Source organism: Streptomyces sp. NPDC048111 (assembly GCF_043202815.1).
GTDB lineage: Bacteria > Actinomycetota > Actinomycetes > Streptomycetales > Streptomycetaceae > Streptomyces.
In genome coordinates this window covers 455,922-511,496 of sequence record NZ_JBIDBD010000002.1, presented here as the reverse complement: position 1 = coordinate 511,496, position 55,575 = coordinate 455,922, and the positions used below count along the sequence as shown (strand labels likewise).

Below are 55,575 nucleotides of genomic sequence, written 5' to 3'. Positions count from 1 at the left end.
TGGTACCAGGAGCAGCCGCTGGAGACGCGGATCCGGATCGGGATCTGGCGCTGGGCGGTGATCGCCAAGGTGGGCATGCAGTTCGAGAACCTGCTCATGCGCGGGGCGCTCGACTACGTCTACCAACTCGACAACCGGGACCAGGAGTTCAGGTACCTCACACACGAGGTCACCGAGGAGACCCACCACACCCAGATGTTCCAGGAACTGGTCAACCGCACCGGCGTGGACACCGCCGGGGGCAAGCGCTGGTTCCGCCAACTCAGCCGCGTACTGCCGCTGTTCGGGTCCCTGTACCCCGAGGCGTTCTTCACCGGCATCCTGGCCGGCGAGGAGCCCATCGACCATCTGCAGAAGTCGGCCCTGCGCAGCGGGGAGCCGGTGCACCCCCTGCCGCAGCGGATCATGCAGATCCACATCGCGGAGGAGGCCCGCCACATCTCCTTCGCGCACGAGTTCCTGCGTCTGCGCGTCCCGCGCTTCGGCCGGGCCCGCCGCGGCGCCCTGTCGCTGCTCTTCCCGCTGATCATGCGCAGCCTGTGCGACGTCATCATGATCCCGGACCGGAAGTCCGCCGAAGCGGTCGGCATCCCGGCGTGGGTGGTCAAGGACGTCTTCTGGAAGTCCGAGGCCGGCCGCGCGATGCTGCACGACCTGTTCTCCGACGTGCGGATGCTCGCCGAGGACATCGGCCTGATGAACAAGGCCTCCCGCCCGCTGTGGCGGGCCCTGCGCATCGACGGCCGCCCCGCGCGCTTCCGCGGCGAACCGGTTCCGCTCACCGACTGACCATCCGTACCGCCCCGACGCCCCGCCCACCCCCACCGCCCGAACGGAGACCAGCCGCCGTGCCGTACGTCGTCACCCGGTCCTGCTGCGCCGACGCCTCCTGCGTGCTGGCCTGTCCGGTCAACTGCATCCACCCCGCGCCGGGCGAGCCCGGCTTCGCCACCACGGCGATGCTGTACGTCGATCCGCGTACCTGCGTGGACTGCGGTGCCTGCACGACGGCCTGTCCGGTGGACGCGCTCAAGCCCCATACGGCGCTGGCCGCCGCGGAGTTGCCGTTCCTGGAGCTCAACGCCGCCTATTACCAGGCCAATCCGCACGCCGACCGTGCTCCGATGCACGTGGTCCCGAAGCAACGGCGGCTCCCGCAGGGCGAGTTGTCCGTCGCGGTCGTCGGCTCCGGGCCGGCCGGACTCTTCGCCGCCGACGAGCTGCTGCGGCATCCGGGCGTGCGGGTCACCGTCTACGACCGGCTGCCGACCCCGTACGGCCTCGTACGGGCCGGTGTGGCGCCGGACCACCAGGACACCAAGCGGGTCACCGACCTGTTCCGGGCCATCGAGTCGCAGCCCGCCTTCAGCTACCGCCTCGGAGTCGAGGTCGGCACCGATGTCACCCACGCCGACCTGCTGCGCGAACACCACGCGGTGGTCTACGCGGTGGGCGCGGCGACCGACCGGCGCCTCGGCATCGAGGGTGAGGACCTGCCCGGCAGCGTCTGCGCGACCGAGTTCGTCGCCTGGTACAACGGCCACCCCGACCGCGCGCACGACGACCACGACCTCGGCCACGAGCGCGCGGTCGTCATCGGCAACGGCAACGTGGCCCTCGACATCGCCCGTGTCCTCACCGCCGACCCCACGGCCCTGGCCCGCACCGACATCTCCGACCGCGCGCTCACCGCGCTGCGCGCCGGCCGGCTCCGTGAGGTCGTCCTCCTCGGCCGGCGCGGCCCGGCACAGGCCGCGTTCACCGTGCCCGAACTGCTCGCGCTCGGCGCCCTCACGGACGTGGACGTACGCGTCGAGGGCTGGCCCGACGGCCTGGCGCCCGATGCCACCGAGAAGACGCGGCTGCTGTCGCGACTGGCGGCCCGCCCGCCGGTCGAGGGCCGGCGCCGCATCGTGCTGCGCTTCCTCACCGCTCCGGTGCGGATCGTGGGCGACGGCTCGGTGCGCGCCGTCGAGGTCACCGGCACCACCCTGCACACCGACGACGACGGCACCGTCCGCGCCCGGCCCACCGGCGAGGTGGAGACCCTGGAGACCGGCCTCGTGCTGCGCTCCGTGGGCTACCGGGCCCGGCCCGTCCCCGGTCTGCCCTTCGACGAGGACACCGCGACGGTCCCGCACGAGGCCGGGCGGGTCGAGCCGGGCGTCTACGTCGCGGGCTGGATCAAGCGGGGGCCGACCGGCTTCATCGGAACGAACAAGACCTGCGCCCAGGAGACGGTCGCATCCCTCCTGGACGACTTCGCCGCCGGCCGCCTCGACCGGCCGGTGTCCGGCGCGGCCACGGCGGGCGCCGCCCTGGACCTGGCGGCGTGGCGGGCGATCGACGGCGTGGAGCGAGCCGCGGGCGAGGCCCAGGGACGACCCCGCGTCAAGCTCACGGACACCGTTGCACTGCACCGCGCCGCCACGCGCACCGTCCCGGCGGTACGCGGCTGACGGGGCCGGGGCTGACGGGGCCGGGGGCGCCGGCACGCGTCGCGGCCCCGGCGGCGGGGACTCGACGACGGCAGCCCCCGGGTCTCGCGGACAACATCGGACCTCGCGGCTGCCGGCGGGGGAGCGCGGTCAGCGCCGTTCCAGGTCCGACACGCGCTGCTGCGGCGACAGTTCGACACCCAGGTCCCGCAGCGTCGCGTCGAGGATCGCCCAGACCGAGCGGCACAGCATCGCGCGCAGCTCCTCCTCGGACTGCTCGCGGCGTTCGTCGTGCGCCCACTGGTTGACCGCCGTGTCCACGAAACCCACGATGCCGACCGCGACCGACCGGATCGGAGCCTGCGGCACCCCGAGCGCCTTGAGCACGTCCCCGAACCGCTCGCTCAGCATCAGGGCGATGGCCGTCTTGGTGTCCGCCACCAGCGAGCCGTCACCCATCGCATGCTCCGCCACGCCCATGTAGGCGTACAGGCGCGGGTGTTGGGCCACCCAGTCCAGATGCGCGCCCACCACCCGGTGCACGGCGTCCTCGACGGTCCCCTCGAAGGTGAGGGTGGGCTCCATCCGCCGCAGGAACGACTCCACCACCCGCCGGCGGATCAACTCGTCCAGCGCGGCGCGGTCCTTGAAGTGCCGGTAGAGCACCGAGCGCGGCAGGCCCACCCGCTCGGCCAGCCGCTGCACGCGAAAGCGCGTGCCCTCCTCCTCGATGAGCGCGACGGCCGCGTCCACCAAGTCGACCTGGCGCTGCGCCTTGTGCTTGTCCCACCGGGTGGAGCGTCCGTCGGTCTGCGGCTCTCCGCCGGTTGTGTCCGCCACCCCGTCAGGATATCGGACCGGCTCGGCGCGCCCCCGATTCCGGGCGCCGGCCGGACGGTCCCGGCGGCGCTCTACAGTCGGCCCCATGAGTCGTTGGCAGGAACTGACCGGAGGAACCTCCGGGGACGAGTACGCGGCGCGCTTCGAGGCGCTGGCGCGCGGTGGCAAGGACGTGCACGGCGAGGCGGCGCTCTGCGCGTCCCTCGTACCGCCGGGATCCCGGGTGCTGGACGCCGGGTGCGGCACCGGGCGGGTCATGATCCGCCTCGCCGAGCTCGGCTACGACTGTGTCGGCGTCGACCTGGACGCCTCGATGCTGGACGTGGCGCGGGAGCGGGCGCCGGGGCTGCCCTGGTACCGGGTGGATCTGGCCGCGTTCGATCCGGCCGCCCTCGGTGTCGCCGCGGACTTCGACCTCGTCGTCGCCGCCGGGAACGTCCTGCCGCTGGTCACGCCGGGCACCGAGGGCGACGTGGTCGCGCGCCTCGCGGGGGCGCTGCGCCCGGGCGGCCTGCTGGTGGCGGGCTTCGGGCTCGACACGGCCCATCTGCCCGTGCCGCCCGTCCTCACCCTGGGCGAGTACGAAGCCCACTGCGCCGCCGCCGGCCTCAGCTCCGTCGCTCGGTTCGCCACCTGGGACGCGGCTCCCTACGACGACGGCGGATACGTGGTCGGCGTGCACCGCCGCGACCGCCCCTGACGACGGCGTTCCCGGGCGTCCCCGTGCGGGCGGGCCGCCATGGATTGTGGCTGTATGGGTAGGGAGACCCTGTTCGTGCGCGGGGCGCGGCCGAGTGGGAAGGGGCACGTGATGGTGCAGGTGGCGGCCGGGGTGCTGGAGCCGAGCGGGCAGGGCTGGGTGCAGGCCGGCGAGTTCGGCCTCGCGTTCCTGCTCTCCGCGGCGATCGGCCTGGAGCGGGAGATCCGCCAGAAGGCCGCCGGGCTGCGCACCTACACCACGGTGGGCGTCGGCTCGGCCCTGTTCACCCTGGTCAGCAAGTACGGGTTCGGCGATGTGCTGCACGCCGGCACGATCGAGCTCGACCCGTCCCGGGTCGCCGCGCAGATCGTGTCGGGCGTCGGGTTCATCGGCGGCGGCGTCATCTTCGTGCACCGGGGTTCGGTACAGGGGCTCACCACGGCGGCGACGATCTGGCTGACCGCGGCCGTCGGCGCCGCTGCCGCCGCCGGGCTGCCACTGCTCTCGATACTGGCGACCGCCGCCTACTTCGTGGCCGCCTACCTGGTGCGGCCCCTGGTGCACCGGCTGCCCGCGATGCGCACGGCCGCGCCGACCTTCCGCATCACCTACGAGCAGCGGCCCGGCCTGCTGCGGGAACTCATGGAGCAGTGCGAGCGTGCCGGGTTCACGGTGGCGGGGCTCCAGATGCAACGGCCGGGCGGGGGCGGTGACCCCGCCGAGGTCGTCGTCTCGGCGGTCGGCCGCGCCGATCCGGCCGTGCTCACCGCCCGGTTCGCCGACGTCGCCGGGGTGATCGCCTGCACGCGGGACGGCAACGAGGACGAGTGAGCCGGACCGGGCGCGCCCCGGCCCCGCCACCCGTGCTCAGGCCCCCGACGCTCCGTCGCGCAGCGCCGGGTTCCTGCGGGTGGCCAGCAGGCCGAGGAGCACCGCGACCGTGATGGCGACCAGGTGCTCGCGGCCCGCCAGGTTCGGCTTGTGCAGGGATCTGAGCACGGTCGGGGTGACCGCGAACAGGAACAGGACCGGCGCCCGCTTCACGGTGGCGACGTGGGCGAACAGGCCGACCACGGCGGCGGACGCCCCGGTGTCGATGACATGCGCGGCCTCCGGGGGCAGCCCCCACCAGCGGGGCCCGAGCGCGATCATGACGCGCGCGCTGAGCGTGCCCGCGAACGACACCGCGTACGCGACGAGCACGGTGCGGGCGGGCCCCAGGACCAGCTGCGCCAGCGCGATCCCGAGGAAGAGCACGGGGATGCCCGGCAGCGCCGCCATGTCACGGGCCGGCACGAACAGCGACAGGGGCGTGCGCAGCAGTACGAGCGGGAGCGGGATGTCGCCCCGGACGTGCGAGACGAGCCGGACCAGCGTCGCCCCCGAGCGGGTCTGGTCCACGGCGTGCAGCGAGAGCACCGCCACCGCGGTGAAGATCGCGAGCGCCACTCCGGACAGGCCGCGCCGTACGAGCGCGCGCACCGGCTCGGCGACGACGACCCGGAATTCGCGGCACAGGTTCCGCCCGAGGAAACGTACGAATCGGCTGAGCCAGTGTTCGGTCCTGGCTCGCGGACCGGCGGCCTGGAGGGCGATCGGAGGCAGCGGCTCCGCAAGCGCCGGCTCCGGTCCGCCCGGCCGCTCGCAGGCCTGTGTGTCGCCGCGCACCCTCAACCCCCGCACCTGCCCCGGCCAGGGACTCCCCGCCGGCCTGCGAGCGATCTTGCCATGGGGCGCGCTCGGTGCGGGGGCCGCCCCCCGGTCGCGCGGGACGGCTGCGCGGCGCCGTGTACCGGGCGCCGAAACCGGCTCATAGCACTGCAAGCAGGACCAGTGCGACGCGCTTCGATAATCAGGCCACTCGATGGAGTGAAAGGCGTATGAGGCATAACCCATCCGGCCTCTTCGCCGTTGATGGCGGTGCGGGCGAGCGGTCCGTGACGAACTCCGGAAGGCAGGAAACCAATGAGACGGGTCGCCATGAAGGGCCTGGTCACGGCGGTGGCCACGGGCGGTGTGCTGGCCGCGACCGGCTACGCCCACGCGGACTCCACCGCCGGAGGCAGTGCCGAACACTCGCCGGGAGCGCTGGCCGGCAACGCCGTACAGCTCCCGGTCGACCTCCCCGTGAACGTGTGCGGGAACACCGTGGACGTCCTCGGACTGCTCAACCCCAGCGCCGGCAACACCTGCGCCAACGTCTCGCGCGCCTCCCACGGGCACGGCGTCAGGGCAGGCGCCCCGCACGCGGGCAACGGCGGCGGCGCGTCGGCGTCCGGGAGCGAGAAGAACTCACCCGGTGTCCTCGCGGGCAACGGACTCCAGCTCCCGGTCGACCTCCCCGTCAACATTTCCGGGAACTCGGTGGGCGTGGTCGGCGTCCTGAACCCGTCGATCGGGAACACCGCGGTGAACCAGTCCGAGCCGCCGGTCCGCCACCACCCCGCTCCGCCGCCGGCCCCCGCGCCGCCCGCCCCGCACACCGCGGTCCCGGCCGCCGCGGCGCCCCCGGCGCTCCCCGTGGCGCAGGGGCCCACGCTGGCCCACACCGGAGCGGACGGCATCGGCCTCGCGATCCCCGCATCGGCCGCGCTGCTCCTGGGCGGCGGGGTCCTCTACCGCAGGTTCCGCGGCGCCACGCGGTAACGCCCGCTCCCTGACCGTGGCCCCGGCATCCGTGCCGGGGCCACCGTCGTGCCGGGTGGCCGCGGGTCCGTATTCAGTGCGCCGCCGGGCACCGCACCGCGATGTCCGGCGACCCGTAGGTGTCGCTCGTGGAGAACAGGCCGCTGCCGTACTCGTAGTAGAGGTACGAGGAGAAGCCCAGCGTCCGCCCGCACGCCGACTCGGGAGCGATGCGGTAGGTGAGCGTCACGGTGCGGCTCTCGCCCGGGGCGAGCGGCAGGGCGTAGTCCAGGCCGAGCCGGGTGGCGTCCGCGCAGGGGGAGCCGTCCGCCGAGCAGCTCACCTGCGCGTACCGGAGGTCGGTTTGGCGTTCGGTGTCCCAGGTCGGCCGGATCGACTGGTAGATGAACCTGATCTCGGTCGCCTGGGTGTTGGTGAGCGTCATCGTCAGATCGAAGACGGCGCCGGGGTTGACCGCGGCCCCGTCGGTGCTGAACGTCAGGTCGGCGGTGTCGGCGTTCGCGGGGGTGCCCACGCCGAGGAGCACGGCCGCGGTGCATGACAGGACCGCGGCGAGGCCGAGACCCGCGAGGCGTGTCGTGTTCATGGCCCCGCAGACTACGAGCTGTCCGGCCTCCCGTCGCCCCGTCGTCATGGCGTACGGCTCGAAACGGTCGGTGCCCGTAGCCTCCCTTGCTGCCCCCCAACGACGTTGCGTCACAAGCAGGTTGGGGCCGCGCGCCGTAAGGGAGGCGGGAACTGGCGTGCCGATCGCGTGCGTTGGGCAGGCAAGCGGGGGACACGGCTTCGCACGAGCCGGCAACGCGACCGCATTGGGGGCGGATGACGTCATGGAGAAGACTGCCTGGCGATTCTCGGACGACCGCGGACAGGTCTCGACGGCGCCCGCGCCGCCGGTCCGCGTCGTGGCCTACGTCCAGGCCGGAGCCACCCTGGAGGACCTCGGCGTCCGGCCCACGGCGGTGTTCGGCTCCTTCCACGACGGCCCCGATCCGGACCCGGCCAAGACCGGCGCGCTGCCCCCGCACGAGGTCGGCTACCTCGGCGCGGGCGGCGGCCTCGACGTGGCGGCGCTGCTCGCCCCCGAGCCGGACCTGGTGGTCGCCGTCAGCTACGGCGGCGGCCAGGTCTACGGTCTCGACCCCGAGACGGCGAAGCATCTGGAGGAGCGCGTCCCGGTGGTCGTCCTCGACGTGGGCACGGACCGCACGCCCGCGCGCATACGGGCCCGATTCGCCGACCTGGCCACGGCGTTGGGCGCGCCACGCGAGGACGCGTCGGCCCTCACCGCCGCGCAGGAGCGCCTGCGCGCCGCCACCGCGCGCACCCCGGCTCCGCGGGTCCTGGCGCTCTCGCCGGCCGGTCCCGACCAGGTCCATCTGGCCCGGCCGACGGCCTGGCCCGAGCTGCGCGAGCTCGTGGAGTTCGGCGTGAACCTGGTGGCACCGGGGGAGGGGCCGGGCGCCAACTGGCTGACCGCGCCCTGGGACGCGGCGGTGGAACTGCGGCCCGACATCGTCCTCGCGGACGTCCGGTGCAACGCTGCCCCGCTCGCCGCGCTGCGCACCGATCCCTCGTGGCGCGCTCTGGAGGAACGCGCCCGCATCCTCGCCTGGAACCCCGAATCCCCGTGCAGCGCGCGGGCGCACGCCGCGTTCTTCGACACCGTCGCCCGCGCTCTGGAGGGGGCGTGAGGGCGCGGCGGGCGGGGCCCGCCCAGGTGCCGGGGGACCCGCCCGGAGCGCCGGCGCCCGCCGCGCCCCCGGCACCGGGACGCACCTCGGGCGCCGGCTCAGCGCACCGCGGCCGGTGACGAGGCGCCCTCCACGAGCAGCCGGGGAGCGCCCGTGCCGTCGGCCGGCGCGGCCCACACGTCACTGGCCCGGCCCGCCCGGCCGGGCAGCGCGTAGGCCACCGTCCGGTCGTCGAGCCAGGCGGCCTGGTCGTCGACGCTGTGCGACTCGGCCAGCGGGCGCTCCGCCATCGTCGCGAGGTCCAGGACGTACAGCCGCCAGGGCGCGGCCGGGTCGTTCGACACCTTCTTCTTGAAGACGATCCGGGTGTTGTCGGGCGACAGGGAGGGGCATTCGGCGTTCTCGCGCAGGGACTTGGCCGACCAGGCGGCCATGTCGCCCTCCACGAGATAAGTGCGGCCCCTGGTCGAGACGGTCGCGTAGAAGCGGTTGTCGTCGCGTGCGAACGTCACGCCCCAGTAGTTGACGTCGGGGGCGTGGTAGCGGGCGCCGTTCAAGGTCAGCGGGATCTCCTCCATCGACTTGATGAGGTAGCCGGAGCGCAGGTCCAGGATCGAGGTACGGGTGGAGAAGCCGCTCGCCGCGTACGAGTCGCCGACCGCGAACGCCGTCCAGGAGAGCATCCGGCCGGACGCGGACACCCGGGCCCGGTTGGGGATGCCGGGCACGGCGATCCTGCGCACCTCGCGCAGCCGCCGGTCGAGCACCACGGCGTACGCGCGCGGCGGCACCCCGGGCTCGCGGCGCAGGCACACCGCGGTGTCCCCGGCCGCGTAGAACCGCTCGCACGCGGGTCCGCCGCCGCGCCGGGCGGCGTTCGGGGTGCCGAGCGGCTGGTGGGCGATGCGTCCGGTGGCCGTGTCCCGGAAGTACAGGCCGGGGCCCTCCAGGGTGAACGAGCCGTCCGCGGCGGCCCGTTGGGCGCCGCGGTGGGTGGAGTGCAGCACATAGCCGAGCGAGCCGGCGGCGAGCAGCAGGACGGCCGTGACGAGCACGGCGAGCTTCGCGCGGGGCCTCATGCGGTGGACCTTTCCGGTGCGGGGGCGGGCGTGCGCGGCAGCAGCGCCCAGCCGCCGGCGAGGGAGACGGCCAGTGCGCCGAGCGCGGCCCACAGCGCGGGTCCTTGACCCCACACGGTCCAGGCGGCGCCGAACCCGGCGGTGCCCAGGAGCCGGGTCAGCGCCTGGGCGGTCTGGAGCAGGGCGAGGCCGCCGGCCCGCCCGCCCTCCGGCAGGGCCGGCGAGGCCAGCGCCATCAGGACCCCGTCGGTCGCCGCGTAGAAGACGCCGAGCAGCGCGAGCACGGGCAGCACGAGCAGGAGGGCCGGGCCGCCGGCCGGAATGAGCAGCAGCGCGTACACGCCGAGCAGCGCGACATGGCCGTACAGGAACGGCAGCCGCCGCCCCACGCGGTCCGCGACGCGGCCGGCCGGGACGGCGAGCAGCAGATAGGAGGCGGCCGAGCCGAGCGGAAGCAGCGGGAACCAGCCGACCGGGATGTCGAGCCCGCGCTGCAGGAGCAGATAGACGAAGGAGTCCCCGACGGTGGCGGCCCCCAGCAGGGCTGCCGCGTACAGGATCCGCCGGAAGGCCGCGCCGCGCAGGGCGGCGAGGGGGTTGCGGCGTCGGGGAGTTGGGGCTGCGGGGGAATCGGTGCGGCCGGGGACGTACAGGACGAGCAGCAGGACGCCGAGCAGTCCGGTGCAGAAGCTGACGACGAACACCGCGTCGTAGGCGTCCGCGGTCGCCCACAGCAGACCGAACGCGGCGAGCGGGCCGAGCAGTGCGCCCGTGGTGTCCATGGCGCGGTGCACGCCGAAGGCCCGGCCCAGCAGGTGCGGGGGACTGCTCAGCGTGATCAGGGCGTCCCGTGGCGCGGTGCGGATGCCCTTGCCGACGCGGTCCACGGCGAGGGCCGCCGCGATCTGGCCGGCCGCGCCGCCCGCGAGGAGCAGCCCGAGCCGGGAGGCGGCGGACAGGGCGTAGCCGAGGCCGGCGACGCGTTTGTGCCGCCCGCCGCGGTCGGCGGCGTGCCCGCCCAGCAATCGCACGACGGCGGAGGCCGCGTTGAACAGGCCGTCCAGGAAGCCGAATTGGAGGGGGGACAGGCCGAGGCCCACCACGAGGTAGAGCGGCAGGACCGCCGTCACCATCTCCGAGGAGACGTCGGTGACGAGGCTGACCGTGCCGAGCGCGAGGACGGTGGCGGGGACGCGCCGCCCGGGCCCGCCGGTGGCGGACGGGGGCGGCGCGTCCCGGCGACCGGTGGTCGCCAGGTACATCAGTGGCAGGTGTAGTTCGGTGCGGAGTCCTTGATCTGGCCGTCCGTGCCGACGTAACTCCAGGTGTAGCCGGAGTCGTTGAAGTCGAGCTTCAGGACGCCGTACTGTCCGCTGATCCGCTTCTGGCTGTTGGGCTGGACCTGCTCGATCGGGTAGGGCTCGGCGCCGCCCATGCCGCCGACGATCTCGACGATCCCCTTGGCGGTCGCCTTTCCGTCCGGGTCCTGCGGGGCGAAGCGCTCGTAGTGGTGGTCGTGGCCGTTGAGGACGACGTCGGCGCCCGCACCGTAGAGCAGCTTCCAGACGGGCTTGCTGACCGGGTCGTTGCCGTGGCCGCCCGAGGAGTACAGCGGGTGGTGCCAGTAGGCGGCGATGCAGCCCTTGCTGTTGCGGGCGAGGTCCGACTTGAGCCAGTCGATCTGCGCCGACTGGTCGAAGGTGTTGGAGTCCAGGGCGATGAAGTGCCAGTTGCCCTCGTCGTAGCTGTAGTAGCTCTTGCCCTGCGGGTAGGCGATCGCGCCGAAGTACTGCTTGTAGCCGGAGAGGCTGCCCGCCGGGTCGTACGTCTCGTGGTTGCCGGGCACCGGGTGGGTCTTCGCCTTGAAGACGCCCCACGTCTTGTCGTAGTAGGCGCGGTAGTCGGCTATGCGGGCGTCGTCGTACTGGTTGTCGCCCATCGTCACGTAGAACCGCGGGTCGATCTTCTGCGCGAGCGCGGCGGTCTTGGGGTGGGCGCAGGAACTGTCGGACGCGGTGCACTGCGCGGCGATGTCGCCGGCGGCGACGACGGTGAAGGCGCCGGTCGGGGGCGTGCCGCCACCGAGGGATCCATAGACCGACAGGTCGTACAGGGAGTAGCCGTAGGAGGTGCCGCGGGCCGTGGCGTACACGCGGACGTAACGGCCCTTGCCGGACAGGCCCGTCCAGTCGTCGGTGCCGCCGTTGCCGGCGCTCTCGGCCGCGAGGCGCGTCCAGGTCGCGCCGTCGGCCGACGACTCGACCCGGTAGGCCTTGGCGTACGCGGCCTCCCAGCTGAGGGCCACGCGGGTGATGTCGGCCGTGGCACCGAGGTCGACCTGGATCCACTGGGGGTCCTTGCCCTCGGCGCTGGCCCAGCGGGTGGTGGCGGAGGCGTCGACGGCGTTCTTCGGGCCGAGCGAGGAGGTTTCGGAGGACGAGGCGGTGGCCGGCCGGTCGCGGGAGATGAGCGGGTCGGCGGCGGCTCCGGCCCGGTCGGGCCAGATGAGCAGCAGCCCCGCGACGAGGACGAGGACGGCGGCCATCGCGGCGCCCACGGCGGGACGGCGCGGTGCGGAGAAGGGTGGAGCGGAGGCGTTCAGGCGCATACCTGGACTCCCTGCCTTGGGGGGTGGCGAGAGCTGGACACCGGAGCGCGAGGCGCCGCACCCGCCCTCGTCACGGGCAGGGAGCACCGTCGCGACGGCCGGGTCAGAGCTCTCGCTGAGCGCGTCATGCCCACGGGGAGGACCGGGCACCGCGCCGAGCCGCCGCCGGGAGCGTAGCGGATAGGAAGGTTTCCTACCAGTCCTTCAACCGGCTTGAAAATGGGGGGATATGGGGGCTCGCGCGGCCGTCCGGCGCGGACGGCGCGAGATACGGCGTGCGCCGCGCCACGAACTCTGTGACAGTTCGCAACACCAGTCTTTAGATTGGCCGTTGACGCAGCGCCCGCATCACCAGGAGACGTACCCGTGACCGAGAATCCCGCCCCCTCGTCGACGCCCGACCACGTGCGCGAGCGCATCAACACCGCGCAGCCGCACACCGCCCGGATCTGGAACTACTGGCTCGGCGGCAAGGACAACTACCCCGTCGACCGCGAAGTGGGCGACCAGATCCGCGCGCTGCACCCGGGCATCGGCGACTACGCCCTGGCCGACCGGCTGTTCCTCGGCAGAGCCGTGCGCCACCTCGTGGCCGACCGCGGGGTGCGCCAGTTCCTCGACGTCGGCACCGGCCTGCCCACCGCGGACAACACCCACGAGGTCGCCCAGCGCATCGCGCCCGAGGCCCGGATCGTCTACGTGGACAACGACCCGCTGGTCCTCGCGCACGCGCGCGCCCTGCTGACCAGCACCCCCGAGGGCCGCACCGACTACCTCGACGCCGATCTGCGCGACACCGCCGGAATCCTGGAGCACGCGTCGAAGACCCTCGACCTGAGCGAGCCGGTCGCCCTCATGCTGCTCGGCGTCGTCATCTTCATCCCCGACGAGGCCGAGGCCCGCGCCCTGGTGCGCGACCTGATGAAGGAACTCGCCCCCGGCAGCTTCCTGGTGCTGTCGCACACCATCACCAGCCCGGCCATGCCCGACGTGGACGACGCGGTGGCGTTCTGGAACGAACACGGCACGCCGAAGCTGACCCAGCGCACCCCCGAGCGGGTGGCCACCTTCTTCGACGGGCTCGATCTGCTGGAGCCCGGCGTCGTCTCGTGCTCGCGCTGGCGCCCCGAGGCGGGCGACACGCTGCCGGACGAGGTCGCCATGTACGGCGGCGTCGGCCAAAAGCGCTGACCCGGGGCGCGCGACGCCCCGCGGTCACCCGCGGGGCCGTCCCGGCGCACCTCCCGTGTGCAGGCTGCCGACGAGCGCGAACAGGACGGCCTCGTTCCCCGCGAGACCGGCCCGCGCCAGGGCGTCGTCCGCCTCGGCGATGACGCCTTCGAGCGAGACCGGGGCGCCGGACGCGCCGGCCGGAGCGTCGAGGGCGGCGCGCACCGTACTCAGCAGGCGCAGATACGCCTGGGCGGCGGAGCGTTCATGGGACGTCATCACGGCGGTGGCGGTCATCGGCAGCCTTCCCTCGGAGTACGGGCTCGCTTCCCACGATGCCGTACGCCACTGACAATCGGGGGTCACGGCCCGCCGCCGCGCGGCCGATCGGCCTCAACCCGCCAGACACAGTGCCGTGTCCGCGATGCCGACGCTCACCGACTGACCCCAGGTCAGGTCGAGCGCGTCGCCCTCCATCCCGTCCCCGAACGCCACCAGCCGGTCGCACTCCACGGTGATCCGCAGCCGCCGCGTCCCCGCCAACTCGCCCTCGGTGAACGAGGTCCCGGTCACCGGCGAGGACCACGCCTCGCGTACGCACCACACCAGGCGGGCGTCGGCCGGGGCCGGCAGCGCGGGAGCGCCCGCGCGGCCACGCCACAGCGAACTCAGCCAGCCGGTCGCCCCGGTGCCGGTGCCGACCAGGACGCCGGAGGACGCCTGCGCCTCGGTGCCCGTGCCGGGAGTGTCGGAGCCGATGCGGTAGCGGGCCGTCTGATGGCCCGGCGCGCCGAGATAGACCTCGTTGAGCGCGAGCAGGCGCTGCCGGTCGTCGGTGACGGCCTCCACCATGGTCAACCGCTCCACCGCACAGCCGCCCGCGGCCGCCGCGGGCAGCAGCCGCGCGGTGGCGGAGGCCGGGTGCCGGACCAGCACCCCGGGATTGCGCCCCGGCTCCGGATCGACGCCGATCACCGGTTGCCCCGCGAGGTACTTGGCCGCGTTGGCGACCAGGCCGTCCTGACCGACCACCAGCACGACGTCCTCCGGGGCGAACAGGAAGCGGTCCAGATCGGCGCGTTCGACCCGGGCCTGGCGCCACTGCGGGGGGATCGCGGCGGCCACCTCGGTCAGGGCACGCAGCGTCCGGTGATGGCGCTCGGCCACCTCGCGGATGCTCCGGCCGCGCGAGGAGAGGAAGAAGTCGGCCTGGCCGTGCGTGCCGTGCCGGGCCAGCAACTCCTCGTACTCCGAGGTGCGGTGGACGAGCACCGCGCGCGGCGCGAGGCTCATGCCCGGTCACCCCGGTCACCCCGGTCACCCCGGTCACCCCGGTCACCCCGGTCACCCCGGTCGCCCCGGGCATCCCGGGCATCCCGGCCGAACCGTTCGGCGAGGGTGGTGAGCACGTCGGGGGAGAGGGTCAGGCTGTCGATGCGGGGCAGGTTCTCGGCCAGCCGTGTCGCGGCCAGCGCGTGCAGGGTGGCCGCGTCGGCCTCGCCGTGCACCCGCAGCCAGGCCGCCTGGGCCCCGGCCCGCGCCTCGCCGGCCGCGCGGGCCGCCTCCGCCTCCGCCGTCGCGAGCCGCACCGTGCGGGCGGCCTCCGCCTCGGTGCGTACCGCGTCCGCCGCCGCCTGCTCCTCGGCCTCGCGGCGGGCGTTGGTGCCGCGCTGCTCCACCAACTGCTCCTCGCGGCGCGCGAGTTCGATGCGGCTGGCCAGTTCGTTCTCGGCGATGGTGCGCTCCCGCTCGACGGCCACGGCCCGCCGTTCGTAGGTGGCGCGGTCCGCCTCCTGCTGGATGCGCTCGCGCGCCGGGGTCCGCAGCGCGCGCTCCACTTCGGGCTCGGGACGGATCGCGACGACCCGTACGGCGACCACCTCGATGCCGGTCGCGGGCAGCCGCGGCTCGGCCGCGAGTCCGGCCGAGATCCGCTCGCGCACCGCGGCGACACCGTCGGCGAGCGCGGCGGAGAGGTCGGTGCGCGCGAGGACGTCGAGGGCGTGCTGCTGTGCCGTCTCGGTGAGCAGGGTCGACAGCTGTTCCAGGGGGTCGCCGCGCCAGCTGCCGGTGTCCGGGTCGATCGAGAAGTCGAGGCGGTCGGCGGCGGTGCCGGGCTCGCTGATCCGGTACGTCACGGTCGCCTGCACCGTCACGTCCTGGAAGTCGGCGGTGCGGGCGTGGAAGGCCATGGCCAGTTCCCGGTCGTTGACCGGCACTTCGGACAGTGCGGCGCTCAGCGGCCTGAACCAGAACCCCAGCCCGACGCCGTCGTGCGCGGGCCGGCCGTTCCTGTGGTGGCGGATGTGCGAGGTGGGTGCGGAGCGCAGGTGGCGCCAGCCGAGGCGCCGTGAGATGTCGGCCATGACGGACCCCTTTTCTTTTCGTCAGTCGGACGATAGCGGTCGTTCTCGTTATCGTCAAGGTGACATGAAGGGGGAGCAAGTCCTGCGCTCTGCGGGCGAGTTGACGAACGGGCACTTCGTGCCCCGCGTGGGAGCCTCCAGGGCCCGCCACCGTGAGCCGCGCGGACGGAGAGTGGATGGGCGATCACACATCGTGACCATGACGGATTCTTGACTTGGCGAGCGGCTCAATATCGTCCGATATCGGGTTAATTCACCTCGCTCTGGTCTACACATCTGGGGTCCGTGGATGAGTGACGGGAGCAGGCATGTCAGAGATCAGCCGAAGGGGATTGCTGGGCGCGGGACTTGGGGCGGTCGCGGCGGCCGGGCTCGCCGGGTGCGGCTCGATGGGGGGCGCGGGGTCAAGTCACTCCAGCCGTCCGGGCCAAGGACCCGCGAAGCCCGGGAAATCGCAGGTCAGGCTGATCGGTGACGGTTCCACGGCGGACACCGGGCGGCAGCCCAACCAGCCGGAGAGGCCCGTTCCGCTCGAACCCGGCCAGACCCCGCCGCAGTTCGTGATCTTCTCCTGGGACGGCGCGGGCGAAGTGGGCAACGGCCTCTTCCCCCGCTTCCTCGACGTGGCCAGGGACCACGGCGCTGGCATGACGTTCTTCCTCTCGGGCCTCTACTTGCTCCCGGAGTCGAAGCGGAGCCTCTACCGGCCCCCGAACAACCCCGTCGGCGCCTCCGACATCGGCTACCTCTCCGACGCGCACCTCAAGGAGACGCTGCGCTACGTCCGACAGGCCTGGTCCGAGGGGCACGAGATCGGCACGCACTTCAACGGGCACTTCTGCGGCGGTTCGGGCTCCGTCGCCAACTGGACGCCCGCCCAGTGGCACAGCGAGATCGACCAGGCGGTCTCCTTCGTCACCGAGTGGCGCACCAACACCGGCTGGACGGACGAGGACCCGCTGCCCTTCGACTACCACAAGGAGCTGATCGGCGGCCGTGCGCCGTGTCTGCTCGGCCAGGACAACCTGCTGCCCACCGCCAAGGAGCGCGGCTGGCGCTACGACGCCTCCTCGCCCGGCGGCCGTCAGATGTGGCCGCAGAAGCGTCAGGGCGTGTGGGACCTTCCGCTCCAGGGGATCCCGTTCCCCGGCCACTCCTTCGAGGTCCTCTCGATGGACTACAACATCCTCGCCAACCAGTCCAAGAACAGCACCAAGGGGATGCCCTCGCGCTATCCCGCCTGGCGGTCCCAGGCCACCGCCTCCTACCTGGCCGGCTTCCGGCGCGCGTACGAGACGAACCGTGCGCCCTTCTACATCGGCAACCACTTCGAGGAGTGGAACGGCGGCATCTACATGGACGCCGTCGAGGAGGCGCTGAAGGCGATGGCCGACAAGCGGGACGTCCGCCTGGTCTCGTTCCGCCAGTTCGTGGACTGGCTCGACGTGCAGGACCCCAAGGTGCTCGACCGGCTCCGCTCGCTCGAAGTGGGGCAGGCGCCGCCCGGTGGATGGAACGCCTTCTTCAAGGCGGCGTGAGGGGCGGGGGCGGCGCGGCGGGACGGGTGCGGATCGTCCGGATCGGCCGCCCTCGCTCGGGTGGCGTGGTACGGGGGCTGTGGCACGACGGCGGCTGTGGCACGACGGCCGATCCGGCACGACGGCGAGATCCGGCACGACGGCGGATTCGGTGCGGGGTGCTTCAACTCATGTGTCGTTCACGGCAGTTCGCGGGTCAGGGACGTCTCCCGGAGCTCCGCCGGATCCGCGCGCAGTCGCCGGGTGAACGGCGCCGCCACCGGGGCCGCGAGGCAGAGCCAGAGCCCGGCGAACAGCCAGCCGCCCAGGACGTCGCTGGCCCAGTGCACGCCGAGGTAGACCCGGGACAGGCCGACCGCGGCGGCCCAGAGCGCCAGCAGGACGACGGCGAAGCGGGCGGACGCGAGGCTGCGGCGGGTCCCGACGGCCCAGATGAGCAGTCCCGCCGTGAGCGCGCTGGTGGTGGTGTGCCCGGAGGGGAACGAGAAGCCGGAGGCGGTGGTGGCCCAGTCGACGGCGCTCGGGCGCGGGCGGCCCACCAGCAGCATCAGGACGAAGCGCGCCAACTGGCCGAGCATCAGCACCGCGAGGGCTCCGGCCACCGCGTACCGCCGCTGGAGGGCACTGCGGCCCGCGATCAGGCCCGCGACGACGGCCAGGGCGTACGGAACGGCCCCGCTGCCCGTCGCCGTGACGGCCCGGGCGGTGGCCACGGCGACCGGCGGGCGGTGGCCGAGCGGCCAGCGGTGCAGGGCGCGGTCGCCGGGCAGCGGGGCCCCGTGCCGTACCGCGACCACCATCGCGAGCAGCACGAACAGGACCAGCAGCACGCAGGCTGTCGCACCCGTGCGCCGGGACACACTCAGCCGGGACACACTCACCGGTGTGCCACCGCTCGACCGCGCCCGAGAATGCGGGGTGCGGCGCCGGCCCGCCTGTCGCGGTGCATCAGCGGGCGTCCTCGGAGGTCGTACGGGAGCGGCGGGCGCGCAGGACCTCCAGGGCGACCGGGGTGAGCGAGACCGCCACCACCAGCGCCACGAGCGGCAGCAGATAACGGTCGATGTTCGGCACCGACGAGCCCAGCGCGTAGCCGCCGAGCACCAGGGCGCAGGTCCACACGAGTCCACCGGCGATCTGCCAGAGGGCGAACACCCGGGCAGGCACGCCGAGCGCCCCGGCGAGCGGGTTGAGCACCGTGCGCACGATGGGTACGAAGCGGGCGAGGACGATGGCCTTCGCGTGCCCGTACTTCGCGAGCAGCTCCTCGGCGCGCGCGGCCCCCTCGTGGAGCTTGCGGGACGTGCTGCGGGCCAGCAGGGCGCGCCCGCCCCGGCGGCCGATGAGGTAGCCCACCTGGGCGCCGACCAGTGCGCCGACCACCGAGCAGACCAGGACCTCGGGCAGCGAGAGCGACACGGGTCCGTTGCCGCCGGGCACACACAGCAGTCCCGCGGTGAAGAGCAGGGAATCGCCGGGCAGCAGGAAGCCGATCAGCAGGCCGGTCTCGGCGAAGAGCACCACCGCGATGCCCAGGGCGCCGAAGGCGGACAGCAGCGAGCCCGCGTCGAGGACGTTCACGGCCTGGGGGGCCGAGGCTGCGAACAGGGGTACGGCGGCCATGTCGGTGGGCCCTCCCATAATGGTGACCGGGCCGCCGCCGTCCCCCAGGGGACGCGCACGGCTCGGCCGACTACAGTGGCGCAGACGGTCTACAGCACTGTAGACGAATGCGGCGGGGGCGGGCGAAGACCGTGGACGGACGAACGTCGCGGAGCGAGCGGACCGAGCGGACCGAGCGGGCTGAGCGGGCCGCGGAAGGCCAGCGGTCGTGTACCGGGTCGCCGGGCGGCCGTGGACCGGGACGTGACCCAAGTCGTGGACCCGTGGGGGCCGCGGACGGACGAAGTGGGGAGGAGCGTGCGATGACCAGGACCGCAGGCGCCGGGCGCCGGGGCGGGCGACACGGCAGGGTCGCGCCGTGACCGCGACCGGGAGCGCCGGGCACGGGGACGCGCGACGGTCGGCGGGCGAACTGGAGGCCGGGGTCCTCGCGGCGCTCTGGGCGGCCGGCGCGCCGCTCACCGCGGGCGAGGTCCAGGCCGAGCTCGGTGGAAGCCTGGCCCGTACCACCGTCACCACGATCCTGACCCGCCTGCACGACAAGGGGGCCGTCACCCGCCGTCGCGCCGGGCGCGGCTACGCGTACACGCCGACGGAGGACGCGCCGGGCCTGACCGCCCGGCGCATGCACACCGAACTGGCCAAGGAGGAGGACCGCTCCACCGTCCTCGCCCGGTTCGTCTCCCAACTCAGCGACGAGGACGAGCAGTTGCTGCGCTCCCTCCTGGAGGAGTCGGGAGGCGAGGACCGGTGATCTTCTCCGTCTGGGTCCCGCTCCTGGTGCCGTTCCTCGCGGTGCCCGCGGCCCGTCGGCTCGCCGAGGCCCTGCCGCCCCGCCCGGCCGCCTGGCTGCTGGCCACCGCGGCCACCGGCCTCGCCCTCTGCTCGACGGCGGCGCTCGCCCTGATCGCGCTGGCCGGAGCGCTGCGGCTGCCCTTCTTCGCCTCCCTCGAACACCTCACCTCCCCGCTGGACGCGCTCGCGGACGGGCTCGCCTTTCCCGCTGCCGCCACCGCGGCCGCCCTCGTCACCGCCTCGGGCGTGGCCGCGGCCCGCGCCGCCCGCCGGCACCGCGCCGAACTGCGCGCCGCCCGCGCCCTGTTGACGCCCGGCACCGCTGAGCTCGCCGTACTGCGCGACCCGCGTCCCGACGCCTACGCGCTGCCCGGCCGGCCCGGCCGGATCGTCGTCACCACCGGCATGCTCCACGCCCTCGGGCCCGCCGAGCGCGAGGCCCTGTTCGCCCACGAGCGGGCCCACCTCGCGAGCCGCCACCACCTGTTCCTCGCGGTCGCCGAACTCGCCGCGCACTGCCACCCGGCGCTGCGCCCGCTGCGCGCACCCCTCGCCTTCGCCCTGGAGCGGGCCGCGGACGAACACGCCGCCGGGGCGGTGGGCGACCGCAGGCTCGCCGCGCGGGCGATCGGCCGCGCCGCGCTCGCCGCCCGTGCCGCCGGGCCGACCGCGCCCCGGCCCCGCGCGGCGCTGGCCGCGGCGGCGGGTCCGGTGCCGCGCCGGGTGGCGGCCCTGCTCGACCGGCGCCCCACCGCGCGGCTGCCCCGAGCGCGGAGCGCCCGGCTGATAGCGGCCGTCCTGCTGGGGTGTCTGTGCGCGTCGGCCACCTCGGCGATCGACGCGGCCGCCGATCTGCACGGCGGCATCGAGGTGGCCCAGGGCGAGGCCGCGCGCTGAGCGTTCCCCGGCGTGTGACCCGTACGGCTCAGCAACGCTGAGGGTCGGGGCCGGGCGGCGCGGAGAGTGGAGGCGAGTCCACCGCCGCATGCCCAGGGAGACGCGATGACCTGCCTCAGCCGACGTGACCTCGGACTGCTCGTGCTGCGGGTCGGCACCGGCACCGTACTGATGGCGCACGGTGCCCAGAAGCTCTTCGGCTGCTTCGGCGGCGGCGGGCTCGAAGGCACGGCCGCCGCCATGGAGCACATGGGGTTCAAGCCCGGCAAGCAGAGCGCGATCGCGGCCGGCCTCGGCGAGATGGGCGGCGGCGCCCTGTTGGCCCTCGGCCTCGCCACTCCGGCCGCCGTAGCCGCGGCGGCCGGCGCGATGGCGGGCGCGGTGTCCGTTCACGCGCCGGCGGGCTTCTTCGCCCAGGGCGGCGGCTTCGAATACCCGGCGTTCCTCGGTTTCACGGCCGCCGCGACCGGCCTCACGGGCGCGGGCCGCTACTCGCTCGACCACGCCACCGGGCATGTCCTCGACCAGCCCTGGACGGTGGCCGCCGCCTTCCTCGGCAGCGCGGTGGCCGCCGCGGCCGTGGTCGGGCGCAGGGCCAGGCAGCAGGAACAGGACGAGGTCGAGACGTTCGGCTGAGCCCCCGGCGCGCCCGCGCCCGCGCCCCCGCCGGGCCGCCGCGGGGTCATTCGCGCCCGGCTGCCTCCCGGCCCGGTCATCCCCGCCCGGTCCCTCCGTACGGTCTCCTCAGCCCGGCAGACAGGTCACGCCCATGAAGAACGCACCGGCAGCCGAAGGTGCCACCGGACTGCTGCACCGGCTCGGCCGATGGTCCGCCACGCACGCCTGGCGGATCGTCGCGGCCTGGTTGGTCCTGCTCGTCGGGTGCGGCCTGGCCAACGCGCGCTGGGGCGGCACCTACGCCGACAGCTTCTCGCTGCCCGGCACCAGCACCCAGACCGGAGCCGACCTGCTGAAGGCCCACGGCGGCTCGTCCGGCACCTCGTCCCCGATCGTCGTCAAGTCCGGCCAGGGCCCGGTCACCGACCACCAGGCGTCCATCGACAGCGCGGTGAAGAACCTCCAGCAGCTGCCCGACGTGACGTCCGTGAGCAACCCGCTGACCACACCCGGCGCGATCTCGGCCACCGGCGCCATCGCGCAGATCACCGTCACGTTCAGCAGCAATCCGGCGGGCTTCGACCACAGTTACGTGGGCAAGGTCGACCACGCCGTCGCGCCGCTGCGCTCCGACCACATGAGCGTCGACTACGGTGATCCACTCGGGCAGTTGGCGTCGCCCAAGGCCGCCGACCTCAGCTCGGAGGCGATCGGCCTCGGCGTCGCCGTGCTCGTGCTCCTGATCGGCTTCGGCAGCGTCATCGCCGCCGGGCTGCCGCTGGTGACCGCCATCGTGGGACTCGCCGTCGGGCTCGGCGCGCTCGGCCTGCTGGCCGCCCGGTTCAGCTTCGGCGAGGCCGCCCCGACCCTGGCCGCGATGATGGGACTCGGCGTCGGCATCGACTACGCGCTCTTCCTGTCCACCCGCTACCGCGCCCTCCTGCACGGCGGCACGGAACCCGTGGAGGCGGTCGGCCGCACGGTCGCCACCAGTGGCCGCTCGGTCCTGGTGGCCGCCGCGACCGTGGCGATGGCGCTGGCCGGTCTGTACGTGTCGGGCATGAGCTTCATCGGCACGCTGGGCGCCGCCGCAGGACTGACCGTGATCATCGCGGCGGCGGCGTCGGTCACCCTCACCCCGGCGCTCCTGGGGCTGCTCGGCCGGCGCATCGACCGCCTGCACGTGCGCACCCCGGTCGCCGAGCCGACCGGCACCAACGACGTCTGGCACCGCTGGGCGGCGCGGGTCGGCCGGAGCCCGTGGCTCTTCCTCGTCGGCGGCCTGGTCCTGCTCGGCGTCCTCGCCATCCCGGTGGGCTCGATGAACCTCGGCCACATCGACGCCGGCGCCGAGCCCACCACCAACACCGACCGCCGCGCCTACGACCTGATCAGCGAGGGCTTCGGGCCGGGCGCCAACGGCCCGATCACGATCGTGGCCCAATTGGACGGTCAGCAGGCCGCCGACCCGTCCCAGAGCCAGGCCCTGGCCGGCACGCTCCAGCGCGACCTCGCGGCCACCTCCGGCGTCGCCTCGGTGACGCCCCCGAAACCCACCCCCGACCACGCCCTGCTGGTGAGCACCGTCATCCCGAAGACCGGCCCGCAGGACGACGCCACCACCGACCTGATCCACACCCTCCAGGACGACACCGTCCCGCACGCGCTCGCCGGCACCGGCGCCACCGGCTACGTCACCGGCCCCACCGTGGCGGGCCAGACCTTCACCGACCGGCTCGTCTCCAAACTGCCCCTGATCATCGGGGTGGTGGTGGCGGCCGCGTTCGTCCTGCTGCTCTGCGTCTTCCGCAGCCTTTTGGTCGCGCTCAAGGCCGCCGTACTGAACCTGTTCTCCATCGCCGCCGCGTGGGGCGTGGTGGTCGCGGTCTTCCAGTGGGGCTGGGGCGGCGGCCTCGTCGGTATGACGGAGAAGGTGCCGATCGAGTCGTACGTGCCGATGATGATGTTCGCGATCATCTTCGGCCTCTCGATGGACTACGAGGTCTTCCTGCTCGCCCGCATCCGGGAGACCTGGCTGCACCGCGCGGACAACCACCTCGCCGTCGCCACCGGCCTCGCCGCGACCGCCCGCGTCATCACGTGCGCGGCTCTCATCATGACCAGCGTGTTCCTGGCGTTCATGCTGTCGCCGAACGTGGTGGTGAAGATGCTCGCCCTCGGGCTCGGCGTCAGCGTGATCCTCGACGCGACCGTGGTACGCCTGCTGCTGGTCCCCGCCACGATGTACCTCTTCGGCCGCGCCAACTGGTGGATCCCGTCATGGCTCGACCGACGGCTGCCGCACCTCGATCCGGAGGGGCCCGGGGACGCGGGGCGGGCGGAGCCTTAGCCCCGCTGAGCCCGCCCCGCCAGCCCCGTCGCGCCAGCCCCGCCCCGCCAGCCCCGTCGCGCCTCGCCCGCGCGCCCGACTGCGGGTGACCGTGATCACGGACGTTGCCGGGGGGCGGTGCGTAAGCTTGGCGCCGCCGCCGCGGCGGGAGCCCGCGCGGGAGCAAGACCCGCAGGACCTCGCCCGGCGGGGCATGAAAACCGCCCTTGACCTGCAAAACCGCAGGCAGGGAGCATAGATCCGGGAGTGCCTCGATGCTGCGCACCATGTTCAAGTCCAAGATCCACCGCGCCACCGTGACCCAGGCCGACCTGCACTACGTCGGGTCCGTCACCGTCGATGTCGCGTTGATGGAGGCCGCCGATCTGCTCCCCGGGGAGCTGGTCCACATCGTCGACATAGACAACGGCAACCGCCTGGAAACCTATGTCATCGAGGGCGAGCGCGGGTCCGGTGTCATCGGGATCAACGGCGCCGCCGCGCACCTCGTGCACCCCGGTGACCTGGTCATCCTCATCAGTTACGCCCAGGTCGACGACTCCGAGGCCCGCGTTCTGAAGCCCAGGGTCGTGCATGTCGACGGGGCCAACCGGATCGTCGAGCTCGGCAGTGACGCCTCGGCGCCCGTGCCCGGAACCGACCAGCGGCGCAGCCCCCAGGCCAGGGTTCCCGGGCCGCAGAGCTGATCCGGCCGTATCGGCCACGAGGGACGGGAGCCGCACCATGACGGAGATCCGGGACGACCGCGCGCGGGGGCGGCTCGCCGCGTTCGAGGGGGGTGAACCGGTCGGCCGCGTCGACTACTTCACGCTCGACGGACAGCCGGGTGCGCTCGTGGCCGTGCACACCGTCGTGGAGCCAGGGCACGAGGGACGGGGCATCGCCGGGTCCCTCGTGCGGGAGTTGTACGCGCTGGCCGCGCGCGAGGGCGTTCCCGTCGTGCCGCTCTGCCCGTACGCCGCGCGGTGGGCCGAGCGGCACCCCGACGAGGCGCCCGCCGCCCCGGCCGCCCTCGTCGAGGCGGCGCGGGCCCGGCTCTCGGCCCGTCCGGAGCTGTGGTGACGATGCTCGCGCTGCTGCACACCTCGCCCGTTCACGTCCCCGTCTTCGACGCGCTGCGCGACGAGGAGGCGCCCGGTCTGCCGCTCCGTCACCTCGTGCATGAGCAACTGCTCGGCGATGCGAGGGAGTTGGGTCCCGCCGCCGTGCGCGAGGACGTCCTGCGGGTGCTCGCCGAGGCGGTGGACCGCGGCGCGGACGCCGTCCTGTGCACCTGTTCCACCATCGGGGCGGTCGCCGAGGCGGCCTCGGCGTCGCTCGGCGTTCCCGTCCTACGGGTCGACCGGCCGATGGCCGCGGCGGCCGTGGCGCGCGGCCGCCGGATCGTGGTGCTGGCCGCCGTCGCGTCCACCCTGGAGCCGACGGCCGCGCTGCTGCGCGACGAGGCGGGGGAGCGGCCCATCGCGCTGCGCGGCGTCCTGGTCGAGGGTGCCTGGGACCACTTCGCGTCCGGCGACACCGAGGCGTACGTCACCGCGATCGCCCGGGCCGCCGACGCGCTGACCGACGTCGACGCGATCGTGCTCGCGCAGGCCTCCATGGCGCCGGCGGCGGCCCGCACGACCACCGGCGTCCCGGTCCTCGCCAGTCCCCGGCTCGGGTTGCGGGCGGCGGCGGCCCTCGTCACGGCCGGCCCGCCCGGGACCGACGCGGCGCGCTGACCCGGCCCCGCTGCCGCCCCGCCCCGCCGTACGGCCTGACCCGGACGGGTTGAACCGACGGGCGCCGGGCAGGCGCGCGGGTGAAGCTGAACTCATCCCCTGAGGAGGCTCGACCATGACCGTGCCGCACCCGGAGCCCACCCCGCCGTGGCCCACGCCGCTGCCCGACCCCGAGCCGGGCCCCATCCCCAACCCGCCGGGCCCGGGCCCCGACCCGGTGCCGCCGCGGCCCGGACCCGGACCCGACCCGCAGCCGCCGAGCCCGGGCCCCGATCCGCAGCCGCCGCAGCCGGGCCCGGACCCGGATCTGCCCGATCCCGTGCCCCAGCCGCCGGGCCCCGACCCCGTACCGGGTCCGCCGCAGCCCGAACCGGCCGGCTGAGCGCACCGCACCGCGCGGCCCCGCCGCGGGGCCGACCCTCGGCGGGGCCGACGGCGGTCAGTCCGAGCCGACCTCCGAACGGTCCCCGCCCCACAGCGTGTGGAACGAGCCGTCGCGGTCGGTGCGCCGGTAGGTGTGCGCGCCGAAGAAGTCGCGCTGGGCCTGCGTCAGCGCCGCCGGCAGGCGCTCGGCGCGCAGCGCGTCGTAGTAGGCGAGCGCGGCCGAGAAACCGGGCACGGGTACGCCCTGGCGGGTGGCCGCCACGACCACCGCGCGCCAGTCGTCCTGCGCGGCGCCGATCTCGTCGGCGAACCGCTTGTCCGAGAGCAGGCTCGGCAGGTCGGGCCGCGCGTCGTAGGCGCTACGGATCCGGTCCAGGAACGCGGCCCGGATGATGCAGCCCGCCCGCCAGATCGCGGCGACCGCGCCCGGGTCGACACCCCAGTCGTACTGCTCGCTGCCCGCCTGGATCTGGTGGAAGCCCTGCGTGTACGACACGATCTTGGACGCGTACAGCGCCTGCTCCACCTGTTCGGCGAAGGCCGCCGCCTCCTTCTCGTCCAGCGGGGCGACCGCCGGCCCGGCCAGGGAGCGGGCCGCCTCGCGCAGTTCGGCGTGGCCCGAGAGCGAGCGCGCGAACACCGCCTCGGCGATGCCGGAGACCGGGACACCGAGGTCGAGCGCGATCTGGACCGTCCAGCGTCCGGTGCCCTTCTGCTCGGCCTGGTCCTGGACGATGTCGACGAAGGGCTCGCCGGTCGCCGCGTCCACGTGGGCGAGCACCTCGGCGGTGATCTCGATCAGATACGAGTCGAGCCGGCCGGTGTTCCAGCCGCGGAACGTCTCGGCGATCTTCTCGGGGGAGTAGCCCGCGACCGTGCGCAGCAGGTGGTACGCCTCCGCGATGAGCTGCATGTCGGCGTACTCGATGCCGTTGTGCACCATCTTCACGAAGTGGCCGGCGGCGTCCGGGCCGACGTGGGTGACGCACGGCGCACCGTCCGGCGCCTTCGCCGCGATGCGCTCCAGGAGCGGCCCGAGCGACTCGTAGGACTCGGCCGAGCCGCCCGGCATGATGCTCGGCCCGTGCAGCGCGCCCTCCTCGCCGCCCGAGATGCCGACGCCCACGAAGTGGATGCCGCGCTCGCGCAGTTCGCGCTCGCGCCTGCGGGTGTCCTCGAAGTGGGCGTTGCCGCCGTCGATGATGACGTCGCCCTCCTCCAGGAGCGGAGCGAACTCCTGGATCACCGCGTCCGTGGGCTCGCCGGCCTTGACCATGATGACGAGCCGGCGCGGGCGCTCCAGGGCCGCCACGAACTCCTCGGGCGACTCGGCCGCCACGAAGCTGCCCTCGGAGCCGAACTCCTCGACCAGCGCGCGGGTCTTGGCGGCGGTCCGGTTGTGGACGGCGACCGTGAACCCGTTGCGCGCGAAGTTGCGGGCGAGGTTGCGGCCCATGACCGCGAGTCCGGTGACGCCGATCTGGGCGGTTCCACTCATGCGTGTGCTCCTGGATCCTCGGGGTGCGCGGCGCCACGAGCGGCCCTCACGGCGCACGGTCGGCGCCCACCCTACGGAACGCTCCACGTCATACGGCACGGGCGAGGGGCCCGACACGGCGTGCCGTAGGTCCCGGCCGGTTCGAAGGCTTCCCTCCGCTTGTCCGACCCCTTGTCATGACCTGTTCGCAGCCCCTATTTTGGCGGCTCTTGGAGCCTTCGAGGGGGACTCATGGCCTTACGCGGCCGGCACCGCCGGTATCAGCCGAGCCGGATCAACCAGGCGTCCCTGACGGTCACCGCCGGCGGGGTCGGCATGGCCCTCCCGCTGATCGCCGCGGGCACCGCGGACGCCGCCTCCGTCGATGTGTGGAGCAAGGTCGCGGCGTGTGAATCGACCGGCAACTGGCACATCAACACGGGCAACGGCTTTTACGGCGGGCTCCAGTTCACGCAGTCCACCTGGGAGGCGTACGGCGGTCGCCAGTACGCGCCGCGAGCGGACCTCGCCACCCGCGACCAGCAGATCGCCGTGGCCGAGAAGGTGCTCAAGGGGCAGGGCCCCGGCGCCTGGCCAGTCTGTTCCGTGCGGGCCGGTCTCACCCGGGGCGGCGCGGCGCCGCAGCTGACCACGGAGACCGAGCACCGGACCGTGATCAAGCAGCAGTCTCCGCACGCCGCGTCCAAGCCGGCCGCCAAGCCCCCGGCCGCCAGACCCCCCGCCGCCCGGAAGACCGAGCAGGCGAGCCCCACCAAGGTGCCGGGGCAGCGGGAGTCGTACACCGTCGTGCACGGCGACTCGCTGTCCCTGATCGCCGAGCGCGAGCGCGTGCAGGGCGGCTGGCCGCACCTGTACGCCGAGAACCGTACGGTCGTCGGCGCCGACCCCGACCTCATCCGTCCGGGCCAGCGTCTGACGCTGCCAGGGGCCGTGGCCGCGAAGCCGACCGCTCCGCCCAGGAGCGTGCCGAAGCCGCCTGCCGCCAAGCCGTCGCCCGCCAAACCGCCCGCCGCCAAACCGCCTGCCGCCAAACCCGTCGCGAAGGCACCGGCCAGGACGGCGGCGTTCACCGCGCCGGTCGACGCCGACCCGAGCACCCCGTACCACAAGGCGGGCGCGTCCTGGGCGAGCGGCTACCACACCGGGGTCGACTTCCCCGTCTCCACCGGTACCGCGGTCAAGGCCGTCACCTCCGGCACGGTCGTCGCGGCCGGCTGGGGCGGGTCGTACGGATACCAGGTGGTGATCCACCACCCCGACGGCCGGTACAGCCAGTACGCGCACCTGTCGGCGGTCAGTGTGAAGACGGGGCAGAAGGTCAACACCGGCCAGCGGATCGGGCGTTCGGGCTCGACCGGCAACGCCACCGGCCCGCATCTGCACTTCGAGATCAGGACCGGACCTGCCTACGGCTCCGACGTGGACCCGCTGGCCTACCTGAGGGCGGGCGGCGTCGCGGTCTGATCCGGGGTGTCCTCCCGGCGCCCGGCGGGACCGGTGGCCGGGTCCGGCCCCGCGGCCACCGCCGGCCGGAGGGGCCCGTCGTCGGCGACGGTGCGCGGGCGCTGGGTGGTGAGCAGGATCAGGCCGCCCGCGGCCACCACACCGAACCCGAGCGCGACGGCCGTGCCCGCGGTCCCGTACCGGAACGACTCGCCGAACAGCGTCAGACCGATGGCCGCGGCCACCACGGGGTTGACGACGGTCACGGTCGCGAGCGGCGCCGCGAGGCCGGCCCCGCGGTAGGAGGCCTGCGACAACAGCAGGCCCGACAGCGCGAAGACGGATATCGCGAGCAGGACGGGCAGTTCGGTGAGAGGCAGCCCCGACCGCCAGTCCTCGGCGACCGACTTGGTGAACACCGAGGCGAGACCGAACGCGCCACCGGCCGCCGCGGCGAGCACCATGCCGCGCGGCACCGCCCGGTGCAGTGCTCTGGAGGCCAGGAAGAGGGCCACGACCGCCCCGAGCCCGGCCGTGGCCAGGACCAGACGGGGGCCCAGGGCGATCGGGTCCGCGTCCGAACCGTCGGTGAGCGCGAGCAGGCCGGCGAGGCCCGCCGTGGCCATGACGGCGCCGCGCCAGGCGACGGCCCCGGCCCGGCGGTGGATGAACACCGCCGCCATCGGCAGGGCGAAGACGATGGTGAGCGCGCCCATCGGCTGCACCAGCGTGAGCGGGCCGAAGGCCAGGGCCGCCACGTGCAGCACGGCGCCGAGCCCGTTGAGCACGACGGACCCCCACCACGCCGGGCGGCGCACCGGGGCGTACGCGCTGCTCGGGGCGGACGCGGCGACGCGCTCCTGCACGATCGCCGCCGCCGCGTACGCGACGGCGGAGACCAGGGACAGCAGCACGGCCAGGACAAGGGCGCTCATGGCTCCACGATGTCTCGTTGTGGACCCTGTGTCGTCGTCCCTGAGCACCGATCACCGCGTACTCCAGGAGGAGTAGGGGCGTACGACCAAAGTCCTCCCAGATTTCGGACTTTCAGTAAAAGCGCAGCTCAAAAAGGGCGTCAAGGGAATCGGAGCATCACCTTCCGAGGTGCCTCGCCGGCGGGGGCCGAGTCCGGCGATCGTCCCTGCCCGCAGGGTGTGAACCGGCCACGGCCGGGTTCGTGCCACAGTGGCACGGACTGACAGCCGGACCACTGGAGGGGCGAGACAGAGTGAACCCGGAAGAACTGGCGCGGGCCTCGGCGATCGGCGGCTTCTTCGCCCTCAGGACCGGCCCGGTCGACGGGTCGTACGTGCCGCTCGCCGCCGTGTACGCGGGAGAGGCGGCGGAACCCCTGGGCGCCCGGATCGACACCGTCGCGCAGCGGCTCCGGGCGCCCGAGCGCCGGGTCGCCGCCTCCATCGCCCACCTGGGGCTCGCCGCCCGGCTCTGGTCGATCGCCCTCGGCCCCGCCGCGCTCCACGGAGCCGTGCCGGACCTCGCCCCCGGCCGGCTGTACTGGGACGGCGCCCGCACCTCCCCCGACGACCTGGTCCTCGCGCCCGGGACGGCCCGGTGCGGCGCCACCGCCGAGCACCTCGTGGCCGCCGTCGTCGAGGGCCACCTCGCCCCGCTCGCCGACGCGGTCCGGTGCGACACGGCGGTGTCGTACGGGCTGCTGCGCGGCAACGCCGGGTCGGCGCTGGCGGGCGCGGTACGCGAACTGTGCGGCTGGGCGCGGAAGTCGGGCCGCCCCGAAGTGGGGGAGCGGGCCCTGGCCCTGGGCGCCGAACTGTTCGCCCACCCCCTTCTCGCCGGCACCGGCACGCCGCTGCCCGGCCCGGCGTTCCGTCGGCGCAGCTGCTGCCTCTACTACCGCTGTCCCGGGGGCGGGCTGTGCGGGGACTGCGTCTTCGACCGTCCGCCGCGCCGGGACGCCGACTGAGGCCGGGCGATCGTGTCAGGATTCCTTGACAGACTGCCTCTGTCAGGGCAACCTGACATGCATGGGAGCTGAGGACACACCGGCCTCGCTGGCCGGACAAGTCACCAACAAGGACCCCGCCGTCGGACTCGCGGCGGTCGTCGCGCTGCGCCGCCTCCTGGAGGAGCTGGAGCGCGTCCACGTGGACAACGCCCGGGAACAGGGCTGGTCCTGGCAGAACATCGCGACGTCGCTGCAGGTCAGTCGGCAGTCGGTGCATGAAAAGCATGCGAGCAGGCGCAAAGCCACGGGCAAGGGGGACTGAAGGTGTTCGAGTTTTTCACCGATCGCGCCAAGCGGGCGATCGTGGCCTCACAGGACGAGGCGATCGCCCTGGGGCACGACTTCATCGGCACCGAGCACCTCCTGCTCGGGCTCGCCGCAACCGACGACAGCACGGCCTGGGAGGCCCTGACCGCCCAGGGCCTGGCCCTCGTGCCGCTGCGGGCGGAGACCGTACGGGTCCTTGAGGCGGCCGGGGTGCCCAGCACCGGCGGGCAGCCGGCCAAGGACGCGCTCGCCTCCATCGGCATCGACGTCGAGGAGATCAAGCGCCAGGCCGACAGTGCGTTCGGGCCCGGGGCCTTCCAGTACCCCAGGCCCGCCTACACGCCCCGGGCGAAGAAGGTTCTGGAGGCTACGGTGCGGGAGGCTGCCGCTCTCGGGCACGAGCGGTTCGGTACGGGGCACATGTTGCTCGGGCTGCTTGCGGCGGGTGAGGGCGGGCGGGCCCTGGAGGTCCTGGCCGCCCTCGGCACGCCCCCGTCCACCCTGCGCGCCGACCTCCTGCCCCGGCTGACCCCGGCCCCCGAGTAGCCCCCTTCGCCTTCTGCGGCTTGGCTGCGGGGGGTGCGGGGTTTCTTGCGGGTTGGCTGCCGGGGGGGGCTGGTCGCGCAGTTCCCCGCGCCCCTTTGGGGGTGGCTCTGGTTGTGCGGCTGCGGTTCGCGCGCGGTTGCTCGCGCAGTTCCTCGCGCCCCTGTTGGGGCTGGTGTGGTTGTGCGGCTGTGGGTCGTGCGGGGCTGGTCGCGCAGTTCCCCGCGCCCCTGGCGGGGCTGCCGGCCGTGCGGGGTTGCTTGCGCAGTTCCCCGCGCCCCTCGGGGGTTGTTCTGGTTGTGCGGCTGCGGGCCGTGGGGGGCTGGTCGCGCAGTTCCTCGCGCCCCTGGCGGGGCTGCCGGCCGTGCGGGGTTGCTTGCGCAGTTCGCCGCGCCACTTCCGGGGCTGGTGGTTGCGGGCCGTGCTGGGGGGCAACTCCTCGTTCCCCCGCTGGGCTGAGGCCGTCTCGTGACTGCGCTGCCGCGCAAGCACCCTGCCAGGGGCGCGGGGAACTGCGCGATCAGCCACACGTGACCTGCGGACGAATTTCCGGCAGGGGTGCTGGGGGCAGCGTCGGCCGCAGGCGAGGTAGACCAGTGCCATGAACACGGCAGGGCCTACAGGGGCGCGGGGAACTGCGCGACCAGCCACCCCCGACCTGCGGGCGAACTCCTGGCGCGGGGCGCCGAGCGCTGGGCAGCCCGTCAGGGTGCGGGGCGGGTCGCCAGCCGCGCTGGAGGGGTGTGGGGCGACCACGCCGGGGCCGGGCCCAACCGGAGGCCCCTCCGGGCGCGGTTTGGTGCCCGGCCCCCTCGCTCCGTACGATGACCCTTTTGGGGACTTGATTGCTCCCCCTCACTCACGACTGACCGAGGAACGCAGCGGCGATGACGGTGACAGAGGACTTCCAGGGCCAGGGACAGGGCCCGGGTGTCGACGAGCGGCCCGAGCAGGGCGTCGACCAGGACTTCGGCCCCGGCATCGACCCCGAGCGGCTCGCGCTCTGCCTGAGCGTGCTGGCGGAACTCGACACGATCGACGTCGACCACCCCGACGCGATCGCCGTACGCCGCGCCACCGCCGGCGTCTACCGCACCGTGAAGCAGCGCCGCCGCCAGGAGCGCCGGGCCGCCAAGACCGCCCACGACCGGGCCGTCACCGAGGCGACCGCGACCGGCTCCGCCGAGCGCATCGACGACGAGACCGAAGGCCTGCTGCCCAGCTCGTCCGTGACGGGCGAGATCGCGGGCATACTCCAGCGCCCCCGGTCCTGCTACATCTGCAAGACCCGGTACGTCGAGGTCGACGCGTTCTACCACCAGCTCTGCCAGAAGTGCGCCGCCGAGAACCGCGCCCGCCGCGACGCCCGCACCGACCTGACCGGCAAGCGCGCGCTGCTCACCGGGGGCCGCGCCAAGATCGGCATGTACATCGCGCTGCGGCTGCTGCGCGACGGCGCGCACACCACCGTCACCACCCGCTTCCCCAAGGACGCCATCCGCCGCTTCAAGGCGATGGAGGACTCCGCGGACTGGATGCACCGCCTCGAAGTCGTCGGCATCGACCTGCGCGACCCGGCGCAGGTGGTCGCCCTCGCCGAGCAGACCGCCGCGCAGGGGCCGTTGGACATCCTGATCAACAACGCCACCCAGACCGTGCGCCGACTGCCCTCCGCCTACGCCGCCCTGGTGGACGGCGAGAGCGCGCCGCTGCCCGCCGGTGAACTGCCCGCCCACCACGTCATCGGCGCCTTCAACTCCGGCGCGGTCGACGGCCTGACCGCGCTGCCCGCCGGCGTCTCGGGCCTCGACGCCCAGCGCGTCGCCGACCTCGCCCTGGTCGCGGGCAACGCGAGCATCGCCAAGTACCAGGACGGCACCGCCCTGGACGCGGGCGGCCTGCTCCCGGACGTCGTGGACAGCAACACCTGGGTGCAGTCCATCGACCAGATCTCGCCGGTCGAGCTGCTGGAAACCCAGCTCTGCAACTACACCGCTCCGTTCATCCTGATCAGCAGCCTGCGCCCGGTAATGGCGGAGGCCGCCCGCAAGGCGCCCAACGGACGTGCGTACGTGGTGAACGTGTCGGCCATGGAAGGCGTCTTCAGCCGCGGCTACAAGGGTGCGGGCCACCCCAACACCAACGCCGCCAAGGCCGCCATGAACATGGTCACCCGCACCAGTGGCCAGGAGATGTTCGAGAGCGACAAGATCCTGATGACCTCGGTCGACACCGGCTGGATCACCGACGAGCGCCCCCACCACGACAAGCTGCGCCTGGCCGAAGAGGGCTTCCACGCCCCGCTCGACCTGGTCGACGGCGCCGCCCGCGTCTACGACCCCATCGTGCGCGGCGAGTTGGGCGAGGACCTGCACAGCGTCTTCCTCAAGGACTACGCGCCTGCCAACTGGTAGACCCTCCGTTCATGAGTCCGCCGAAGGGCGGCACGCACCCGCGTGCCGCCCTTCGGCGTGAGCGCCCAGTACTCGGCGCGGCCCCCGCAACGGCTCAACTCCGCCCGCGCACCGGCTGATCGCCCCGTTCCGCGACGAGCTCAAGTACCGGACGCCAGTCCTCCATCACGCCCACGGCGAGCCCCACGACCTTCCCCGCGTCATCGGCCTGCCGCAGCACCACCGCGTCCTCCGCCAGCGGATCCCGCGCGAAGGCCGCCGCCTCGTCCGGCCCCATCACCCCGCCCTGTGCCCGCAGGGTCAGCGCGCTCTGCGGCGACAGGGTGCGGTCCGGTTCCACCGCGGCCAGATAGCGCTTCGCGGGCACGTGCAGCCGTACGAGCCGGGCCACCCGGGCGCCGAGCAAGGGGCGTACCGCGGTGGCCGCCGTCTCGGCGTGTCCCGCGTCGTCACCGGGACGGAGTAGCTGACCCAGATCGTGTACGAGCCCCGCCACCTGCAGCTCCTTGTCGGCCGGGCGGGCCCGCCGCAGCAGGTGGGCGGTCTGGAGCGCGTGGTCGTGCAGGTCGACCGGGTCGCCGCTGCGGTCGGGCGTGTCCCAGGCGCCGCGGCAGGAATGCAGCAGGTCCATCAGCTCGTCGACCGAGTGGATCGCCTCCACGGCCCGGTCCTCAAGGGGTTTGCCCGACAGCTCCATGTCATTTCCTCCCCGCGCGCGGCAGCCGATGCGGGGAGCAGATCATGGCGGGTGAACGTCGGGCCGAACTCCCGGCGAAGAAAAGTTGACGCAAAGGAAATGGCGCTATCGAGCGCTACCGCGCTCATTTGGTTACTCTGGTGCGAACGGTAGCCACAGCGGGTCCACCAACCCTCGAGGCCCGTTCCGGATCCGTCCCACAACCTGTGGCCGTGATGCGGACAGAGTGCCGGCGCCACCGCGTCAGAACTGCCCAGCCCCTGCCTTCGGGCGGACACCGGGTCGTAGGACGACGCATGCCGGGACGCCCAGGGTTACGCGACACAGAGGAGTGCGCGGTGACACCAGAGACCACAGAGCGCGAACGCCGGACCCCGGAACGCGGCGGCGAACGGGCCGGCCGGCCCGAGAAGCTCCGCAACATCGAGGTGTGGGCCCGCTCGGCCCCGATCCGCCTCGCAGGCTACGAAGAGGACCTCGCCGAGCCGCACATCCTGCCCGGCATCGACTGAACCGAACCACCCAGTCCGTGCCCCGCACACCCCGGGGCACGGACTCCCCACCCCCGCCCGCCCAGGGGCGCGAGGACCGGCGCGAACAACCAGCCACGGCCCGCAGTCGACCGAGGACCCCAGCCCATGCAGGGGCGCGGGGAACTGCGCGAGCACCCAGCCACGGGCCCGCAGTCGACCGAGGACCCCAGCCCAAGCAGGGGCGCGGGGAACTGCGCGAGCAACCAAGCACGGCCCGCAGCCACCCGCCCCACCTCAACCCACCCCAGGGGCGCGGGGAACCGCGCAAGCACCCCCGCACGGCCCGAACCGAACATGCGGCCCAGCACGATCCGGCCATCACCCCCCACCCCCTGTCCCCCTCCCAACCCCCCGGGGCAGGATGGCCAAATGTCCGAGACCCCGGGTAACCCCACCACCTCCCACGACCTCCCCACCTTCCTGGCAACCCCCCGCGTCAACGCCCTGGCCCTCTCGCCGGACGGGCGCCGGCTGGTGGCCGCCGTGCAGGGCCTCAACTCCGAGCGCAACGGCCTGGTGTCAGGCCTGTGGGACATCGACGTCACGGGCGAACGCGCGCCCCGCCGGCTGACCCGCTCCCGCGCGGGCGAGTCCGCGCCCGCCTTCGCCCCGGACGGCACCCTCTGCTTCCTCTCCGCCCGCCAGGACACCGACCCCGCCGCGGCCGAGGACCCCGACGCGAGCACCGCGGTGTGGTCGCTGCCCGAGAGCGGCGAGGCGGCCCTGCTGGCGCGCCACCCGGGCGGCATCGCCGGCTTCACCCTCGCCCGGGACACCGGCACCCTGGCGTACACCGCCGGCCTGCTGCCCGGCGCGGCCGACGCCGAGGCCCATGCCAAGCTGCGCAAGGACCGCGCCGACGCCAAGGTCACCGCCGTCCTGTACGAGTCCGGGCCCACCCGGTTCTGGGACAGCGACCTGGGCCCGGACGAGCCGCACACCTTCGTACGCCGCGCTCAGGAAGCCCAGGAACCCCAGGGCGCCCAAGACCCCCAGGACCCCCAGGGCCCGCCCGTCGACGCCGGGGGACAGGGTTTCCTGAGCGAGGCCGAGACCGCGCTCTCGCCCGACGGCACCCGCGTCGCCCACACCCGCTTCGTGCCCGGCGACGTACCGGACGGCAACCGCACCGTCGTGGTGATCGCGGACGCCGCCACCGGCGAAGAGCTGCACGTGGTCGAGCACGGCCAATTCGCTTACAGCGCACCGCTGTTCACCGCCGACGGCGCCGCCGTGATCTGCACCCGCCAGCGGATCGAGACGTACGAGACCCCGTTCCACTACATGCTCGTGCGCGTCGACCCCGCGACCGGCGACGAGAGCGAGCTCGTGCCGGACTTCGAGAACTGGCCCGTCGGCGCGGTGGTCTCGCCCCGCCGTGACGACGCGACCCTCTGGTTCGCCGCGGACGAGCTGGGCCACTCGCCGGTCTTCCGGCGCGACGCCGACGGCACCGTCACCCGGCTCACCGCATCCGGCACGTACACCTCGCTGTGCGTCGCACCCGACGGACGCACCCTCTACGCGCTGCGCAGCTCGATCGACGCCCCGCCCACCCCGGTGCGGCTCGACGCCGCCGCGCCCGAGCAGGAGCCCGTCGTGCTCAAGGCGCCCGGCGACGTGGGGCGCCTGCCGGGCACCCTGACCGAGGTGCACACCGTGGCCGAGGACGGATTCCCGCTGCGGTCCTGGCTCGTACTGCCCGAGGGCGCGTCCGCCGCACGCCCCGCGCCCTTGCTGCTCTTCCCGCACGGCGGACCCGAGACCTCCTGGAACGCCTGGACCTGGCGCTGGAACCCCTGGCCCTTCGCGGCCCGCGGCTACGCGGTCCTGCTGCCCGACCCCGCGCTGTCCTCCGGTTACGGGCCCCGGATGCACGAGCGCGGCTGGGGCCAGTGGGGCGGCCGGCCCTACCGCGACCTCATGGCGGCCACCGACGCCGCCGTGGCGCGCCCCGACATCGACGCCACCCGCACCGGACTCGCGGGCGCCTCCTACGGCGGCTACATGGCCAACCGGGTCGCCACCCTCACCGACCGGTTCAAGGCGATCGTCTCGCACGCCTCGGTCTGGGACCTGCGCTCGTTCCAGGCGGACACCGACGCCTCGGACTACTTCCGGAGGATCTTCGGCGATCCGCTGACCCGCCCCGAGCGCTACGACACGCACTCGCCGGCCCTCGCCGTCGACCGCATCCGCACGCCCATGCTGGTGGTGCACGGCGCGAAGGACTACCGGGTGCCCGTCGGTCAGGGCATGGCCCTCTTCCAGGAGCTCCAGCGCCGTCAAGTCCCGGCGAAGTTCCTGTACTTCCCGGACGAGAACCACTGGATCCTCGCCCCGAACCACGCCCGCCTCTGGTACGCGACCCTGCTGGCCTTCCTCGACCACCACGTGCTGGGCGAGGAGTGGCAGCGTCCCGAACTGGTGTGAGCGGAAAGGAAGTTGGCGACCGGTCTCAGCCGGCCGGGTCATGGGGGACGAAGAGGCTGAGCCGGTAGCTGGTCGGGGACTGCAGGCGCCCGCAGAACATGTCCACGCGCAGCATCGACGGGTCCGTCAACCCGCGCTCCGCGCACAGGCGTCGGGCCTCGGACCGCAGCTCCCTCTCGTCCTCCGTGGAGAACACCGGCTCCCAGCGACCCGCCTGAGGGGAGCGCGCCCCGGCCTCGCGCTCCCGCTGTCGCTTGCGCTTCCGCTGTCCTGGCACGCCCCCAGCATGGCAGGCGGGCGCCCGGGCAGGGCAGGGGCCCGGCCGGGCGTCCTGCCGGGCGGGCGCCGGGCCCGCGCGCGGCGGGAGGGCCGCGGCCGGGGGTCGCCCGTTCTGCCCCGTCCGTTTGCGCCGGGCGCGCGGCTGCGGCACACAATGAGGGGCAACTCGGGGCGTACAGGTGGGAGATCCACGTGCCCTCGACCCTGCGCAGAATCGCCGCTGCCGCCGCCGTCCTGTCCGTCGGTGCCTTCGCCGCCGGATGCGGTGGCGGCGCCACCGGCGCCGACAGCAACCAGGACCTCAACCTCCAGCCGATCGCCGCCGCGGGCCCGGACCCGTTCACGGCGTCCACGGCCGAGTCGAAGGCGACCCCCACTCCGGCGGCGTCCCCGACCGGCCCCGGCCCCTCCGGCGACCTGCGAGCGCCGCGCACCGTGAACGGCTCGACGCCGGGCCTGTACGGCGGTACGCAGTCCGTGGCCAGCTGTGACGTGGAGAAGCAGATCCGCTTCCTCGGCGGCGACCGGGCCAAGAACCGTGCCTTCGCGGACGCGGCCGGGATCGACCCCGCCTCGGTCGCGGGCTTTCTGCGCGGTCTGACCCCGGTCGTGCTGCGCGTGGACACCCGCGTCACCAACCACGGCTTCCGCGACGGCTCGGCCACCAGCTTCCAGTCCGTCCTCCAGGCCGGCACCGCGGTCCTGGTGGACGGCCACGGGCTGCCGCGCGTGCGCTGTGCCTGCGGCAACCCGCTGAAGCCCCCCAACAACCACCAGGGCAACTGGAACGACAAGGGCAAGCCGTGGCCGGGCTACCGCGCCGACCGCGTGATCGTGGTGCGGCCCACCACGGTGGTCGTCAACAACTTCATCATCGTCAACATCACCAACAACACGTGGATCGAGCGGAAGTCGGGCGACGACGGCCGGCACGACCGCGAGCGCCCGGACATCACGATCGACCCGGTCAAGCCCCCGGTCCCCGAGCCGCCGTCGCCCCCGGCGAGCCCGAGCACGTCTGCGCCGAGCAGCTCACCGAGCACCTCGCCGAGCCAGAGCCCCGACTGTCCGACCCCGACGCCGACCGTGACGGTCACCGAGACGCCCGCGCCCTCGGACTCGACGCCCGGCACGCCGTCGTCCCCGTCCGCACCGCCGAACAGCCCGGCCGCGTCCCCGAGCGGCTGTCCGCCCGCCACCAAGACGGTCACCCCGACGCCTTCGGCGAGCCCGTCGGCCCCCTCGCCCCTGGTGCCCCCGGCCCCGGAGACCAGCCCGCCGAACGACATGCCCTCGCTGCCCACCGACATCCCGAGCGGGCCCGACTCCGACGTCTTCGGGCCGTCCCAGGAGTCGGAGAACGTCTGACGACGCACGTACCCGGCATCGGCAGGGCCCGGCGGCGCCGTCGCCGGGCCCTGCCCGTCACCCGGGCCGCGGTCACGGGAGATGGGACACGGTCATGGACCATGGGACACGGTGACGGGACACGGGGCGGGACGGAAAGACGCATCAACGGGTGCATATAGGCTGCGTACTTTGTTCCGTCGTCCGTCATCCGTCGTCCGTCCTCCAGCAGCCAGGAGCGTCCTCCGTGACCGTCGCCGCCATCGACCTGCCCGAGCCGTCCGCGCCCCCCGCCGCCGAAGTCCACGACAGCACGGAGCACGCAGGCGCCGGCCCCGACCATGCGGCCCACGACAGCGCGGCTCTCGACGACACGGCCCCCGACAACGCGTCCCACGGAAGCGCCTCCCACGGAAGCGCGGCCCACGACAGCGTGGTGCGCGACGCCCGCGAGTTCGGCGCGTACGCGCGCACCGGCGGCTGGGCGTTCGCCCTGAAGGTGGCCCGCAGCGTGCGGCCCGGGGGACAGGCGGCCGGCGAGACGCCGAAGGTCTCGGCCAAGGAGTTCAGCGAGCTCGCCGGCTGCTCGGCGGAGCGCGTCATGCGCTACTACAAGGCGTGGGACAAGGCCTCCGACGACGGCCTCGTCCCGCTCTTCGAGGCACTCGTCCCCGGTGAGGACATCGAGCTGCCCGACGCCGACGTCTGGCTCACGTACTACACCTCCCGCTCCAGCGCGACGTCCGAGCGCGGCACCGCCATCACCGCCGCGGCCGAGGCCGAGGGCATCCGGCCGACCAAGGCCCTCGAAGTGGCCGAGAACCCGACCGCGCTGCGTGCCGCGATCCTCGCCGACCCCGGGACCGCCCAGGCCGCCCGCACCGCGCTGCTCGACCGCCTCAAGGAGGACCCGGCCCTCCAGACCGAGCTGGCCCGTGACATCGCGCGCACCGACGAGCTGAAGAAGGCGGTGGCCCAGGAGACCAGGGCCGCCGACCGCATCGGCTACGTCCGCCAGATCGTCGAGAACAACCAGATGCGCACCCCCGCGGGCCAGACCGTGGAGGCGCCCGCCGAGCTCCGTGCCGAGGCCGAGCGCCACCTCTCGCTGCTCGACGAACTCGACGACTCCGAAGAGACCGGCGAGTGGGCGACCGAGGCGTACGACACCGTCAAGGGCCTCGTCGCGCAGGCCGTCGAGGCCGACCCCGACCTGCGCGTCCAGGAACGCCGCACGAAGTTCTACAGCAGCCTCCAGCGGGCCACCAAGGTCTTCGAGGAGCTCACCCTGGACGACGCGGACGACATCTACGAGGACGACATGGTCCAGCGCCTCGAAGAGCTCCAGGCGGCCATCGGCACCTGCATCACCGCACTGCGCAAGGCGTCCCCCGCCCACTGAGCGCGCCGCCCGCCGCTCCCTGATGCGCGCGGTCCGGGCTGCGCCTAGCGTGGCCCCATGGACGCGGGTACCGGGGACGGAGGGGCGGGCGAGCTGTGCCACTGCGGCGAGCCCGCCGGCGCCGAGGAGTGCCGCTTCCTTCACTCGTACGGCCGAGACCTGCGGATGGGAAGCTTCGACTGGGACCTCGGCACCGGCCTGATGCACATGGACCAGCCGGCCCTCGACGTGTTCGACCTGGGCCCCGAGGAGTACGACAACCACCCCGAGTCGCTCGCCGACCGGGTGCCGACCGCCGAGGCCCTGCGGCTCGACGCGCTCGTCTCGCAGGCGCTCAAGAGCGGCACCGCCAACTACGGCGCGTACTTCCGCATCCGGCTGCGCAACGGCGCCCTGCGCTGGACCCACACCCAGGGTTTCGTGCGCCGCGACGAGAGCGGCCGGCCCCTGCGCATCATCGGCATGGTCCGCGACGCCACGCAGGAACTCGCCGAATCGACCGCCCGGGTGGGCCTCGACGCCCAGCGGCGCCGCACCACCAGCGTCGTGGAGGCCACCACGGCCGCCCTCGCTCACGCCAGGACCGTCCAGGACGTCATCGACGTCATGAAGGACTCGCGGGGCCCCGAGTACCTGGGCGCCACCAGTCTGGTGATGGGCCTCCTGGAGGCGGGCCGCATCCATCTGATCGCCGAGGGCCCCGAGGGAAGCTTCGTGCCGGGCACCCGCTGGACCCGCGTCGACGAGCGGTACCCGATGAGCGAGGTGGTCCGCACGCTCGTGCCCCGCTTCATCGAGTCGCCCGAGGACTTCGCCCAGTCCTACCCGGGGCTCTGGCCCAACATCAGCGGCCTCGGCATCACCTCCGCCGCCTACCTCCCGCTGATCGCCCAGGCCCGCCCGATCGGCGCGATCGGACTGCTCTACAGCGACAAGTGGGGCTTCACCAGTGACGAGCGCAACCTCCTTGTGGCGCTGGGCAGTTCGATCGCCCAGTCGCTCCAGCGGGCCATGCTCTACGAGCAGGAGCACGATCTCGCCGAGGGCCTCCAGCAGGCGATGCTGCCGCGCCGCATCCCCGAGGTGCCCGGCGCCCAGCTGGCCGTGCGCTACCGCGCCGCCCGGTTCGGCCGGGACATCGGGGGCGACTGGTACGACGTGATCCCGCTGCCCGGCGGCCGTGTCGGCGTGGCCATCGGCGACGTACAGGGCCATGACACGCACGCGGCCGCGGTGATGGGCCAGCTGCGCATCGTGCTGCGCGCGTACGCGGCCGAGGGGCACACGCCGGCCACCGTGATGGCCAGGGCCTCGGTGTTCCTGGACGAACTCGACACCGACCGCTTCGCGACCTGCACCTACGCGGAGGCCGATCTGAGCACCGGCGTGGTGCAGATCGTGCGCGCCGGCCATGTCGACCCGCTGCTGCGCCTGACCGACGGCAGCTGTCGCAGACTTCCGGTGGAAGGCGGGCTCCCGCTCGGCCTGTCGGCGGAGTTCCGGCGACTGGAGTATCCGGTGTCGACGGTCGAACTCGACCCGGGCCAGACCCTGTTGCTCTACACCGACGGGCTGGTGGAGCAGCCGGGCGCCGACCTCGACGACGGCATGGAACTCCTCACCTCCCTGGTGCGCGGCGGCCCCCAGGACCTCGAAGCGCTCGCCGACCGGCTGTGCGACGTGGTCGACGAGCAGGCCGGCGACGACGACGTGGCGCTGCTGCTCCTGCGCCGCAGCACCACCGAGGTGCCGCAGGGCGGCGGCCGGCTGCGCCAGCACGTGGCGCAGAGCGACCCGGAGGCGCTCAGCTCCTCCCGGCACATGATCCGCGCGGCGGTCCGCGCCTGGGGAGCCCGCGAGCGCTCCGACGAGATCGAGCTGGCCGCCGACGAACTCATCACCAACGCCCTGATGCACACCGACGGCGGCGCCATCGTCACCATCCGCGTGCTGTCCGGCCCCGAGCGCCGCCTGCGCGTCGAGGTCGAGGACCGCTCCAGCGCCCTGCCGCGCCGCCGCGAAGCGGGCGCGTCGGGGGTGTCGGGGCGCGGCCTGATGCTGGTGGACCGGCTCGCGGACGTGTGGGGCGTGGAGTCGCGCGGCAGCGGCAAGTGCGTGTGGTGCGAGTTCGCCGTCCCGGACCGCGAACCCCTCTGACGGCCCGGCCCCCGCCGCCCGACGGCAGGGCCGTACCGGGCCTCGACCGGCTCGCGGAGAGCCTGCGGGGCGGGCGCGGCTCGCTGAGCCCCGCCGTACGAGGCACCCTGGTAGGTATGCCGGAACTGCCCGAAGTCGAGGCCCTGCGGGTCTTCCTCCGCGACCACCTGGTCGGCCGGGAGATCGAATCCGCGCTGCCCGTCGCGATCAGCGTCCTGAAGACGTACGACCCGCCGTACACCGCCCTGGCCGGGCGCACCGTCACGGAGGTGGCCCGGCACGGCAAGTTCCTCGACCTCGACGCCGACGGCCTGCACCTGTGCGTCCACCTGGCCCGCGCGGGCTGGCTGCGCTGGTACGACGCGCTGCCCACCGCCCCGCCCAGACCAGGCAAGGGCCCCCTCGCGCTGCGTGTCGTGCTGACCGGCGGCGCCGGCTTCGACCTCACCGAGGCCGGCACCCGCAAGAGCCTCGCCGCCTACCTCGTCCACGACCCGTCCGACGTCCCCGGCATCGCACGGCTCGGCCCCGACCCGCTGGCCCCCGGCTTCGACCGCGACGCGTTCGCGGCCCTGCTCAAGGGGGAGCGGCGACAGCTCAAGGGCGCCCTGCGCGACCAGTCCCTCATCGCCGGCATCGGCAACGCCTACAGCGACGAGATCCTGCACGTCGCCCGCATGTCGCCGTTCAAGCCCGTCGACCGTCTCACCGAGGAGGAGACCACCGCCCTGTACGAGGCGATGCGCACCACCCTCACCGAGGCGGTGGAGCGCTCCCGCGGCGTCGAGGCGGGCCGTCTGAAGGCCGAGAAGAAAAGCGGGCTTCGGGTGCACGGACGGACCGGCGAAGCCTGCCCGGTGTGCGGCGACACCGTCCGCGAGGTGTCCTTCGCCGACTCCTCGCTCCAGTACTGCGCCACCTGCCAGACCGGCGGCAAGGTCCTCGCCGACCGCCGTCTGTCGAAACTGCTCAAGTAGCCCGACCCGAGCCGTGGGGGCTCAGCCGGGCGTGATCGTCGCGAGCGGCGCCCCGGCCGCCGTGCGCACCTCGAACCGGGCGATGGCGTCCTCGGCCAGGGCCGCCGCCCCCCGCATCCGCACCGGGCGCCCCCCGGGGTCCGCCCAGGTCGCCACCGTCTGCCGGCTGCCGTCCCGGCCCACCGCGACGAGCGTGCACGCCACCGGCTGCGCGCCCGCGAGCCCGAGCTCCACGTCCGTGCCCCACTCCTCGGGCGCCGTCACCAGGGACGCCGTCACTCCCGGCGCGTGCGAGGACAGCTCCCAGCGCGGATCGGGCGGTGCGAGCGCGACGCCGAGCCCGCCCGCGACGAGCACCCCCGCCGCGGCCACCAGAGCGATCCGCGCCCCTCGCCCGCGCCTGCGCCGCCGGGCCACCGCCGCCAGCATCGCGTGCAGCACCTGCGGCGACACCGGTCCGCTCGGCGCCGCTCCGTCGGCGGTGTACGCGGCGAGCAGGGCGGCGACGCCCCCGAACTCGGCGAGCAGGTCCCGGCACGGGGCGCACCCGGCGAGATGCTCCTCGAAGCGGAAAACGTCGGCGGCACCGAGCACCCCGAGGGCGTAGGCCCCGGCGTCCCGGTGGATCTGCGGCGAACTCATGCCGTCAGGTACGCGGGAACCGGCCCGAACGCTCAAGACACCCCCGCACCGCACACCTAGACTTCGGCCCCATGCTGCGCGTACTGGCGGTCGACGACGAAGCCCCCGCCCTCGAAGAACTCCTCTACCTGCTGCGCGCCGACCCCCGCATCGGCTCCGCCGAGGGCGCCAGCACGGCCACCGACGCGCTGCGGCTCATCGGCACGGCCCTCGAAGCCGGCGAGAACGACGGCAACGGCGTCGACGTGGTGTTCCTCGACATCCACATGGCCGGACTCAGCGGACTCGACATCGCCCGTCTCCTGGCCGGCTTCGCCCGACCGCCGCTCATCGTCTTCGTCACCGCCCACGAGGGCTTCGCCGTCCGGGCCTTCGACCTCAAGGCCGTCGACTACGTCCTCAAACCGGTGCGCGCGGAGCGGCTCGCGGAGGCCGTGCGCCGGGTCGCCGAACTCGTCGGCGACCGCGCCGCCGCCGTCCAGGAACCCGACCAGATACCCGTCGAACTCGGCGGCGTCACCCGCTTCCTGGCCATCGCGGACATCACCTACGCCGAGGCCCAGGGCGACTACGCCCGACTGCACACCGAGCGCGGCAGCCATCTCGTGCGGATCCCGCTGTCCACCCTCGAAGAGCGCTGGCGCAGCCGCGGCTTCGTGCGCATCCACCGCAGCCACCTCGTCGCCATCGACCGGATCGACGAACTCCGCCTGGACGCGGGCACCATGAGCGTGCGGGTCGGCGACGCCGAACTCCCCGTCAGCCGGCGCCACGCCCGCACGGTCCGTGACCGCCTGCTGTGGCGCCCCACCCGCTGACCTGGCCCTTCCCCGACCCGTGATCGGATGCGTACACTCCGCGCCATGTCCGCAGAGCAGGCGGCGCGACGCGAGACGGTGACGGGGGAGCCGAGGAGGGTCCGCCCGCTGCCGCGACACCGCGCCCAGTCCGAGATCGACGAACACACCGCGCTCGGCAGCGCCTATGTGCGTTCCCTGATGCGCGGTCAACTCCGGGCCGCACTCAGCGGGTTCGCCGTCCTGGCCCTCACGGTCGGGACACTGCCGCTCGCCTTCCGCGCCCTGGACGACGACGCCGTCACCTGGTGCGTGCTCGGCTTCGGCATCCACGGACCGCTCGGCCTGATCGCCTGGTGGTACGTGCGCACCGCCGAGCGCAACGAGCGCGACTTCGCCCGCCTGGTCGCCGACCGGCCGGCGGTGCCCGCCGCCCGGACGAGGCGGGGCAGAGCCGCCCGGTGACGAGCCAGACCTACGCCGTGGCGGCGGTGACCGCCGTCGTCCTCGCCACCCTGCTCGTGGGCGGGTTCGGGCTGCGCATCTCGCGCACCACCTCCGACTTCTACGTCGCCTCGCGCACCGTCGGCCCCGGCCTCAACGCCGCCGCCATCAGCGGTGAATACCTCTCGGCCGCCTCCTTCCTCGGCATCGCCGGCCTCGTCCTCGTGCAGGGCCCCGACATGCTCTGGTACCCGGTCGGCTACACCGCCGGCTACCTCGTGCTGCTGCTGTTCGTCGCCGCCCCGCTGCGCCGCTCCGGCGCGTACACGCTGCCCGACTTCGCCGAGGGGCGGCTCGAATCGACGGCCGTGCGCCGCCTGGTCAGCGTCTTCGTGGTCGGCGCCGGCTGGCTCTATCTGGTGCCCCAACTCCAGGGCGCGGGGCTGACGTTGAAGATCCTGACCGGCGCGCCGGGCTGGCTCGGACCGGTGCTCGTCGCATCCGTCGTGGTGCTCGCGGTCGCCGCGGGGGGCATGCGCTCGATCACCTTCGTCCAGGCCTTCCAGTACGCGCTGAAGCTGACCGCGCTGCTCGTCCCGGTCTTCTTCCTGGTCCTCGCCTGGCGCGGCGACGGCGCGCCGCGGCCCGTGTACGACGAGCCCGCGACCCTGCGCCACCAGCAGACCGTCCGCGTCGCCGACACCCTCACGCTGCGTCTGGACCGGCCGCTGCCCGTGCATGTTTCCGGCACGGTGGACGGCCGCCGCCACGAGGGCGACGCGCTGACGCTGGCCGCGGGCGAGCACCGCGTCACGGCCGGCACCCGTCTCGTGCTCGCCGCCGCGACCCCCGTGCCCGACGCGCCCTCCCGGACCGGGCACCCGCTGTACGCCACCTACGGGCTGATCATGGCCACCTTCCTCGGCACCATGGGCCTGCCCCACGTCGTGGTCCGCTTCTACACCAGCCCGGGTGGCCGCGAGGCCCGCAGGGCCACCGTCGTGGTGCTCGCCCTGATCGGCGTGTTCTACCTGCTGCCCCCCGTCTACGGCGCCCTCGGCCGTCTGTACGCCCCCGAACTCGCCCTCACCGGTGACGCGGACGCGGCCGTGCTGCTGCTGCCCGGGCGGCTCGTCGGCGGTGCCGGAGGCGAACTGCTCGGCGCGCTCGTCGCGGGCGGCGCGTTCGCGGCGTTCCTTTCGACCGCCTCCGGGCTCACCATGGCGGTCGCCGGCGTCCTCACCCAGGACGTGCTGCCGGCCCGCGGCGTACGCCACTTCCGGCTCGCCACCCCCCTCGCCGTCGCGGTGCCGCTGCTCGGCGCGCTGCCGGTCAGCGGGGTGCCGGTGGCCGACGCGGTGGGCATGGCCTTCGCGGTGTCCGCCTCCTCGTTCTGCCCGCTCCTGGTGCTCGGCATCTGGTGGCGCGGGCTCACCCCGCCCGGCGCGGCCGCCGGGCTCGTACTCGGGGGAGGGTCCGCGCTGCTCGCCGTCGCCGCCACCGTGCTCGACGTGGCACCGCCCGGCGTCGTTCGCACCCTGCTCGCCTGGCCCGCCGTCTGGTCGGTGCCGGTGGGCTTCCTCGCCATGATCGGGGTCTCGCTCGCCACCCCGGGCCGGGTGCCGGCCGGCACCGACGCCGCGATGACCCGCTTCCATCTGCCCGAGGCCCTGACCCGCCGGGACGGAGGACGGACATGACCCTGGCCGCACTGCTCTTCCTCGGCCCGCTGCTCGCCGCCGCCGGATACTGGCTCGGCCGGCGCGCCGCACGCCGGGGCCGCCCCAGCGATGTCGGCACGCCCGTCGAGCACGCCACCTTCGAGACCCTGCACACCGCCTCGCTCGCCGCGCCCCCGCTGCGCGCCGGGCTCACCGCCGAGGCGGCCCGCCGCTCGGCCCGCGGCCTGCGCTCGCTGCTCGGCACCGACGCCCTCTGCCTCACCGACCGCGACACCATCCTGACCTGGGACGGCGCGGGCGAGCAGCACCACAGCGCCCACGTGATGCAGCAGGTGGGGCCGCTGCTCGGCACCGGACGCGACCGGGCGTTCGCGCTGTCCTGCGACGACCTGGACTGCCCGCTGCGCTGGGCGGTGGCCGTGCCCCTCACCGTGGACCACCGGGTGCTGGGCACCCTCGTCGCCTATGCGCCCCGCGAGTCCGCGGTCCTCGCCCGGGCCGCGGGGGAGGTGGGCCGCTGGGTCTCCGTCCAGCTCGAACTCGCCGAACTCGACCGTTCCCGCACCCGGTTGATCGAGGCCGAGATCAAGGCACTGCGGGCCCAGATCTCCCCGCACTTCATCTTCAACTCGCTGGCGGCCATCGCCTCGTTCGTCCGCACCGACCCGGAGCGGGCCCGTGAACTCCTTCTGGAATTCGCCGACTTCACGCGCTACTCGTTCCGCCGGCACGGCGACTTCACCACGCTGGCCGAAGAACTCCACTCCATCGACCAGTACCTCGCCCTCGTGCGGGCCCGTTTCGGCGACCGGCTCTCGGTCACCCTCCAGGTGGCCCCCGAGGTGCTTCCGGTCGCGCTCCCCTTCCTCTGCCTCCAGCCGCTCGTGGAGAACGCCGTCAAGCACGGCATCGAGGGCAGGGAGGGCGGCGGGCACCTCACCATCAGCGCCCTGGACGCGGGCAACGAGGCCGAGGTCGTCATCGAGGACGACGGCGCGGGCATGGACCCGCGGCGGCTGCGCCGCATCCTGCGCGGCGAGGAGAGCGAGGCCGGCGGCATCGGCCTGCTCAACGTCGACGAACGGCTGCGCCAGGTGTACGGCGACGCGCACGGGCTCGTCATCGAGACCGGGATCGGCGCGGGCATGAAGGTGACGGCGCGCATCCCCAAGTACCGTGCGGGCGTGCACAGTTGACGACACCGGCCGGGCGGGCCCAGGTGCTGTGCCCCGGTGGGCGGACCTCGCGACCCCGGTGGACCGCGCGCCCCGGTGGTGTTGACGTCCCGTCGGGCGGCGCGCCGCGATCAGAACAGATGGATCGCCAAGTGGCCCAGCGGCAGCCCGAGTTCCCACGCCGGCGTCCACACCCGCGGCTCGTCCTCCGCGGCCCGCGGGTCCGCCGCGCCGGGCGCCACCGCGTCCAGGTCCGCCGCCAGCAGCTCGGTCTCCTCCAGCCACCGCCAGGCGGCCCGCGCCATCGCCACGTCGGGCCCGCCCTCCCGGTCCGGCGACAGCTCGTCCAGGCGTGTGCGCACCCAGCGCCGCCAGGGCCGGCCGGCCGCGGTGAGCGAACTCCACTCCTCCAGGCGGGCCACCACCCGGGCGCCGTCGACCGCCCCGTCGGACAGGAAGATCGTCAGGGCGAGCGCGCCCCTCCCCGCCCTGAACTCCAGGGTCGTCGGCGGCATCAGATCGCCGGTCCGCAGCAACTCGTCGGCGATGTACTCCGCGTACATCCATGCCATCGGCACCAGCAGTTCGCCACCACTGGTCCCGCTACTTCCCTCCGGACGCATCCTGTCTCGCCTCTTTCATCGACCGTCCCGGCGCTCCCGGGGAGCTCCAGGGAGCATTGAACCGGGGGCGCGTGCCCGCCGTGGCCAGAAGGGCAGGATCCGCCACACGACACGAGGTGCTCATGCATGTGCGACAGCTGTTGGGCGCTTACGTGCTGGGCGCTCTGGAGCCCGGCGAGGAGCGGACCGTCGCCGCGCATCTGCGCCGGTGCGCGGCGTGCCGCACCGCCTACCTGGAGGTCGCCGAGACGCCCTCGCTGCTCGCCCTGCTCACCGAGGCGGACCTGGAACCCATCGCCAAGAGCCCTTCGGGACCTGACGCAGAATAGCCGGGCAGCACCCGGGCGAGTGCGCGCAAGGCGTAGTACGAACGGGACTTGACCGTCCCGGGCGGCACACCGAGCACATCCGCCGCTTCCGTCACGCTCAGGCCGCGGAAGTACAACTGCACGAGGACCGCGCGGTGTTCGGGTGTGAGCGACCTCACGGCGCCGCGGACGTCGAGGGCGGCGGCGCAGCGCTCGGTGTGGTCCCCCGGCTCGGCGGTGGCGAGCAGGACGTCGTCCCGCACCTCGGCGGGCCGGGCGAGCCGGCTGCGCCGCGCGTCGATCGCCAGGTGCCGCGCGACCGTGAACAGCCAGGGCCGCATCGAGCAGTACGGAGCCTCGAACGCCTCCGGGTGCTGCCAGGCGCGCACCAGCGTCTCCTGGAGCAGGTCCTCGGCGCGCTGGCGGTCGCCGTAGGTGAGGCCGAGCAGGAAGTGCAGCAGGGCGGGGCCGTGCGTGCGCTGGAGTTCGGCCAGATCGCGCTCGTGTGCGTAGCGCCGTGGGCCCCTGGCTGCCGTCGTCACCGTGCACTCCCTCTCCCCGAAAGCCGCGATCAGCGGTATCCGACCGCATCCGCGGGGACGGGGACACCCGCGGTACCGCACCCTGCGACGAGCGGTCGAACCGGGCGACGAGTGGTACGGCGAACGGTCGGCGGCGGGGGCGCCGACCCGGCCGCCGGGTGCGTCCGATCCAGCGATCTTGAGTCATATGAACGGCTTTTCGGCTTGACTGGCCCGTTCCGCCGGGGTGGATTTCGGACACACGACCGCCCCCGACCGACGGAGTCCGACGCCGATGCCCCAGCCGACCCAGCGCACCCGACCGGGGGCGGCGGCAGCCCTGGTCCTCCTGCTCGCGGCCACGGCGGGATGCGCCGACGCGCAGCGGCCCGCCGCACAGCCGCCGCACCCCCAGGACGCCCAGCACTCCCCGGCCTCGGGCGCCGCACCCGCGCGGCGCCCCTTCACCCTCGTCGCCACCGGCGACGTACTCCCGCACGACTCGACCATCGCCCGCGCCAAGTCCGATGCCACGGACGGCGGTTACGACTTCCGGCCGATGCTCGCCGGGGTCAGGCCGATCATCTCCCGCGCCGACCTGGCGATCTGTCACATGGAGACGGTGTACGGCCCCGACGAGGGTCCCTTCACCGGCTACCCGGCCTTCAAGGCGCCCCCGCAGGTGGCCGCCGCCCTCAAGGACACCGGCTACGACTCCTGCTCCACGGCCTCCAACCACACCCTGGACGACGGCGCCGACGGCATCGCCCACACCTTGAAGGCCTTCGACAGGGCGGGTCTCCAGCACACCGGATCCGGTCGCACCGCCGCCGAGTCCGCGCGGCCGGCACTGCTCACGGCCGGCGGCGCCAAGCTCGCCCAGCTCGCCTACACCTACGACACCAACGGCTATCCGATGCCGGACGGGCAGCCCTGGGCGGTGCACCTCATCGACCAGAAGAAGATCGTCGCGGACGCCCGGGCGGCGCGGGCCGCGGGCGCCGACATCGTCGTCGTCAGCCTGCACTGGGGCACCGAGTGGCAGGACGAGCCCGACCAGCAGCAGCTCGCGCTCGGCAAGGCACTGACCGCCTCCCGGACCGGCGGCCGCCCCGACATCGACCTGATCCTGGGCACCCACGCCCACATCCCGCAGGCGTACGAGAAGGTCAACGGCACCTGGATCGTCTACGGCGAGGGCGACCAGATCGCGGGCGAGATGTTCAACGACTCCGGTGCGCGCGACAGCCGCGGCAACATGAGCTCGATCGCCCGGTTCACCTTCGCACCGCCCGTGCGGCCCGGGGCGCGCTGGGAGGTCACCAGGGCGGAGTTCGTCCCGCAGTGGATCGACGTGGAGCGGGGCCGCGTGATGAGCCTGCCGGCGGCGCTCGCGACGTCGCCCGGCCGCGAGGACTACACCGAGGCCCTGGACCACATCCGCGCGGCCGTCCTCAGCCGGGGCGCCGCCAAGGACGGCCTGACGATGTCCCGCTAGCGCGGCCCGGCCGTTACGGCACCACGGTGACCGGCCAGCGGCCCGCCTTGACCAGACGGACCGCCACCGAGCCGACGATGCGGTGGCCGGCCGACTCCGAGGCACCCACCACGACCGCGTCCGCCGTCAGCTCGTCGGCCGCGGTCACCAGTCCGGAGTAGGGGTCGCCGCGGAAGGTGTGGAACTCCCACCGCACGTCCCAGATGCCCCGCACCCGCTCCGCCGCCGCCCTGATCTCCGCGACCAGGCCCTCGGCGATCTCGCCCGTGGCATCGCCCACGGGCGCGCCCAGCGCGGCACCCGCCCCGAGCACCGGCTGGACGTACACGAGGGCCAGCAGCGCGTTCTGGCGGCGGGCCAGGCCACTGGCGTACGCGGCGGCTCTGAGCGAGGAGTCCGAACCGTCGACACCGGCGACGATCACCTTGGGGCCGTCGGTGCCGCGTTCGAAGCGCTGGGACTCGGGATGGGGCTGGGGCCGCTGCTCTGTCACGCCCCGAGGCTAACGGGCCGCCCGCCGCCTCCGACAGGCGCCCCGGCGCCGCCCTCCCTAGAGTGCGGAACATGACTGTCAGCCAGGCGGCGCCCATTCCGTCGCGGACCGGCTTTCTGGGGCGGGTGCCCGAAGCGTTCGCGATGTTCTTCGGCGCGCTCGGCCTGTTCTGCGCGGTCATCGCGCTGATCCCGCCGCTGCGCCGGCTCCTGCACCCCGTCTCCTGGTTCCTCGACCGGGTCACCGTCCCGGTCAGCGCCAACCTCGCCTACGCCGTCTTCCTGCTGCTCCTCGCGGCGGCCATCGGGGCCCGCAAGAAGGTCGCCTGGTGGCTGGTCGTCATCTACCTCGGCCTGCTCTTCCTGCTCGACGTCCTGCTCGTCGCCGTCACCGAATGGGCCTGGATCGCCAACGGACTGCTGTGCGGCGCGGCGCTGATCGTGCTGGTCCTGGCCCGCCGGCAGTTCTACGCACAGACCCGCAGGGGCGCCTTCCGCCGCGCGGTCGGAGTGCTCTGCCTCGGGCTCGCCGCCGGCGTCCTGGTCGGCTGGGGCCTGGTCGAACTGTTCCCGAACACGCTGCCGCGCGGCCAGCGGCTGCTGTGGGCCACCAACCGCGTCTTCGGCGGCCTCGTCTCCAACGGCCGCTTCGACGGCAGCCCGCCCCGGCCCCTGTACTTCTTCCTCGGCCTGTTCGGCGCCATCGCCCTGCTGACCGCCGCCTCCACCCTCTTCCGCTCGCAGCGCATGGAGGCCGCCCTGCACGGCGACGAGGAGCCCCGCATCCGGGCCCTGCTCGGCGCCTACGGCCGGCAGGACTCGCTCGGCTACTTCGCCACCCGCCGTGACAAGGCCGTGGTGTTCTCGCCCAACGGCAAGGCCGCCGTCACCTACCGCGTCGAGGCCGGCGTGGCGCTCGCCAGCGGCGACCCGGTGGGCGACGCGGGGGCCTGGGGTCCCGCCATCGACGCCTGGCTCGACGTCGCCCGCCAGTACGCCTGGGCGCCCGCCGTGATGGGCGCCTCCGAAGAGGGCGCGACCGCCTACGCCCGGCACGGCCTCGGCGCCATCCAGCTCGGCGACGAGGCGATCCTCGACGTCGCCGCGTTCGACCTCGACGGCCGCGACATGCGCGTCACCCGCCAGGCCGTCCACCGCGTCGCGCGCACCGGCGCCACCACCCGCATCCGCCGCCACCTGGCGCTCACCGACGAGGAGATGCGGCAGATCGTCGACCGCGCCGACGCCTGGCGCGACACCGAGACCGAGCGCGGCTTCTCGATGGCGCTCGACCGGCTCGGCGACCCCGCCGACGGCGACTGCCTCCTCGTCGAGGCCTTCGACGCCGAGGGCCGCCTCATCGCGCTGCTCTCCTTCGTGCCCTGGGGGCCGGACGGCATCTCGCTCGACCTGATGCGCCGCGACCGCAGCGCCCCCAACGGGGTCATGGAGTTCATGGTCGCCGAACTGTGCGCCGGCGCACCGAAGTTGGGGGTGCGCCGCATCTCGCTCAACTTCGCGGTGTTCCGCTCGGCCTTCGAGGAGGGCGCCCGCATCGGCGCCGGGCCGGTGCTGCGCCTGTGGCGCAAGCTGCTGCTGTTCTTCTCCAAGTGGTGGCAGCTGGAGGCCCTGTACCGCTCGAACGTCAAGTACCGGCCCCAGTGGTTCCCGCGCTTCCTGTGCTACGGCGACGCCGGCTCGCTCGCCCGCGTCGGCCTCGCCTCCGGCATCGCCGAGGGCTTCGTCTCCGTCCCGAGCCTGCGCAAGCTCTGGGGCAAGGGCCGCCCCAAGGGCGTCGTCAAGCCCGTGACCACCGCGCACCTGCCCTCCATCGAGGCCCTCGGCCTGACCGGCCCGGCCACCGAGTTGACGGAGCGTCACCTCACCGACCAGGAGCGGGTGCGCCACCACAAGCTCGACCGGCTGCGCGCCGACGGCACCGACCCCTACCCCGTCGTCATCGCCGCCCGCACCCACACCCTGGCCCGGCTCAGGACCGAGGGCGAGGGCACCGCCGCCACCGTCGCCGGCCGCGTCATGGCCGTACGGGACTTCGGCGGCGTCGTCTTCGCCGTGCTCCGCGACTGGTCCGGCGACCTCCAGCTGGTCCTGACCCGCGAAGGCGCGGGCCGGGCCGTCCTCGACCACTTCACCCGCGACGTCGACCTCGGCGACCACCTCACCGCCACCGGCGTCACCGCCACCACGGACAAGGGCGAGTTCTCGCTCTTCACCACCGCCTGGCAGATGACCGCCAAATGCCTGCGCCCCCTGCCCGACAAACGCCGCGGCCTCGCCGACCCCGAGGCCCGGGTGCGCCGCCGCTACCTCGACCTGGTGGCGAGCCCCGAGGCGCGCGACGTGGTCCGCCACCGCTCCACCGCCGTCCAGGCACTGCGCCAGGGCCTGCTCGAACGCGGCTACCTGGAGGTCGAGACGCCGATGCTCCAGCAGATCCACGGCGGCGCCAACGCCCGCCCCTTCACCACCCACATCAACGCCTACGACCTCGACCTCTATCTGCGCATCGCGCCCGAGCTCTACCTCAAACGGCTCTGCGTCGGGGGCGTGGAGAAGGTCTTCGAGATGGGCCGCACCTTCCGCAACGAGGGCGTCTCCTACAAACACAACCCCGAGTTCACGATGCTGGAGGCATACCAGGCCTACGCCGACTACGACGTGATGCTCGACCTCGCGCGCGAACTGATCCAGGGCGCGGCCACCGCCGCCTTCGGCTCCCCGATCGCCCGCAAGGCGGGCCCCGACGGCAAGGTCGTCGAGTACGACATCTCCGGGCCCTGGCCGGTCAAGACGCTGTACGGCGCGGTGTCCGAGGCGCTCGGCGAGGAGGTCGACGCCGACACCGACGAGCAGCGGCTGCGCCGGCTCTGCGACCGGGCCGGGGTGCCGCACACGCCGGAGAACAGCCGCGGCGACGTCGTCCTGGAGATGTACGAGCGGCTCGTCGAGGAACGGACGCAGCTGCCCACCTTCTACAAGGACTTCCCCACCGAGGTCTCCCCGCTGACCCGCCAGCACCGCACCGACGCACGCCTCGCCGAACGCTGGGACCTGGTCGCCTTCGGCACCGAACTGGGCACCGCCTACTCGGAGTTGACCGACCCGGTCGAACAGCGCCGCCGGCTCACCGCGCAGTCACTGCTCGCCGCCGGCGGCGACCCGGAGGCCATGGAGATCGACGAGGACTTCCTCGACGCCCTGGCCTACGCGATGCCGCCCACCGGCGGCCTCGGCATCGGCGTGGACCGCCTGGTCATGTTCCTCACCGGCCTCACCATCCGCGAGACCCTGCCCTTCCCGCTGGTCCGCCGTACCTGACCGCGCCCCGGCCGGAACCGCCGGGTGACTCCATTCGTGCCGGTGTGGGCCGGGTGCTGACGTTTCGTCGGCCCCGCCACGGCCCGTACGCCCTACCCTTCCGCCATGACGAACAAAAGCCGTATGTCGTGAAAAGGGATCAGATGCTCCCCAGTCGGCGAACCCTGCTGCGCGTCACCGCCTGCCTCGGAGCCGCAGCCGCGGTCCGCATGCTGACCGCCGAGGACACCGTCACCCCGGCACCCGCCCCCCGAGCGGCCCCGGCAGCGGGCCCACGGGGCGCCGCCGCACCCCATGCGGCGCCCAGCGCGTACCGCCTGGAACCCATGACCGCCTACCTTCCGCCCCGCTACCACACGGCGCTCCCGCCGGTGCGCACCAGACCCTTCCTCAGCATGCCCCAGCTGGGGGAGCGCTCGATGGTGCTCACCTTCGACGACGGGCCCGACCCTCGCTACACCCCCGGCATCCTCAAGACCCTGCGCGACCACGACGTGCGCGCGGTGTTCTTCCTGTGCGGCGAGATGGCCACCGACAACCGGGACCTGCTGCGCGAGATGCGCGACGACGGACACGTCATCGGCAACCACACCTGGACCCACCCCCAGCTCAA

Annotated in this window: 54 protein-coding genes (2 of these 54 running past the window's edge); 35 read left to right on the top strand and 19 right to left on the bottom strand. The window is 73.7% G+C overall.

Features of this window, described 5'->3' with window-relative positions:
* Together ACGF3I_RS07035 and ACGF3I_RS07030 are read left to right on the top strand one after the other, a co-directional pair.
* Positions 1 to 789, top strand: the 3' portion of a protein-coding gene (locus ACGF3I_RS07035; RefSeq protein ID WP_393129564.1) for a diiron oxygenase. It extends 180 nt beyond the left edge of the window; the window shows 789 of its 969 coding nt (coding positions 181-969); the start codon falls outside the window, past its left edge; the stop codon is at positions 787 to 789.
* A gap of 59 nt (positions 790 to 848) precedes the next feature.
* Complete coding sequence (locus ACGF3I_RS07030; protein WP_393129563.1) at positions 849 to 2,459, top strand: FAD-dependent oxidoreductase; 1,611 nt, start codon at positions 849 to 851, stop codon at positions 2,457 to 2,459.
* 129 nt (positions 2,460 to 2,588) lie between these two features.
* On the opposite strand, the gene ACGF3I_RS07025 is transcribed toward ACGF3I_RS07030, so the two are convergent.
* Positions 2,589 to 3,278: a TetR/AcrR family transcriptional regulator gene (locus ACGF3I_RS07025; RefSeq protein WP_393129562.1), complete on the bottom strand. Its 690-nt coding sequence runs from the start codon at positions 3,276 to 3,278 to the stop codon at positions 2,589 to 2,591.
* Positions 3,279 to 3,363: 85 nt separating this feature from the next.
* Between ACGF3I_RS07025 and ACGF3I_RS07020 the strand changes: the two genes are divergently transcribed.
* Together ACGF3I_RS07020 and ACGF3I_RS07015 are read left to right on the top strand one after the other, a co-directional pair.
* Positions 3,364 to 3,978, top strand: coding sequence for a class I SAM-dependent methyltransferase (locus tag ACGF3I_RS07020; RefSeq protein ID WP_393129561.1), 615 nt, complete (start codon positions 3,364 to 3,366; stop codon positions 3,976 to 3,978).
* Positions 3,979 to 4,098: 120 nt separating this feature from the next.
* Complete coding sequence (locus ACGF3I_RS07015; protein WP_393129725.1) at positions 4,099 to 4,809, top strand: MgtC/SapB family protein; 711 nt, start codon at positions 4,099 to 4,101, stop codon at positions 4,807 to 4,809.
* Between the two features lie 36 nt (positions 4,810 to 4,845).
* Here the strand turns inward: ACGF3I_RS07015 and ACGF3I_RS07010 are convergent, their stop codons facing one another.
* Positions 4,846 to 5,646 (bottom strand): hypothetical protein, encoded by an 801-nt coding sequence (locus tag ACGF3I_RS07010; RefSeq protein ID WP_393129560.1) that lies wholly within the window; start codon positions 5,644 to 5,646, stop codon positions 4,846 to 4,848.
* Positions 5,647 to 5,943: 297 nt separating this feature from the next.
* Here ACGF3I_RS07010 and ACGF3I_RS07005 point away from each other — a divergent pair, with 297 nt between their 5' ends.
* Positions 5,944 to 6,624, top strand: coding sequence for a chaplin (locus ACGF3I_RS07005; RefSeq protein WP_393129559.1), 681 nt, complete (start codon positions 5,944 to 5,946; stop codon positions 6,622 to 6,624).
* A gap of 73 nt (positions 6,625 to 6,697) precedes the next feature.
* Here the strand turns inward: ACGF3I_RS07005 and ACGF3I_RS07000 are convergent, their stop codons facing one another.
* Entirely contained in the window at positions 6,698 to 7,210 is a 513-nt protein-coding gene (locus ACGF3I_RS07000) for a hypothetical protein (protein ID WP_393129558.1), read from the bottom strand.
* Between the two features lie 244 nt (positions 7,211 to 7,454).
* Between ACGF3I_RS07000 and ACGF3I_RS06995 the strand changes: the two genes are divergently transcribed.
* Positions 7,455 to 8,318 carry an ABC transporter substrate-binding protein gene (locus tag ACGF3I_RS06995; protein WP_393129557.1) on the top strand — a complete coding sequence of 288 codons (864 nt, stop codon included), beginning with the start codon at positions 7,455 to 7,457 and terminating at the stop codon, positions 8,316 to 8,318.
* 98 nt (positions 8,319 to 8,416) lie between these two features.
* Here the strand turns inward: ACGF3I_RS06995 and ACGF3I_RS06990 are convergent, their stop codons facing one another.
* Genes ACGF3I_RS06990 through ACGF3I_RS06980 form a run of 3 tightly spaced genes read right to left on the bottom strand, consistent with a single transcriptional unit; the run spans position 8,417 to position 12,005 of the window.
* Positions 8,417 to 9,397: a TolB family protein gene (locus ACGF3I_RS06990; RefSeq protein WP_393129556.1), complete on the bottom strand. Its 981-nt coding sequence runs from the start codon at positions 9,395 to 9,397 to the stop codon at positions 8,417 to 8,419.
* Complete coding sequence (locus ACGF3I_RS06985; RefSeq protein ID WP_393129555.1) at positions 9,394 to 10,659, bottom strand: MFS transporter; 1,266 nt, start codon at positions 10,657 to 10,659, stop codon at positions 9,394 to 9,396. Before ACGF3I_RS06985 ends, ACGF3I_RS06990 begins: the two co-directional genes overlap by 4 nt.
* Complete coding sequence (locus ACGF3I_RS06980) at positions 10,659 to 12,005, bottom strand: discoidin domain-containing protein (RefSeq protein ID WP_393129554.1); 1,347 nt, start codon at positions 12,003 to 12,005, stop codon at positions 10,659 to 10,661. Before ACGF3I_RS06980 ends, ACGF3I_RS06985 begins: the two co-directional genes overlap by 1 nt.
* A gap of 366 nt (positions 12,006 to 12,371) precedes the next feature.
* On the opposite strand from ACGF3I_RS06980, the gene ACGF3I_RS06975 reads away from it, so the two are divergent.
* Positions 12,372 to 13,196 (top strand): SAM-dependent methyltransferase, encoded by an 825-nt coding sequence (locus ACGF3I_RS06975; protein ID WP_393129553.1) that lies wholly within the window; start codon positions 12,372 to 12,374, stop codon positions 13,194 to 13,196.
* A gap of 24 nt (positions 13,197 to 13,220) precedes the next feature.
* On the opposite strand, the gene ACGF3I_RS06970 is transcribed toward ACGF3I_RS06975, so the two are convergent.
* The 3 genes from ACGF3I_RS06970 to ACGF3I_RS06960 form a co-directional block, all read right to left on the bottom strand.
* A complete protein-coding gene (locus ACGF3I_RS06970; RefSeq protein WP_393129552.1) occupies positions 13,221 to 13,472 on the bottom strand; it encodes a hypothetical protein in 252 nt (83 codons plus the stop codon).
* A gap of 96 nt (positions 13,473 to 13,568) precedes the next feature.
* Positions 13,569 to 14,468: a hypothetical protein gene (locus tag ACGF3I_RS06965; RefSeq protein ID WP_393129551.1), complete on the bottom strand. Its 900-nt coding sequence runs from the start codon at positions 14,466 to 14,468 to the stop codon at positions 13,569 to 13,571.
* The gene (locus ACGF3I_RS06960) at positions 14,465 to 15,541 is read right to left on the bottom strand and encodes an SPFH domain-containing protein (protein WP_393129550.1); all 1,077 of its coding nucleotides are present in this window, start codon (positions 15,539 to 15,541) and stop codon (positions 14,465 to 14,467) included. The genes ACGF3I_RS06965 and ACGF3I_RS06960 overlap by 4 nt, the downstream gene beginning before the upstream one ends.
* Before the next feature lie 308 nt (positions 15,542 to 15,849).
* Between ACGF3I_RS06960 and ACGF3I_RS06955 the strand changes: the two genes are divergently transcribed.
* Positions 15,850 to 17,079: a hypothetical protein gene (locus tag ACGF3I_RS06955; RefSeq protein ID WP_393129549.1), complete on the top strand. Its 1,230-nt coding sequence runs from the start codon at positions 15,850 to 15,852 to the stop codon at positions 17,077 to 17,079.
* Positions 17,080 to 17,258: 179 nt separating this feature from the next.
* Here the strand turns inward: ACGF3I_RS06955 and ACGF3I_RS06950 are convergent, their stop codons facing one another.
* Both ACGF3I_RS06950 and ACGF3I_RS06945 read right to left on the bottom strand, forming a co-directional pair.
* Entirely contained in the window at positions 17,259 to 17,954 is a 696-nt protein-coding gene (locus ACGF3I_RS06950) for a phosphatase PAP2 family protein (protein WP_393129548.1), read from the bottom strand.
* A 73-nt stretch (positions 17,955 to 18,027) separates the two neighbouring features.
* Positions 18,028 to 18,702, bottom strand: coding sequence for a DedA family protein (locus ACGF3I_RS06945; RefSeq protein ID WP_393129547.1), 675 nt, complete (start codon positions 18,700 to 18,702; stop codon positions 18,028 to 18,030).
* Positions 18,703 to 19,060: 358 nt separating this feature from the next.
* On the opposite strand from ACGF3I_RS06945, the gene ACGF3I_RS06940 reads away from it, so the two are divergent.
* From ACGF3I_RS06940 to ACGF3I_RS06905, 8 genes are all read left to right on the top strand, one after another.
* Positions 19,061 to 19,456: a BlaI/MecI/CopY family transcriptional regulator gene (locus ACGF3I_RS06940; protein ID WP_393129546.1), complete on the top strand. Its 396-nt coding sequence runs from the start codon at positions 19,061 to 19,063 to the stop codon at positions 19,454 to 19,456.
* Positions 19,453 to 20,394, top strand: coding sequence for a M48 family metalloprotease (locus ACGF3I_RS06935; protein ID WP_393129545.1), 942 nt, complete (start codon positions 19,453 to 19,455; stop codon positions 20,392 to 20,394). Before ACGF3I_RS06940 ends, ACGF3I_RS06935 begins: the two co-directional genes overlap by 4 nt.
* Before the next feature lie 105 nt (positions 20,395 to 20,499).
* Positions 20,500 to 21,030: a DoxX family protein gene (locus tag ACGF3I_RS06930; protein WP_393129544.1), complete on the top strand. Its 531-nt coding sequence runs from the start codon at positions 20,500 to 20,502 to the stop codon at positions 21,028 to 21,030.
* Positions 21,031 to 21,163: 133 nt separating this feature from the next.
* Positions 21,164 to 23,362, top strand: a complete 2,199-nt coding sequence (locus tag ACGF3I_RS06925) for an MMPL family transporter (protein WP_393129543.1) — start codon at positions 21,164 to 21,166, stop codon at positions 23,360 to 23,362.
* A gap of 254 nt (positions 23,363 to 23,616) precedes the next feature.
* A complete protein-coding gene (panD, locus tag ACGF3I_RS06920; protein WP_393129542.1) occupies positions 23,617 to 24,048 on the top strand; it encodes an aspartate 1-decarboxylase in 432 nt (143 codons plus the stop codon).
* 37 nt (positions 24,049 to 24,085) lie between these two features.
* Entirely contained in the window at positions 24,086 to 24,424 is a 339-nt protein-coding gene (locus tag ACGF3I_RS06915; RefSeq protein WP_393129541.1) for a GNAT family N-acetyltransferase, read from the top strand.
* Positions 24,425 to 24,426: 2 nt separating this feature from the next.
* Positions 24,427 to 25,083 (top strand): aspartate/glutamate racemase family protein, encoded by a 657-nt coding sequence (locus ACGF3I_RS06910; RefSeq protein ID WP_393129724.1) that lies wholly within the window; start codon positions 24,427 to 24,429, stop codon positions 25,081 to 25,083.
* Positions 25,084 to 25,198: 115 nt separating this feature from the next.
* A complete protein-coding gene (locus ACGF3I_RS06905; RefSeq protein ID WP_393129540.1) occupies positions 25,199 to 25,465 on the top strand; it encodes a hypothetical protein in 267 nt (88 codons plus the stop codon).
* 57 nt (positions 25,466 to 25,522) lie between these two features.
* On the opposite strand, the gene gndA is transcribed toward ACGF3I_RS06905, so the two are convergent.
* The gene (gene gndA / locus ACGF3I_RS06900) at positions 25,523 to 26,965 is read right to left on the bottom strand and encodes an NADP-dependent phosphogluconate dehydrogenase (RefSeq protein ID WP_393129539.1); all 1,443 of its coding nucleotides are present in this window, start codon (positions 26,963 to 26,965) and stop codon (positions 25,523 to 25,525) included.
* 231 nt (positions 26,966 to 27,196) lie between these two features.
* Here gndA and ACGF3I_RS06895 point away from each other — a divergent pair, with 231 nt between their 5' ends.
* On the top strand, positions 27,197 to 28,429 hold the full coding sequence (locus ACGF3I_RS06895; protein ID WP_393129538.1) for a transglycosylase family protein: 1,233 nt from the start codon (positions 27,197 to 27,199) through the stop codon (positions 28,427 to 28,429).
* Here ACGF3I_RS06895 and ACGF3I_RS06890 read toward each other — a convergent pair.
* Positions 28,399 to 29,343: a DMT family transporter gene (locus tag ACGF3I_RS06890; protein WP_393129537.1), complete on the bottom strand. Its 945-nt coding sequence runs from the start codon at positions 29,341 to 29,343 to the stop codon at positions 28,399 to 28,401. The two genes, ACGF3I_RS06895 and ACGF3I_RS06890, sit on opposite strands and share 31 nt — an antisense overlap.
* A gap of 293 nt (positions 29,344 to 29,636) precedes the next feature.
* On the opposite strand from ACGF3I_RS06890, the gene ACGF3I_RS06885 reads away from it, so the two are divergent.
* The 4 genes from ACGF3I_RS06885 to ACGF3I_RS06870 all read left to right on the top strand — a co-directional run bounded on the left by ACGF3I_RS06885 (position 29,637) and on the right by ACGF3I_RS06870 (position 33,616).
* Positions 29,637 to 30,350, top strand: a complete 714-nt coding sequence (locus ACGF3I_RS06885) for a (2Fe-2S)-binding protein (RefSeq protein ID WP_393129536.1) — start codon at positions 29,637 to 29,639, stop codon at positions 30,348 to 30,350.
* Between the two features lie 61 nt (positions 30,351 to 30,411).
* Positions 30,412 to 30,654, top strand: a complete 243-nt coding sequence (locus ACGF3I_RS06880) for a hypothetical protein (protein ID WP_393129535.1) — start codon at positions 30,412 to 30,414, stop codon at positions 30,652 to 30,654.
* A 2-nt stretch (positions 30,655 to 30,656) separates the two neighbouring features.
* On the top strand, positions 30,657 to 31,205 hold the full coding sequence (locus ACGF3I_RS06875; RefSeq protein ID WP_393129534.1) for a Clp protease N-terminal domain-containing protein: 549 nt from the start codon (positions 30,657 to 30,659) through the stop codon (positions 31,203 to 31,205).
* Between the two features lie 884 nt (positions 31,206 to 32,089).
* Complete coding sequence (locus ACGF3I_RS06870; protein WP_393129533.1) at positions 32,090 to 33,616, top strand: SDR family NAD(P)-dependent oxidoreductase; 1,527 nt, start codon at positions 32,090 to 32,092, stop codon at positions 33,614 to 33,616.
* 94 nt (positions 33,617 to 33,710) lie between these two features.
* Here ACGF3I_RS06870 and ACGF3I_RS06865 read toward each other — a convergent pair whose 3' ends face one another.
* Positions 33,711 to 34,313, bottom strand: coding sequence for an HD domain-containing protein (locus tag ACGF3I_RS06865; protein ID WP_393129532.1), 603 nt, complete (start codon positions 34,311 to 34,313; stop codon positions 33,711 to 33,713).
* Positions 34,314 to 34,651: 338 nt separating this feature from the next.
* On the opposite strand from ACGF3I_RS06865, the gene ACGF3I_RS06860 reads away from it, so the two are divergent.
* Both ACGF3I_RS06860 and ACGF3I_RS06855 read left to right on the top strand, forming a co-directional pair.
* Entirely contained in the window at positions 34,652 to 34,825 is a 174-nt protein-coding gene (locus ACGF3I_RS06860; RefSeq protein ID WP_167152006.1) for a hypothetical protein, read from the top strand.
* 390 nt (positions 34,826 to 35,215) lie between these two features.
* A complete protein-coding gene (locus ACGF3I_RS06855) occupies positions 35,216 to 37,279 on the top strand; it encodes a prolyl oligopeptidase family serine peptidase (protein ID WP_393129531.1) in 2,064 nt (687 codons plus the stop codon).
* A gap of 25 nt (positions 37,280 to 37,304) precedes the next feature.
* On the opposite strand, the gene ACGF3I_RS06850 is transcribed toward ACGF3I_RS06855, so the two are convergent.
* On the bottom strand, positions 37,305 to 37,556 hold the full coding sequence (locus ACGF3I_RS06850; RefSeq protein ID WP_393129530.1) for a hypothetical protein: 252 nt from the start codon (positions 37,554 to 37,556) through the stop codon (positions 37,305 to 37,307).
* A gap of 194 nt (positions 37,557 to 37,750) precedes the next feature.
* On the opposite strand from ACGF3I_RS06850, the gene ACGF3I_RS06845 reads away from it, so the two are divergent.
* The 4 genes from ACGF3I_RS06845 to ACGF3I_RS06830 all read left to right on the top strand — a co-directional run bounded on the left by ACGF3I_RS06845 (position 37,751) and on the right by ACGF3I_RS06830 (position 43,441).
* A complete protein-coding gene (locus ACGF3I_RS06845) occupies positions 37,751 to 38,926 on the top strand; it encodes a DUF6777 domain-containing protein (RefSeq protein WP_393129529.1) in 1,176 nt (391 codons plus the stop codon).
* A gap of 412 nt (positions 38,927 to 39,338) precedes the next feature.
* Positions 39,339 to 40,307, top strand: coding sequence for a hypothetical protein (locus tag ACGF3I_RS06840; RefSeq protein ID WP_393129723.1), 969 nt, complete (start codon positions 39,339 to 39,341; stop codon positions 40,305 to 40,307).
* A gap of 165 nt (positions 40,308 to 40,472) precedes the next feature.
* A complete protein-coding gene (locus tag ACGF3I_RS06835; RefSeq protein ID WP_393129722.1) occupies positions 40,473 to 42,464 on the top strand; it encodes a SpoIIE family protein phosphatase in 1,992 nt (663 codons plus the stop codon).
* A gap of 116 nt (positions 42,465 to 42,580) precedes the next feature.
* Positions 42,581 to 43,441, top strand: coding sequence for an Fpg/Nei family DNA glycosylase (locus ACGF3I_RS06830; protein WP_393129528.1), 861 nt, complete (start codon positions 42,581 to 42,583; stop codon positions 43,439 to 43,441).
* A gap of 21 nt (positions 43,442 to 43,462) precedes the next feature.
* On the opposite strand, the gene ACGF3I_RS06825 is transcribed toward ACGF3I_RS06830, so the two are convergent.
* Positions 43,463 to 44,083, bottom strand: coding sequence for a zf-HC2 domain-containing protein (locus tag ACGF3I_RS06825; RefSeq protein WP_393129527.1), 621 nt, complete (start codon positions 44,081 to 44,083; stop codon positions 43,463 to 43,465).
* Between the two features lie 71 nt (positions 44,084 to 44,154).
* Here ACGF3I_RS06825 and ACGF3I_RS06820 point away from each other — a divergent pair, with 71 nt between their 5' ends.
* The 4 genes from ACGF3I_RS06820 to ACGF3I_RS06805 are packed head-to-tail and all read left to right on the top strand — an operon-like array spanning position 44,155 to position 48,202.
* Entirely contained in the window at positions 44,155 to 44,901 is a 747-nt protein-coding gene (locus ACGF3I_RS06820; RefSeq protein WP_393129526.1) for a LytR/AlgR family response regulator transcription factor, read from the top strand.
* A 45-nt stretch (positions 44,902 to 44,946) separates the two neighbouring features.
* The gene (locus tag ACGF3I_RS06815; RefSeq protein WP_393129525.1) at positions 44,947 to 45,345 is read left to right on the top strand and encodes a hypothetical protein; all 399 of its coding nucleotides are present in this window, start codon (positions 44,947 to 44,949) and stop codon (positions 45,343 to 45,345) included.
* Positions 45,342 to 47,024, top strand: coding sequence for a cation acetate symporter (locus ACGF3I_RS06810; RefSeq protein WP_393129524.1), 1,683 nt, complete (start codon positions 45,342 to 45,344; stop codon positions 47,022 to 47,024). The genes ACGF3I_RS06815 and ACGF3I_RS06810 overlap by 4 nt, the downstream gene beginning before the upstream one ends.
* Positions 47,021 to 48,202 carry a histidine kinase gene (locus tag ACGF3I_RS06805; protein ID WP_393129523.1) on the top strand — a complete coding sequence of 394 codons (1,182 nt, stop codon included), beginning with the start codon at positions 47,021 to 47,023 and terminating at the stop codon, positions 48,200 to 48,202. Before ACGF3I_RS06810 ends, ACGF3I_RS06805 begins: the two co-directional genes overlap by 4 nt.
* A 110-nt stretch (positions 48,203 to 48,312) precedes the next feature.
* Here ACGF3I_RS06805 and ACGF3I_RS06800 read toward each other — a convergent pair whose 3' ends face one another.
* Complete coding sequence (locus tag ACGF3I_RS06800) at positions 48,313 to 48,804, bottom strand: hypothetical protein (RefSeq protein WP_393129522.1); 492 nt, start codon at positions 48,802 to 48,804, stop codon at positions 48,313 to 48,315.
* Here ACGF3I_RS06800 and ACGF3I_RS06795 point away from each other — a divergent pair.
* Positions 48,747 to 49,133 carry a zf-HC2 domain-containing protein gene (locus ACGF3I_RS06795; RefSeq protein ID WP_393129521.1) on the top strand — a complete coding sequence of 129 codons (387 nt, stop codon included), beginning with the start codon at positions 48,747 to 48,749 and terminating at the stop codon, positions 49,131 to 49,133. The genes ACGF3I_RS06800 and ACGF3I_RS06795 overlap by 58 nt on opposite strands.
* On the opposite strand, the gene ACGF3I_RS06790 is transcribed toward ACGF3I_RS06795, so the two are convergent.
* Entirely contained in the window at positions 49,034 to 49,654 is a 621-nt protein-coding gene (locus ACGF3I_RS06790) for a sigma-70 family RNA polymerase sigma factor (RefSeq protein ID WP_393129520.1), read from the bottom strand. The genes ACGF3I_RS06795 and ACGF3I_RS06790 overlap by 100 nt on opposite strands.
* Positions 49,655 to 49,928: 274 nt before the next feature.
* Between ACGF3I_RS06790 and ACGF3I_RS06785 the strand changes: the two genes are divergently transcribed.
* The gene (locus ACGF3I_RS06785) at positions 49,929 to 51,131 is read left to right on the top strand and encodes a CapA family protein (protein WP_393129519.1); all 1,203 of its coding nucleotides are present in this window, start codon (positions 49,929 to 49,931) and stop codon (positions 51,129 to 51,131) included.
* Positions 51,132 to 51,144: 13 nt separating this feature from the next.
* Here the strand turns inward: ACGF3I_RS06785 and ACGF3I_RS06780 are convergent, their stop codons facing one another.
* Positions 51,145 to 51,624, bottom strand: a complete 480-nt coding sequence (locus ACGF3I_RS06780) for a universal stress protein (protein ID WP_393129518.1) — start codon at positions 51,622 to 51,624, stop codon at positions 51,145 to 51,147.
* Between the two features lie 71 nt (positions 51,625 to 51,695).
* Here ACGF3I_RS06780 and lysX point away from each other — a divergent pair, with 71 nt between their 5' ends.
* On the top strand, positions 51,696 to 54,962 hold the full coding sequence (lysX, locus tag ACGF3I_RS06775; RefSeq protein WP_393129517.1) for a bifunctional lysylphosphatidylglycerol synthetase/lysine--tRNA ligase LysX: 3,267 nt from the start codon (positions 51,696 to 51,698) through the stop codon (positions 54,960 to 54,962).
* 143 nt (positions 54,963 to 55,105) lie between these two features.
* Positions 55,106 to 55,575 carry the 5' portion of a polysaccharide deacetylase family protein gene (locus ACGF3I_RS06770; protein WP_393129516.1) on the top strand. It continues 364 nt past the right edge of the window, so the window shows 470 of its 834 coding nt (coding positions 1-470); the start codon lies at positions 55,106 to 55,108; its stop codon lies beyond the right edge, outside the window.

Bases quoted from the DNA above. Each gene is read 5' to 3' on its own strand.
- ACGF3I_RS06830 (WP_393129528.1), top strand. From the start codon at position 42,581: ATGCCGGAACTGCCCGAAGTCGAGGCCCTGCGGGTCTTCCTCCGCGAC.
- ACGF3I_RS06990 (WP_393129556.1), bottom strand. From the start codon at position 9,397: ATGAGGCCCCGCGCGAAGCTCGCCGTGCTCGTCACGGCCGTCCTGCTG.
- ACGF3I_RS07005 (WP_393129559.1), top strand. From the start codon at position 5,944: ATGAGACGGGTCGCCATGAAGGGCCTGGTCACGGCGGTGGCCACGGGC.
- lysX (WP_393129517.1), top strand. From the start codon at position 51,696: ATGACTGTCAGCCAGGCGGCGCCCATTCCGTCGCGGACCGGCTTTCTG.
- ACGF3I_RS06805 (WP_393129523.1), top strand. From the start codon at position 47,021: ATGACCCTGGCCGCACTGCTCTTCCTCGGCCCGCTGCTCGCCGCCGCC.
- ACGF3I_RS06905 (WP_393129540.1), top strand. From the start codon at position 25,199: ATGACCGTGCCGCACCCGGAGCCCACCCCGCCGTGGCCCACGCCGCTG.
- ACGF3I_RS07000 (WP_393129558.1), bottom strand. From the start codon at position 7,210: ATGAACACGACACGCCTCGCGGGTCTCGGCCTCGCCGCGGTCCTGTCA.
- ACGF3I_RS07020 (WP_393129561.1), top strand. From the start codon at position 3,364: ATGAGTCGTTGGCAGGAACTGACCGGAGGAACCTCCGGGGACGAGTAC.
- ACGF3I_RS06835 (WP_393129722.1), top strand. From the start codon at position 40,473: ATGGGAAGCTTCGACTGGGACCTCGGCACCGGCCTGATGCACATGGAC.
- ACGF3I_RS06985 (WP_393129555.1), bottom strand. From the start codon at position 10,659: ATGTACCTGGCGACCACCGGTCGCCGGGACGCGCCGCCCCCGTCCGCC.
- ACGF3I_RS06795 (WP_393129521.1), top strand. From the start codon at position 48,747: ATGCCATCGGCACCAGCAGTTCGCCACCACTGGTCCCGCTACTTCCCT.
- gndA (WP_393129539.1), bottom strand. From the start codon at position 26,965: ATGAGTGGAACCGCCCAGATCGGCGTCACCGGACTCGCGGTCATGGGC.
- ACGF3I_RS06995 (WP_393129557.1), top strand. From the start codon at position 7,455: ATGGAGAAGACTGCCTGGCGATTCTCGGACGACCGCGGACAGGTCTCG.
- ACGF3I_RS06895 (WP_393129538.1), top strand. From the start codon at position 27,197: ATGGCCTTACGCGGCCGGCACCGCCGGTATCAGCCGAGCCGGATCAAC.
- ACGF3I_RS06965 (WP_393129551.1), bottom strand. From the start codon at position 14,468: ATGAGCCTCGCGCCGCGCGCGGTGCTCGTCCACCGCACCTCGGAGTAC.
- ACGF3I_RS06820 (WP_393129526.1), top strand. From the start codon at position 44,155: ATGCTGCGCGTACTGGCGGTCGACGACGAAGCCCCCGCCCTCGAAGAA.
- ACGF3I_RS06815 (WP_393129525.1), top strand. From the start codon at position 44,947: ATGTCCGCAGAGCAGGCGGCGCGACGCGAGACGGTGACGGGGGAGCCG.
- ACGF3I_RS06960 (WP_393129550.1), bottom strand. From the start codon at position 15,541: ATGGCCGACATCTCACGGCGCCTCGGCTGGCGCCACCTGCGCTCCGCA.
- ACGF3I_RS06825 (WP_393129527.1), bottom strand. From the start codon at position 44,083: ATGAGTTCGCCGCAGATCCACCGGGACGCCGGGGCCTACGCCCTCGGG.
- panD (WP_393129542.1), top strand. From the start codon at position 23,617: ATGCTGCGCACCATGTTCAAGTCCAAGATCCACCGCGCCACCGTGACC.
- ACGF3I_RS06785 (WP_393129519.1), top strand. From the start codon at position 49,929: ATGCCCCAGCCGACCCAGCGCACCCGACCGGGGGCGGCGGCAGCCCTG.
- ACGF3I_RS06910 (WP_393129724.1), top strand. From the start codon at position 24,427: ATGCTCGCGCTGCTGCACACCTCGCCCGTTCACGTCCCCGTCTTCGAC.
- ACGF3I_RS06890 (WP_393129537.1), bottom strand. From the start codon at position 29,343: ATGAGCGCCCTTGTCCTGGCCGTGCTGCTGTCCCTGGTCTCCGCCGTC.
- ACGF3I_RS06865 (WP_393129532.1), bottom strand. From the start codon at position 34,313: ATGGAGCTGTCGGGCAAACCCCTTGAGGACCGGGCCGTGGAGGCGATC.
- ACGF3I_RS06970 (WP_393129552.1), bottom strand. From the start codon at position 13,472: ATGACCGCCACCGCCGTGATGACGTCCCATGAACGCTCCGCCGCCCAG.
- ACGF3I_RS06870 (WP_393129533.1), top strand. From the start codon at position 32,090: ATGACGGTGACAGAGGACTTCCAGGGCCAGGGACAGGGCCCGGGTGTC.
- ACGF3I_RS06880 (WP_393129535.1), top strand. From the start codon at position 30,412: ATGGGAGCTGAGGACACACCGGCCTCGCTGGCCGGACAAGTCACCAAC.
- ACGF3I_RS06930 (WP_393129544.1), top strand. From the start codon at position 20,500: ATGACCTGCCTCAGCCGACGTGACCTCGGACTGCTCGTGCTGCGGGTC.
- ACGF3I_RS06980 (WP_393129554.1), bottom strand. From the start codon at position 12,005: ATGCGCCTGAACGCCTCCGCTCCACCCTTCTCCGCACCGCGCCGTCCC.
- ACGF3I_RS06955 (WP_393129549.1), top strand. From the start codon at position 15,850: ATGTCAGAGATCAGCCGAAGGGGATTGCTGGGCGCGGGACTTGGGGCG.
- ACGF3I_RS06945 (WP_393129547.1), bottom strand. From the start codon at position 18,702: ATGGCCGCCGTACCCCTGTTCGCAGCCTCGGCCCCCCAGGCCGTGAAC.
- ACGF3I_RS06915 (WP_393129541.1), top strand. From the start codon at position 24,086: ATGACGGAGATCCGGGACGACCGCGCGCGGGGGCGGCTCGCCGCGTTC.
- ACGF3I_RS06925 (WP_393129543.1), top strand. From the start codon at position 21,164: ATGAAGAACGCACCGGCAGCCGAAGGTGCCACCGGACTGCTGCACCGG.
- ACGF3I_RS06800 (WP_393129522.1), bottom strand. From the start codon at position 48,804: ATGCGTCCGGAGGGAAGTAGCGGGACCAGTGGTGGCGAACTGCTGGTG.
- ACGF3I_RS06855 (WP_393129531.1), top strand. From the start codon at position 35,216: ATGTCCGAGACCCCGGGTAACCCCACCACCTCCCACGACCTCCCCACC.